Origin of the sequence: Tunturiibacter empetritectus (assembly GCF_014201375.1) — a bacterium.
Taxonomy (GTDB): Bacteria; Acidobacteriota; Terriglobia; order Terriglobales; family Acidobacteriaceae; genus Edaphobacter; species Edaphobacter lichenicola_D.
Map to the genome: position 1 here is coordinate 1 of NZ_JACHDZ010000002.1, position 57671 is coordinate 57671.

At 56.7% G+C, this 57671-nt stretch carries 48 protein-coding genes and 1 pseudogene (1 of these 49 running past the window's edge); 29 read left to right on the plus strand and 20 right to left on the minus strand.

The features are described from left to right. Positions 1-6712: MBG domain-containing protein (locus tag HDF10_RS06070; RefSeq protein ID WP_183811646.1), on the minus strand; the 6712-nt coding region annotated here is incomplete at its 3' end. A 585-nt stretch (positions 6713-7297) separates the two neighbouring features. Here HDF10_RS06070 and HDF10_RS06075 point away from each other — a divergent pair. Both HDF10_RS06075 and fumC read left to right on the plus strand, forming a co-directional pair. Next, entirely contained in the window at positions 7298-9013 is a 1716-nt protein-coding gene (locus HDF10_RS06075) for an NAD-dependent malic enzyme (protein WP_183811648.1), read from the plus strand. 54 nt (positions 9014-9067) lie between these two features. Then, on the plus strand, positions 9068-10513 hold the full coding sequence (gene fumC, locus HDF10_RS06080) for a class II fumarate hydratase (RefSeq protein ID WP_183811650.1): 1446 nt from the start codon (positions 9068-9070) through the stop codon (positions 10511-10513). A 51-nt stretch (positions 10514-10564) separates the two neighbouring features. Here fumC and HDF10_RS06085 read toward each other — a convergent pair whose 3' ends face one another. After that, positions 10565-11464: an NAD(P)-dependent oxidoreductase gene (locus tag HDF10_RS06085; RefSeq protein WP_183811652.1), complete on the minus strand. Its 900-nt coding sequence runs from the start codon at positions 11462-11464 to the stop codon at positions 10565-10567. A gap of 208 nt (positions 11465-11672) precedes the next feature. Here HDF10_RS06085 and HDF10_RS06090 point away from each other — a divergent pair, with 208 nt between their 5' ends. Further along, positions 11673-13217: a glycerate kinase type-2 family protein gene (locus tag HDF10_RS06090; RefSeq protein ID WP_260177694.1), complete on the plus strand. Its 1545-nt coding sequence runs from the start codon at positions 11673-11675 to the stop codon at positions 13215-13217. Between the two features lie 82 nt (positions 13218-13299). Here the strand turns inward: HDF10_RS06090 and HDF10_RS06095 are convergent, their stop codons facing one another. After that, positions 13300-13731 (minus strand): MGMT family protein, encoded by a 432-nt coding sequence (locus HDF10_RS06095; RefSeq protein ID WP_183811654.1) that lies wholly within the window; start codon positions 13729-13731, stop codon positions 13300-13302. Positions 13732-13986: 255 nt separating this feature from the next. Then, the gene (locus HDF10_RS06100; protein WP_311732681.1) at positions 13987-15411 is read right to left on the minus strand and encodes an alkene reductase; all 1425 of its coding nucleotides are present in this window, start codon (positions 15409-15411) and stop codon (positions 13987-13989) included. Between HDF10_RS06100 and HDF10_RS06105 the strand changes: the two genes are divergently transcribed. Beyond that, complete coding sequence (locus tag HDF10_RS06105) at positions 15392-15952, plus strand: TetR/AcrR family transcriptional regulator (RefSeq protein WP_221271522.1); 561 nt, start codon at positions 15392-15394, stop codon at positions 15950-15952. The genes HDF10_RS06100 and HDF10_RS06105 overlap by 20 nt on opposite strands. 239 nt (positions 15953-16191) lie before the next feature. On the opposite strand, the gene HDF10_RS06110 is transcribed toward HDF10_RS06105, so the two are convergent. Next, positions 16192-17076: a LysR family transcriptional regulator gene (locus tag HDF10_RS06110; RefSeq protein WP_183811656.1), complete on the minus strand. Its 885-nt coding sequence runs from the start codon at positions 17074-17076 to the stop codon at positions 16192-16194. A gap of 119 nt (positions 17077-17195) precedes the next feature. On the opposite strand from HDF10_RS06110, the gene HDF10_RS06115 reads away from it, so the two are divergent. From HDF10_RS06115 to HDF10_RS06130, 4 genes are read left to right on the plus strand one after another with little or no spacing between them, the layout of a single operon-like run. After that, positions 17196-18191 carry an aldo/keto reductase gene (locus HDF10_RS06115; protein WP_183811658.1) on the plus strand — a complete coding sequence of 332 codons (996 nt, stop codon included), beginning with the start codon at positions 17196-17198 and terminating at the stop codon, positions 18189-18191. Next, positions 18188-18667 carry a lipocalin-like domain-containing protein gene (locus HDF10_RS06120; RefSeq protein ID WP_183811660.1) on the plus strand — a complete coding sequence of 160 codons (480 nt, stop codon included), beginning with the start codon at positions 18188-18190 and terminating at the stop codon, positions 18665-18667. Before HDF10_RS06115 ends, HDF10_RS06120 begins: the two co-directional genes overlap by 4 nt. A 10-nt stretch (positions 18668-18677) precedes the next feature. After that, positions 18678-19199 carry a (R)-mandelonitrile lyase gene (locus tag HDF10_RS21185; RefSeq protein WP_183811662.1) on the plus strand — a complete coding sequence of 174 codons (522 nt, stop codon included), beginning with the start codon at positions 18678-18680 and terminating at the stop codon, positions 19197-19199. Between the two features lie 29 nt (positions 19200-19228). After that, positions 19229-19996, plus strand: coding sequence for an SDR family NAD(P)-dependent oxidoreductase (locus tag HDF10_RS06130; RefSeq protein ID WP_183811664.1), 768 nt, complete (start codon positions 19229-19231; stop codon positions 19994-19996). A 41-nt stretch (positions 19997-20037) separates the two neighbouring features. Here HDF10_RS06130 and pulA read toward each other — a convergent pair whose 3' ends face one another. Continuing rightward, a complete protein-coding gene (gene pulA / locus HDF10_RS06135; protein ID WP_260177695.1) occupies positions 20038-23493 on the minus strand; it encodes a pullulanase-type alpha-1,6-glucosidase in 3456 nt (1151 codons plus the stop codon). Between the two features lie 682 nt (positions 23494-24175). Between pulA and HDF10_RS06140 the strand changes: the two genes are divergently transcribed. Genes HDF10_RS06140 through HDF10_RS06150 form a run of 3 tightly spaced genes read left to right on the plus strand, consistent with a single transcriptional unit; the run spans position 24176 to position 26145 of the window. Then, complete coding sequence (locus HDF10_RS06140; RefSeq protein ID WP_183811666.1) at positions 24176-25363, plus strand: GAF domain-containing protein; 1188 nt, start codon at positions 24176-24178, stop codon at positions 25361-25363. A gap of 2 nt (positions 25364-25365) precedes the next feature. After that, positions 25366-25467: a sigma 54-interacting transcriptional regulator gene (locus tag HDF10_RS21350; protein WP_221271552.1), complete on the plus strand. Its 102-nt coding sequence runs from the start codon at positions 25366-25368 to the stop codon at positions 25465-25467. A 36-nt stretch (positions 25468-25503) separates the two neighbouring features. Beyond that, the gene (locus tag HDF10_RS06150) at positions 25504-26145 is read left to right on the plus strand and encodes an AAA-type ATPase lid domain-containing protein (protein ID WP_183811668.1); all 642 of its coding nucleotides are present in this window, start codon (positions 25504-25506) and stop codon (positions 26143-26145) included. Positions 26146-26193: 48 nt separating this feature from the next. On the opposite strand, the pseudogene HDF10_RS21570 reads toward HDF10_RS06150, so the two are convergent. Continuing rightward, positions 26194-26325, minus strand: a pseudogene (locus HDF10_RS21570) (hypothetical protein); the annotation flags it as partial. Positions 26326-26440: 115 nt separating this feature from the next. Beyond that, positions 26441-32092 (minus strand): choice-of-anchor tandem repeat GloVer-containing protein, encoded by a 5652-nt coding sequence (locus HDF10_RS06155; RefSeq protein WP_260177696.1) that lies wholly within the window; start codon positions 32090-32092, stop codon positions 26441-26443. A 305-nt stretch (positions 32093-32397) separates the two neighbouring features. On the opposite strand from HDF10_RS06155, the gene HDF10_RS06165 reads away from it, so the two are divergent. The 5 genes from HDF10_RS06165 (at position 32398) to HDF10_RS06185 (ending at position 38353) form a co-directional block, all read left to right on the plus strand. Next, entirely contained in the window at positions 32398-33966 is a 1569-nt protein-coding gene (locus tag HDF10_RS06165; protein WP_183811673.1) for a tetratricopeptide repeat protein, read from the plus strand. Between the two features lie 984 nt (positions 33967-34950). After that, a complete protein-coding gene (locus HDF10_RS06170) occupies positions 34951-35472 on the plus strand; it encodes an Hsp20/alpha crystallin family protein (protein ID WP_183811674.1) in 522 nt (173 codons plus the stop codon). 124 nt (positions 35473-35596) lie between these two features. Next, positions 35597-36169: a phosphate-starvation-inducible PsiE family protein gene (locus tag HDF10_RS06175; RefSeq protein ID WP_183811675.1), complete on the plus strand. Its 573-nt coding sequence runs from the start codon at positions 35597-35599 to the stop codon at positions 36167-36169. A gap of 17 nt (positions 36170-36186) precedes the next feature. Further along, the gene (locus HDF10_RS06180) at positions 36187-37278 is read left to right on the plus strand and encodes a VWA domain-containing protein (RefSeq protein ID WP_183811676.1); all 1092 of its coding nucleotides are present in this window, start codon (positions 36187-36189) and stop codon (positions 37276-37278) included. A gap of 109 nt (positions 37279-37387) precedes the next feature. Continuing rightward, on the plus strand, positions 37388-38353 hold the full coding sequence (locus HDF10_RS06185; RefSeq protein WP_183811677.1) for a YfdX family protein: 966 nt from the start codon (positions 37388-37390) through the stop codon (positions 38351-38353). A gap of 425 nt (positions 38354-38778) precedes the next feature. Here the strand turns inward: HDF10_RS06185 and HDF10_RS06190 are convergent, their stop codons facing one another. The 7 genes from HDF10_RS06190 to HDF10_RS06225 form a co-directional block, all read right to left on the minus strand. Next, on the minus strand, positions 38779-39057 hold the full coding sequence (locus HDF10_RS06190) for a hypothetical protein (protein ID WP_183811678.1): 279 nt from the start codon (positions 39055-39057) through the stop codon (positions 38779-38781). Positions 39058-39202: 145 nt separating this feature from the next. Continuing rightward, positions 39203-39511, minus strand: a complete 309-nt coding sequence (locus HDF10_RS06195) for a hypothetical protein (protein ID WP_183811680.1) — start codon at positions 39509-39511, stop codon at positions 39203-39205. Between the two features lie 22 nt (positions 39512-39533). Continuing rightward, positions 39534-39947: an EAL domain-containing protein gene (locus tag HDF10_RS06200; RefSeq protein WP_183811682.1), complete on the minus strand. Its 414-nt coding sequence runs from the start codon at positions 39945-39947 to the stop codon at positions 39534-39536. Then, a complete protein-coding gene (locus tag HDF10_RS06205; RefSeq protein WP_183811684.1) occupies positions 39944-40225 on the minus strand; it encodes an EAL domain-containing protein in 282 nt (93 codons plus the stop codon). The genes HDF10_RS06200 and HDF10_RS06205 overlap by 4 nt, the downstream gene beginning before the upstream one ends. A gap of 349 nt (positions 40226-40574) precedes the next feature. After that, positions 40575-41879 carry an ATP-binding protein gene (locus HDF10_RS06215; protein ID WP_311732683.1) on the minus strand — a complete coding sequence of 435 codons (1305 nt, stop codon included), beginning with the start codon at positions 41877-41879 and terminating at the stop codon, positions 40575-40577. Beyond that, positions 41869-43404 carry an ATPase domain-containing protein gene (locus tag HDF10_RS06220; RefSeq protein ID WP_183811687.1) on the minus strand — a complete coding sequence of 512 codons (1536 nt, stop codon included), beginning with the start codon at positions 43402-43404 and terminating at the stop codon, positions 41869-41871. Before HDF10_RS06220 ends, HDF10_RS06215 begins: the two co-directional genes overlap by 11 nt. Then, entirely contained in the window at positions 43394-43828 is a 435-nt protein-coding gene (locus HDF10_RS06225) for a hypothetical protein (RefSeq protein WP_183811688.1), read from the minus strand. The genes HDF10_RS06220 and HDF10_RS06225 overlap by 11 nt, the downstream gene beginning before the upstream one ends. Positions 43829-44101: 273 nt before the next feature. Here HDF10_RS06225 and HDF10_RS06230 point away from each other — a divergent pair, with 273 nt between their 5' ends. Then, positions 44102-44356 (plus strand): hypothetical protein, encoded by a 255-nt coding sequence (locus tag HDF10_RS06230; protein WP_183811689.1) that lies wholly within the window; start codon positions 44102-44104, stop codon positions 44354-44356. 460 nt (positions 44357-44816) lie between these two features. Here the strand turns inward: HDF10_RS06230 and HDF10_RS21355 are convergent, their stop codons facing one another. The 5 genes from HDF10_RS21355 to HDF10_RS06255 form a co-directional block, all read right to left on the minus strand. Next, positions 44817-45206: a very short patch repair endonuclease gene (locus tag HDF10_RS21355; RefSeq protein ID WP_183811690.1), complete on the minus strand. Its 390-nt coding sequence runs from the start codon at positions 45204-45206 to the stop codon at positions 44817-44819. A 263-nt stretch (positions 45207-45469) separates the two neighbouring features. Next, the gene (locus tag HDF10_RS06240; protein ID WP_183811692.1) at positions 45470-45880 is read right to left on the minus strand and encodes a hypothetical protein; all 411 of its coding nucleotides are present in this window, start codon (positions 45878-45880) and stop codon (positions 45470-45472) included. After that, on the minus strand, positions 45877-46428 hold the full coding sequence (locus HDF10_RS06245; protein WP_183811694.1) for a nucleotidyltransferase domain-containing protein: 552 nt from the start codon (positions 46426-46428) through the stop codon (positions 45877-45879). The genes HDF10_RS06240 and HDF10_RS06245 overlap by 4 nt, the downstream gene beginning before the upstream one ends. A 46-nt stretch (positions 46429-46474) precedes the next feature. Beyond that, the gene (locus HDF10_RS06250; protein ID WP_183811696.1) at positions 46475-46723 is read right to left on the minus strand and encodes a hypothetical protein; all 249 of its coding nucleotides are present in this window, start codon (positions 46721-46723) and stop codon (positions 46475-46477) included. 172 nt (positions 46724-46895) lie between these two features. Further along, complete coding sequence (locus HDF10_RS06255) at positions 46896-47144, minus strand: hypothetical protein (RefSeq protein ID WP_183811698.1); 249 nt, start codon at positions 47142-47144, stop codon at positions 46896-46898. Between the two features lie 104 nt (positions 47145-47248). On the opposite strand from HDF10_RS06255, the gene HDF10_RS06260 reads away from it, so the two are divergent. The 12 genes from HDF10_RS06260 to HDF10_RS06315 all read left to right on the plus strand — a co-directional run. Then, positions 47249-47440 (plus strand): type II toxin -antitoxin system TacA 1-like antitoxin, encoded by a 192-nt coding sequence (locus HDF10_RS06260; protein WP_183811700.1) that lies wholly within the window; start codon positions 47249-47251, stop codon positions 47438-47440. Between the two features lie 413 nt (positions 47441-47853). Beyond that, the gene (locus HDF10_RS06265) at positions 47854-48564 is read left to right on the plus strand and encodes a DNA methyltransferase (RefSeq protein WP_183811702.1); all 711 of its coding nucleotides are present in this window, start codon (positions 47854-47856) and stop codon (positions 48562-48564) included. A gap of 344 nt (positions 48565-48908) precedes the next feature. Continuing rightward, entirely contained in the window at positions 48909-49238 is a 330-nt protein-coding gene (locus tag HDF10_RS06270; RefSeq protein ID WP_183811704.1) for a TrbC/VirB2 family protein, read from the plus strand. A gap of 24 nt (positions 49239-49262) precedes the next feature. Beyond that, on the plus strand, positions 49263-49577 hold the full coding sequence (locus HDF10_RS06275) for a VirB3 family type IV secretion system protein (protein ID WP_183811706.1): 315 nt from the start codon (positions 49263-49265) through the stop codon (positions 49575-49577). After that, on the plus strand, positions 49564-52041 hold the full coding sequence (locus HDF10_RS06280) for a VirB4 family type IV secretion system protein (RefSeq protein WP_183811708.1): 2478 nt from the start codon (positions 49564-49566) through the stop codon (positions 52039-52041). The genes HDF10_RS06275 and HDF10_RS06280 overlap by 14 nt, the downstream gene beginning before the upstream one ends. Before the next feature lie 8 nt (positions 52042-52049). Next, positions 52050-52802 carry a TrbG/VirB9 family P-type conjugative transfer protein gene (locus tag HDF10_RS06285; protein WP_183811710.1) on the plus strand — a complete coding sequence of 251 codons (753 nt, stop codon included), beginning with the start codon at positions 52050-52052 and terminating at the stop codon, positions 52800-52802. 10 nt (positions 52803-52812) lie between these two features. Beyond that, the gene (locus tag HDF10_RS06290) at positions 52813-54069 is read left to right on the plus strand and encodes a TraB/TrbI/VirB10 family type IV secretion system protein (RefSeq protein WP_183811712.1); all 1257 of its coding nucleotides are present in this window, start codon (positions 52813-52815) and stop codon (positions 54067-54069) included. Between the two features lie 49 nt (positions 54070-54118). Beyond that, a complete protein-coding gene (locus HDF10_RS06295) occupies positions 54119-54961 on the plus strand; it encodes a hypothetical protein (protein WP_183811713.1) in 843 nt (280 codons plus the stop codon). A gap of 3 nt (positions 54962-54964) precedes the next feature. Beyond that, entirely contained in the window at positions 54965-55786 is an 822-nt protein-coding gene (locus HDF10_RS06300) for a type IV secretion system protein (protein ID WP_183811714.1), read from the plus strand. Between the two features lie 2 nt (positions 55787-55788). Next, positions 55789-56472 carry a VirB8/TrbF family protein gene (locus tag HDF10_RS06305; RefSeq protein ID WP_183811715.1) on the plus strand — a complete coding sequence of 228 codons (684 nt, stop codon included), beginning with the start codon at positions 55789-55791 and terminating at the stop codon, positions 56470-56472. A gap of 6 nt (positions 56473-56478) precedes the next feature. Further along, positions 56479-56865 (plus strand): hypothetical protein, encoded by a 387-nt coding sequence (locus HDF10_RS06310; RefSeq protein ID WP_183811716.1) that lies wholly within the window; start codon positions 56479-56481, stop codon positions 56863-56865. Further along, positions 56862-57671, plus strand: partial view of a DNA cytosine methyltransferase gene (locus HDF10_RS06315; protein ID WP_183811717.1) — the 5' portion only. The gene runs 723 nt beyond the window's last position; 810 of the gene's 1533 nt are visible here — the first part of the coding sequence; its start codon is at positions 56862-56864; its stop codon lies beyond the right edge, outside the window. Before HDF10_RS06310 ends, HDF10_RS06315 begins: the two co-directional genes overlap by 4 nt.

A 57671-nucleotide genomic window follows, 5' to 3' on the forward strand; every position in this document is an offset into this window, starting at 1 on the left:
AGAAGGAGCCGGCGATGGAGCTGGAGGCGGTGAGGGTGGGGGAGCCGAGGGCGGTGCCGTAGACCGCGGACTGGCTCTTCCAGGTGATGGTGTAGGAGCCCTTGTTGATGGTGAGCAAGCCGTTGACGGGGGTGAAGGTGTAGTTGGTAGAGGCGAGGGTTCCGAGAGCGGCGGTGATGGGGTAGGAGCCCGCGGCTGAGGGAGCTGTCGGGTTGGTGGTCAGTGAAGGAGCGCCGGTGGTGGCCGTAGCCTGGGTATCTCCGTTGACGAAGCCGGTGATGGTGGCCGCGTAGGTGGGGTCCGCAGTGCCGTAGGGGATGGTGTAGCTGCTGGCCGTGACGGTGAGGTTGGCCTGGGTGACGGTGAGGGTTCCATTGACGTAGGTGACGGTGTAGTTGCCGAGGTTGCTGCCAGCGGCGGTGGGGACGATGTTGTAGGTGCCGACCGGGGAGGCGGTGGTGGCGGTGGTGGTCTCGGAGAAGGTGAAGGTGTCACCGTTCGCGGCGCCGGAGGGGGATGCGGTGAAGGTTGGGTTAGCGGCTCCGTAGACCTTGGTGGCGTTACCGGCGGTGACGGTGAGGGTGCCCTTGGTGATGGTGAGGGTGCCTGGGTTGTAGGTAAAGGAGTAGTTGGTGGAGGCCAGGGTGCCGGTGGCGGCGGTGATGGTGTAGCTGCCGGGGGTGGAAGGTGCTGCGGGAGTGGTGGTCAGCGACGAAGCGCCGGTGGTGGCCGTAGCCTGGGTATCTCCGTTGACGAAGCCGGTGATGGTGGCGGTGTAGGTGGGGTCAGCCGTGCCGTAGGGGATGGTGTAGCTGCTGGCCGTAACGGTGAGGACGGCTTGCGTGACGGTGAGGGTTCCGTTGACGTAGGTGACGGTGTAGTTGCCGAGGTTGCTGCCGGTGGCGGTGGGGACGATGTTGTAGGTGCCGACCGGCGAGGCGGCGGTGGCGGTGGTGGTCTCGGAGAAGGTGAAGGTGTCGCCGTTCACGGCGCCGGTGGCGGATGCGGAGAAGGTTGGGTTAGCCGTTCCGTAGACCTTGGTGGCGCTGCCTGCGGTGACGGTGAGGGTGCCCTTGGTGATGGTGAAGGTTCCTGGATTGTAGGCAAAGGAGTAGTTGGTGGAAGCCAGAGTGCCGGGAGCGGCGGTGATGGTGTAGCTGCCGGGGGTGGAAGGTGCTGGGGGAGTGGTGGTGAGCGACGGGGAGCCGGTGGTGGCCGTAGCCTGGGTGTCTCCGTTGACGAAGCCGGTGATGGTGGCCGCGTAGGTGGGGTCCGCCGTGCCGTAGGGGATGGTGTAGCTGCTGGCCGTGACGGTGAGGTTGGCCTGGGTGACGGTGAGGGTTCCGTTGACGTAGGTGACGGTGTAGTTGCCGAGGTTGCTGCCAGCGGCGGTGGGGACGATGTTGTAGGTGCCGACCGGGGAGGCGGTGGTGGCGGTGGTGGTCTCGGAGAAGGTGAAGGTGTCGCCGTTCACGGCTCCGGTGGCGGATGCGGTGAAGGCGGGGTTAGCGGCTCCGTAGACCTTCGTGGCGCTGCCTGCGGTGACGGTGAGGGTGCCCTTGGTGATGGTGAGGGTGCCTGGGTTGTAGGTGAAGGAGTAGTTGGTGGAGGCCAGGGTGCCGGTGGCGGCGGTGATGGGGTAGACGTTCGGAGCGGACGGGGCTGCTGGAGTAGTGGTTAGCGACGGAGCGCCGGTGGTGGCCGTAGCCTGGGTGTCTCCGTTGACGAAGCCGGTGATGGTAGCGGTGTAGGTGGGGTCCGCCGTGCCGTAGGGGATGGTAAAGCTGCTGGCCGTGACGGCGAGGGGAGCTTTGGTGACGGTGAGGGTTCCGTTGACGTAGGTGACGGTGTAGTTGCCGAGGTTGCTGCCGGCGGCGGTGGGAACGATGTTGTAGGCACCGACCGGCGAGGCGGCGGTGGCGGTGGTGGTCTCGGAGAAGGTGAAGGTGTCGCCGTTCATGGCGCCGGTGGCTGACGCGGTGAAGGCGGGGTTAGCGGCTCCGTAGACTTTGGTGGCGCTGCCGGCGGTAACGGTGAGGGTGCCCTTGTTGATGGTGAGCAAGCCGTTGACGGGGGTGAAGGTGTAGTTGGCGGAGGCGAGGGTTCCGGTGGCGGCGGTGATGGTGTAGGTGCCGGGGGTGGAAGGTGCTGCGGGAGTGGTGGTCAGCGACGGAGCGCCGGTGGTGGCCGTAGCCTGGGTATCTCCGTTGACGAAGCCGGTGATGGTGGCCGCGTAGGTGGGATCCGCTGTGCCGTACGGGATGGTGTAGCTGTTAGCCGTGACGGTGAGAGCACGTTGATTGACGACTATTTGAACGGAAGCAGTTGCAGTGGTGTAGTCGGTGGTGTCGGTGGGAGTAAAGGTGACAGTGAGGGTTTGGTTGCCGGCGGGGAGTACAGTGCCTGCGGCGGGGCTGTAGGAGAAGGTACCTGGGATCGAGCCGGAGACGGTAGCGTTCAACTGGCCCGCGGGGCTTTGGACGAGCGCCGTACCATAAGTGATGTTGGCCGGGTTTGACCAGTTGATAACTGGGGTGGCTTTCGTGATGGAGAGCGTTCCCGTGGCAAAGGTCAAACTGTAATTCGAGGAGGCGAGAGAACCGGTGGCAGCCGTGATTGTGTAGTTATTTACGGTTGTGGGGGTCGCCGGGGTTGTCGTCAGAGAGGGATTGCCGGTGTAGGCCGTTGATGCGGTGTCGCCGTTGACGTAGCCAGTGACTGTGTAGGTGTAAGGAGGAACTGCCGTCCCGTAGACTGCAGTCTCGTTGTTGGCCGTGAAGAGAAGAGCTTGTTTGGTGACGACAAGGTTGACGGTCTTTGTGGCTATCCCGTAGTTCGGATTGGTAGGGGTGAAGACAACGCTGAGCGGAACGGTTCCAACAGCAGGAACGAATCCGGCGGCCGGAGTGTAAGCGTAGGTGCCTGGCACAACAGTTGGAGTAGAGGATGTGTTGAGCGCCATCGCCACAATTACGACGTTGCGATTGTTCGGGAGCGTGATGCTTTGTACGGTCTTCGAGCTATCGAGGGATATCTGATATCCATACAGATCGGCTTGGCCGCCATTTGTGACTCGACCTCCGCTGCCAGTGTTGTAATATGCGGTGACCGCAACAGTGGATTCGCCAGGATAACCTGCACTAACTAACCAATCGCTAAGGCTGATATTTGTGGTTGCAGTGGTGCCATCGGTATAGGTAATGGTGAAGGGCTGTGCGGTCTGTCCGGGTATGGTCGCCGCACCAATCAGTGACAAGCTAACAAAATTCCCTTGAGGCAGAGCAATCGTTGTGCTCGTGACGGCGTCCGGAACATTCGCCGGACCTAGTGAATATGTCTGCCCATTCCAGACAACGGAAGAACCAAGGAGGGTGGCTGAGTAGGCATTTCCACTGTTATCGAAGCCTCCAGTCGAGAAGGTCGATCCATCGGTCTCAAAGGCGTTGACGCGATAGTAGGATGAGAGCGAAACGGAGGTCGTTCCTGGTGTCGTCTGTGCAACTGCGTCAAGTTGTGTCGAACTGAGTGCTGTTCCGTAGGTGATAGGCGCGGGCGTAGGCCAGACGAGCGTTGTGGCGTTCGAGGGATTAACGAGTAGCTGCACGCTCCCGGAAGCGCCCGTGTAATCTGTCTGGTCAGTGGGAGTAAATGTGGTCGAAAGAGTGTTTGCTCCAGTTGGAAGTACCGTGCCCGAAGCTGGGTTGTATACCAGCGTGCCTGGCACAGGCGGAGAGACAAGATCCATGGCGAGTATCGAGACATCTCCTGGTCCCTGCCATTTGGGAAGCGTGACGCTCTGAACAATTTTTGAGCTGTTGAGCGGAATCTGGTAGCCGTAGACGCATGTCAGGTGACCATCCTGGCCGCCGCTGGAGGTGTTGCGGAACGGGACACATGTTACTTCTGTCTCGCCGGGCCAGTTCAACGGATACACCCAGTCACTCAGGCTTTGCGTATAGGTCGAGGTTGTTCCGTCGGTATAAGTGATAATGAATGGGTTCGCCGCAGTAGTATTGTTGACCATCGCGCCAAGCAGATTAAGGCTGGCGTAGTATCCCGGCGGAAGAGCGATGGTCACCGCCGTTCCTGTGCTACTTAGACCGCCGACTGCATCGAGTGCGTTGGTTGGTCCCAATTGATAGGTTATGTTGTTCCAGGTGACGGAAGTTCCCAGCAAATTCGACGAGTAGGCATTACCGCTTTGGTCAAAGCCACCGCTAAAGCTCCTGCCATTGGTTTGTATACCGTTGATGTTGTAGTACGAGCTCAACGGGACCGGCGTGTAGACGGCCACAGTCGCGTCCAGTTGTATTCCACTCAATGCCGTCCCGTAAGTGATCGGCGCCGGGGTCGCCCAGCTGACCTGGGGGGTTGCAGGATTTACCACGAGGGTGACGGTGGCGGTCGTCGTGGCGTAGATTAAGCTATTCAGAAGATTCGGAGTGAAGGTCGCGGTCAGCGTGTAACTGCCTGGTGTCAGGAGCGCGTAAGGAGCGACGCTGTAGGAGAATGTTCCCCCTACCGTTGATGTTGCGTTGAGCTGTAACGAGGACACCAGGGTGCCGTAGGTAATGGCTGCTGGCGTGGCCCAGGTGATGGGAGCGGCCAACTTTCCGACCGGGAAATTAATCGCCGAAGAGGTACTAGGTAGAAAATTTGCATCTGAGCCGCCGAGGTTATAGGTCGCAGTGAGGCTATCGGTACCGGCAGGCAGAGACGTCACGTTCAACGTCGCGATTCCACTGGAAAGCCTGCTTGTGCCGAGAACGATGGCGCCATTCAGGAAGGTAATCAGTTCGTTGTTGGTGGTGTAGCCGCCTAGCGTGTAGGGGCTGAGCGTGGCAGAGAGTACGACCTGCTGGCCGTAATTGCTGGAAGAGGGATTCGCGCTGAGCAACGTCGCGGTAGGAATCGGTGTTCCGGTGAGAGACAGGAGATTGGAGGTGCTCTTGCTGAAGTAGGTCTCTCCCGGGTAGACGGCGTCGACTTTGTGCGCTGTTGCAGCGCCGGCGGGAACGTTTGGCATGTTGAGAGTCGCTGTTGCAGTCTGCGTTATCTGGTCCAGCAGAACGGTCACGTTGTTGCTGCTTTGGACTGGCGTTGCGATATCCGGAAATCCGTCGCCGTTGAGATCGCCGACAAGCGTCGAGGAGCCGGTTGAACCAACGGTGTAGTTCGCGACAGTCTGGAAAGTGCCATCGCCGTTTCCAAGAAGTACGCTTTGGGTTGTGCTGCCCTGATTGACGACAGTCAGGTCTGCGTTTCCATCACCATCGAAATCACCTAAGGCAATGGCGATGGGATTGGTGCCGACAGTCAGGGTGGAGGTTTTGGTGAAGGCGCCTTTCCCATTCCCAAGAAAGATGCTGATCGTGCCACTTGCGAAATTAGTAATCGCAAGATCGACGGATCCATCGCCGTTGAAGTCGCCGGCTACGATTCCGGTTGGACCACTCCCAGGGGTGAGCGGGGTTGCCGGAGTAAAGTTGCCTGTGCCGGTACCCAGAAGAATGGAGACCGAAGCGGCGGTTCTATTCGTAACTGCAAGATCGGCGTTACCATCCCCGTTGAAGTCGCCCACGACCAGGCTGAAGGGACCGGTCCCGACGGAAAACGGCGAGAACGTAGCAGCGGTGAACGTGCCGTTGCCATTGTTAAGCAGGATGGTGACCGTGTTGCTGGACTGGTTTGTGATAGCGAGGTCGGCGTTGCCGTCGTTGTTGAAATCACCTACGGCGACTGCACCTGGGGCGTTTCCTGTGGCGTAAGTTACCTGGGGCTGAAACGTTCCGTTTCCTTTGCCCATGAAGATGCTTACGGTGTTGCTTCCGGCGTTTGTTACGGCAAGATCCTGAATTCCATCGTTGTTGAAGTCGCCGACCGCAATGCCGGTCGGAGTTGTGCCGGCTGTGAGCGTGGTTCCTGCGGTGAAGGTTCCGGTTCCTGTGCCCAGCAGAATATTGACCCCGGTTGTGGCGGAGGCGACTGCGATGTCCAGCTTTCCGTCCTGGTTGAAGTCCCCTAGAGCAGAGCCTCTCGGAGGGGTGCCTGTGCCGCTTGCAGATGCGGCCGCAGTAAACGTCTGCGCCGGGAGTGCAGTTCCCAAAGGAGCAGTGCCGAAGACGTAGTTGGCGTTTGATGTGTCGACAAAGGAGAGCGCGGCTGTCGGTGCCAGGGTAAAGCCGCCGGTGCCGACGACCGTAGCCGTGAGGGTGTAGTTGGGGGCGGTCGTCATACCGTTGGTAAGCGTCGTTGCAGTGGAGTAAGTGCCGGTAACGGTGAGAGATTGTGACGCTGAGGTGCTGGAGGAATATGAAGTTGTTCCGTTGAAGACGGCTGTGTATTTGTGCGTCCCGAGGCCAGGGACGAGACGAAGTATCGCAGTTCCAGTGGAGGTTAGCTGAGCTGTGCCCAGAATTGCCGAATTTTCGCAGCGAACTGCCGTCGCGTCACAAAAAGTTATCAGACCTGGGGATACAGTGGTCGTACTGGTCGTTACCGCGGCGGTAAGAGTCACCATCGTTCCACTGGCCACGGCGCCTGAAGAGAGTGTCAGAGTTGTCGTCGTTGCAGCACCCAAAGCAAAGCTCTCAGGCGTGGAGACGGTTGCCAGGAGAAGCGCCAGCACGGTCAAAACGATGCCTGAGAAAGAACGCACGCCAGACTTTTGAGTTTTTGACCAGTTGTTGTAGTTGGTGCGGTGTAACGACATGCTTATCTCCGAGACGACTAGTGACGTGAGAAGAAGTTTCCAGGCAGACGGGTGCGCCTTACGCAGAAGCTCCGGTGGTTGGTGGCCACTTTCGTCTTCTGCGCTGCTTTTCTGCTAACGACTTCTTGAGGCGAGAACTATGCTGGTACTGCTAAAAGCCCGAAGAGACCCAAGAACTTTCGTGCCGCTCTTATCAGGCCTGCATGTTCGCCGATAGAGAATGGAACCGCATAAGAGAGTTAATGGCCTCCGTTACTCCTCACTAGAATCACTTAGCCGAGGCTTCTCATCCATAGTCCAAAGGTGGCAGCATAAACTTCGCGAAATGCAGGGCTTTTTACCCAACAGGTGGAAATATTTTTATGGACTGACCCAGAAGTGTCAGAGGCGCGGAGTGAGAGGTGAGTTCGTTGGACTGCCGAGTGCCGTCGGGGCCCGAGTGATCCGGCGCAGGACGGCCAATGGGGAAACCGTGCACTTTGGTTGAATATGCCCTGACAAATCCTGCATCGAAGAGAGGTCGAACGGTGCCTCGTCATCCGTCAGGATAGGGAAAAGGGGTCACGACAGAGAAAGGGGATCCAAATGAACTCACCCTCCGCAGTAGAAAGCTTTACGAATGCCGCAGTCGTGGAGACCAGGCTCTCCGGTTATGACCTGTTGCTCCACCCAGGACTAAACAAAGGGACAGCGTTTACCGAGGAGGAGCGAGATGCCTTCGCGCTCCATGGATTGCTGCCACCGCATGTCGGGACGCTGGAGGATCAGCTGGAACGCCGTATGAAGGGTTTTGACAATCAGACGAACAGCTTTGAAAGATACAACTTCATGCGGGACCTGCAGGACTCGAATGAGACCCTGTTCTATGCGCTGATCACCCGGAACGTCGAGAAGTTTCTGCCGATTGTGTACACCCCGGCGGTGGGTGAAGGCTGTCAACGCTTCAGCGAGACATGGATTAAACCGCGTGGCCTCTTTATCAGCTATCCCAACAAAGACCGAATAGACCAGATGCTTGCCGACTCCCGTTACGACAGGGTGCGATGCATTGTGGTGAGTGATGGCGAAAGGATTCTCGGTCTGGGCGATCAGGGAGCAGGTGGGATGGGGATTCCGATCGGAAAGATGGCTTTGTATACAGCCTTGGCCGGGGTTCCTCCGGAGCACTGCCTGCCGGTGCTTCTCGATGTCGGGACCGATAACGAGGAGCGTCTGAAGGATCCGATCTATATTGGCTGGCGCAGCAAGCGTGTACGGGGCCAGGAATATGACGACTTTGTGGAGGCCTTTGTGTCTGCGGTAAAGCGCCGCTGGCCGCATATTCTTCTGCAATGGGAGGACTTTGCCGGTTCGAACGCAAGCCGCCTGCTGGAACGGTATCGCGACCAGCTTTGCACGTTTAATGATGACATTCAGGGAACGGCGGCTGTAGCGACTGCCACCGTTTTAGGAGCGGTCACGGCGACGGGTATACCGATGAAGGAGCAGAGGATCGGCTTCTTTGGTTTTGGCTCCGCTGGAATTGGTATTGCCAATTTGCTTCTCGCCGCCATGAAAGAGGACGGGTTGAGCGACGAGGAAGCTCACAGGCAGTTTTATGCCGTCGACCGCTATGGGTTGATCCTTGAAGGCCAGACGGATCTTCGGCCAGACCAGGCGCGCTATACGAAGAAGAAGTCCGATCTGAAGGAGTGGGTGCTTTCCAACTCGGAGCAGGTTTCGCTTGAGGATGTGGTCCGGAACGCGAAGCTGACTGTCCTTATCGGAGTCTCGAGCCAGGCGGGCGCATTTACTGAGGAGATTGTGCGCGAGATGGCGAAGCACACAGATCGTCCGGCTATCTTTCCCTTGTCGAACCCCACCTCCAAGAGCGAAGCTGCTCCCGCGGACCTTATGAGATGGACGAATGGCCGCGCCCTGATCGGCACGGGTAGTCCATTTCCTCCGGCTATGATCGATGGCAAGGCTGTGGAGTTCGCGCAGACGAACAACTCCTATATCTTTCCGGGTCTTGCCCTGGGGATTCTTACGTCAAGGGCGAAGAGGGTCTCGGATTCGATGATCATGGCTGCCGCACAGGCTCTTGCGGCACTTTCTCCGACGCAGAAGAACAAAGAAGCATCTCTGCTGCCGCCTATCGCCGATTCTCGCCAGGTCGGGCTGAAGGTGGCGGACGCCGTTGGGAAGCAGGCGGTCGCAGAAGGCGTCGCAGGCGTACCCGATGAGACGTCTTTTGAGAAAGAACTCCGTAGCTATATATGGGAGCCGGTCTATGTGCCGTATGTCCGGTTAGGCGATTAGCGAATCTGACCGTCACCCTTGGCTGTTTGATCTTAGCTGAACGTGAGGTGATCTATGGCCACACAAAAGTTGTATGAGTTGAAGCAGATTCCCATAGGCGTCGATGCGACCGGAAAGCGAAAAGAGACGGACTCGATGGGCGAAGTCGAAGTTCCGGCAGACCACTACTGGGGCGCTCAGACTGAGCGTTCGCTGATTCACTTTGCCATCGGAGACGACCGCATGCCGAAGCAGGTGTACCACGCTTACGGCTATGTGAAAAAGGCCGCCGCTCTGGTGAATGCGGCTGCAGGGCGCCTCGATCGGTGGCAGGCTGATGCGATATCGACCGTTGCGGACGAGGTGATCGGCGGCAAGCTGGATAGCGAGTTCCCGCTTTTTGTCTGGCAGAGCGGGTCGGGGACGCAGTCGAACATGAACGTCAACGAAGTCATCTCCAACCGTGCGATTCAGTTGCTCGGCGGAGTGCTGGGGAGCAAGGCGCCCATCCACCCAAATGACCACGTCAATATGGCGCAGTCGTCGAACGATACCTTTCAGACGGCGATGCATATTGCCAGCGCCCTTGAGGTGAAGAGGTATCTCTTACCCAGAGTGGAAGCTCTGGCTTTGGCGATAGAGGGTAAGGCGAAGCAATGGCGCGATGTCGTTAAGATTGGCCGGACGCATCTGGAAGACGCTGTGCCTTTGACAGTCGGCCAGGAGTGGTCGGGCTATGCGATTCAACTGCGCGACGCGATGGCGTTGATCGACAGGTCTCTCGATGGGATCTATCAGCTGGCGGCTGGCGGCACTGCGGTAGGTACGGGGCTGAATGCTCCCCCACACTTCGGGGAAGATATCGCTGCGAAGATCGGGGAGTTGACGGGGATGCCATTTGTCACAGCGCCAAACAAGTTTGCCGCGCAGGGGTCGCTCGACGCTATGGTGAATGCGCATGCCGCGCTGCGCTCTCTGGCTGTCGCTCTGATGAAGATTGCGAATGACATGCGATGGCTGGCTTCGGGTCCGCGGTGCGGCCTTGGCGAACTGGTGCTGCCTGCGAATGAGCCTGGCTCCTCGGTCATGCCCGGGAAGGTGAATCCGACGCAGTGTGAGGCGGTGGTGATGATCTGCATTCAAGTGATCGGAGACGATGCGGCCGTAGCGTTCGCGGGCTCGCAGGGCAACTTCGAATTGAATGCGATGCGGCCGATCATCATCAACAACTTTCTTCATTCGGCTCGGATTCTGGCCGATGGGTGCGAGAAGTTTCGAATCTTCTCGGTTGAGGGAACCATGCTGAATGAAAAACGCATCGCCCAGTTTGTCCAGAACTCCCTGATGCTGGTGACGGCGCTTAGTCCTGTGATCGGCTACGACAAGGCGTCGAAGATTGCCCACAAGGCGCACGATGAAGAGACGACCTTAAGGCAGGCGGCGCTGGCGACTGGATGGATCGACGAAAAGACGTTTGACCAGGTTGTGGATCCGAAGAAGATGGTCTTTCCTCACAATTGACGTGCTGATGCTGGTGGAGATAGTCTGCCCCAATGGGCTTGTCATGAGGACCTATGCTTTGGGACGGCTTGCTACTGTGGTGCCTGTGATGTCTTCCATCAGGCGAATGGAGCCGCAGATGTCGTCCTCGCCGAAGCCTTTGGCGATCGCTGCGCGATAGAGCTGGCGCGAGAGTGAGGTAAGGGGCGCGGGCACGTTGAGTTCAGCCGCAGACTCCAACATGAGCTCCATATCTTTCTCGAGCCACTTAACGGAGAAGTTGGTGGTGAAGTTTCTAGCAAAGACCATAGGAGCTTTTGTGGTGAGCAGACCAGATTTCGCCGCGCTGTTGTTGAGGATATCGAGCATCATCTCAGGATCGACGCCGGCCTTTGTGCTCAAGACGATGCTCTCATTGAAAGCCTGAAGCAAATTGCCAAGGATCATGTTTTGCGACAGCTTGGCGTGAAGTCCCATGCCTGCTTCTCCGCAGTAGTACAAAAGCTTTCCCATAGTTTCAAAGTACGGGCGGACTTTTTCGAAGATACCCTTTGGGCCACCGACCATAAATGTGAGTGTGCCGCCCTCCGCTCCGGCCTTGGAGCCGGTACAGGGCGCGTCAAGAAAACTGATGTCCTTCTTTGCCAATTCAGCAGCGATCGCGCGACTTGCAGAGGGAGCAATGGTGCTACAGTCGACGATGATCGACTTGGCGGCTGCGCCCTCGACCAAACCGCCTGCGCCCAGGATGACACTGCGCGACATCTCCGTATCGCCTACGCAGAGAAACGTACAGTCGCTCTGGCGTGCGACATCTGCCGGGGTTGCGCATGCGATACCACCCTTGTCGGCCAGAGCTGCAACCTTATTCTCGCTAAACGACCAAAGAGCCACCTGATGACCTGCCTCGATCAGACGAAGAGCCATCGGGCCACCCATAATTCCCAATCCTAAAAAGCCAAGCTTTGCCATTTTGCGTCGCGCTCCTTTCTAATGATGTTAGAAGTGAAAGACACAGGTGTACAGGAGCACATACTTGCATCCGGCAGGACGAATCCGGTGGAAAGTTCTGATGCGCGCGGGAGGCAATCCCGTCCTTCAAAGGTAACCCGCACTATCTTGTAGCCGGCGCTGACATTTCCGTTCCACGAACCGTGCTACGCTTGTCTTGCCGGACCGATTGTCCTGTAATGACAGGCATGCGCGTCGTGTCAAGTATTCGAAAACGAGCAGCTCAAGCTATGCGGAAATCATCCATGTTGCTAGACATGGCAAGTCTCAGAAGGGCCTGGGTGGAGGGTCGTTGCCTATGATATCGGCCGCGTTGGATTTGGGTGAAATCGCGCGCGCTCTTTTTAGATACTCTCTGGCGGATTGCAGCATCGAACGAGCTTTTTCTGAAAAGATAAAGAGCCGTACTGACGGCGCATCCCGGAGGTATCTCCTCTTCGAGGACGACCCGGTGGATCTTAGCCGTTTGAAGCATATTCGCGTCCTTGCCGCCGGGAAGGCAGCAACGCCGATGCTGGAAGCTCTTCTTCCGCATCTTCAGAATCTGCCGCAGTGCGAAGTGTCAGGTGTTTTGGTGACAGCAGAGCGCCCTGAACAACTCCCGGAGAATTTTCAGTTTTTTGCGGGCGGACACCCTCTCCCAAATCAAGCTTCGGTAGACGCCGCGCGTGCCGCGCTGCAAGTTCTGCAAACGCTTAAACTGATGAGTTCTCGACCAGACGACGCCCTTTGCGTTTTTCTCATCAGCGGAGGAGCTTCGGCGATGCTCGAACTGCCTCTGGATTCGACCATCTCCCTTGAAGACACGGTCAGCTTTTACCGTGAATTGGTCCACTGCGGAGCCTCTATCGCGGAGATCAACTGTGTTCGCAAACACTTCTCCGCGATCAAGGGTGGCCGCCTCGCCATGCATGCAGAAGGCATCCTCAGCTACTCTCTTCTGATCTCCGACGTACCTGTTGGCCATCTCGACGCACTGGCCTCCGGTCCCACGCTGCCTGACACTTCGACGGTGGAACAGTGCCGTGAGATTCTGGCACGCTACGATCTCATGAAGAGATTTCCAGCCTCCTTACGTCGCTTTTTTGGCAATCCGGGTCTCCCCGAAACTCCCAAGGCACATCAGTTCAGCGCACGTTCTCTCACCCTGATTACTTCCGACGATCTGGCAGAGGCCACACGACGACGTGCAGAAAGTATTGGATTTTACGCTGTTATTGATAACACCTGCGACGATTGGGACTACTGTCGCGCTGCCGTTTACCTGCTTGAGCGCCTGCGAAGTCTGCGGCGCGATCATGCTCGTGTATGTCTGATCTCTTCGGGAGAGGTGACGGTCGAACTGCCAGAGGGAAGTCCGAAAGCTAACGACGTAGCAGCATCGCACAGGCTTGGTATCGGAGGAAGAAACCAGCACTTTGCCCTCTATGCGGCGACACTGCTTCAGTCGTCTGCCGGTGCGACAGTTGTCTTGTCTGCAGGCACTGACGGGATCGACGGTAACAGTATCGCGGCTGGCGCGGTGGTGGGTGAGCTCACCCTTTTGCGGAGCAACGGTTCGCGCAACACCGCGGACTCAGGGCTCCTGCGTCAGGCCGAACTTGCCTTGCAACACTTCGACTCCGGCACATTTCTTAAAACAGTTGGTTCCAGTATTGTGACCGGTGCGACCGGCAACAATCTGCGCGACCTTCGTATCCTGTTGTGCGTGTGATTTGAAACTTTCCTCGACGAGGATGACGAGGATAAAACCATCGTCTTGGATTGCCCGCATGTCGTCTCTGCCATGCAGGTTTCTAGTCAAACGACTCCCAGGCGCGAATTACGTGTTCAAACAGTTCCATGTCGACACGCTTGCCGTGGAACTTGACTCCTTCCATCTTCAATCGCGCTCGCTGCTCGATTGCGGCTTCATCGCGAAGTTTGATCTCACCGCTCGCGCCGAGCACTCGGTGCCATGGGAGATGATCCGGAGGGTCGGTGCGCAGTAGCCGTGCGACGGCGCGATGGTAGAGCGGATAGCCTGCCGCCGCCGCAACTCGTCCGTAAGTGCTGACTTTTCCCGCTGGGATGGAGAGAATGATGCGACGAAACGCTGCGTCACGCAGTTCGTTCGCGCGAGCCCCATCCCATAGAATTCTGCGTCTTGCCTGAGACGCGGGGAGCGTCGGGATGCCCCCTAGAAAGGGAGGAAGGACCGACTTATCACTCTTCCTTCGCGTGCTCATCTTCCCTCCAGTTTCTTCTTATGGTCTCTCCTGCTTGTCTGCTCCGAAAAGTTAGAGTTTGCGATCATGATGCCTCGTCCGTTGCTTTGGGAATACTGACTATTCCTCGATGGAATGCGAAACTAGTGTGCGCAATTGCCGTTATGAATCTTTGGAGCACCCTTAAGCGATGAAGGCTCTCTGCCGCAATTGACGCGACACGCCCAGAACGCAGAAAGCGTCCTGGGCATGTCACTTGCAGGTTGTTCCGGGAGCTTAGCGGGACGCCAATTCGATGGCGAAGGGGTAATCGTTATAGCCCACTGAGTCGAAGGTGTAGAAGGTATCTGGGTCATATGGTGTAAGCGCAAGGCCTTCCCGGATGCGCAGCGGCAAATCGGGATTTGCCACGAAGTGACGTCCAAAGGCCACGGCATCGGCGACGCCGCTCTCGATGGTGGTTTCTGCGGTTTTGGGTTCGTAGCCACCGGCTGTGATGATCTTACCTTTGAAAACTTTCCGAAGTTGCTCGGCAGCGATCGGACCCTGTCCCTTATCGATGGTCACGTTTCCTTTTACACGCGGCTCGATGATGTGCAGGTAGGCAAGGCCAGATCGGTTCAGCTGCTCTGCGACGTAGGTGAATAGAGCGGCAGGATTGCTATCGCGCATGTGGTTCCAGGTGCCGGCGGGTGCGATACGCACCCCGACTCGATCGCCTCCCCAGACAGATGTGATCGCTTCTACGACATCCAGTAGGAGCCGCGCGCGGTGCTCGATGGAACCACCGTAGGCGTCGGTCCGCTTGTTACTGCCATCTTGAAGAAACTGGTCTAGTAGATAGCCATTGCCGGCGTGTAGCTCAACCCCGTCGAAACCCGCTGCCTTAGCGCGCGCAGCAGCCTTGCGGTAGTCCTCGACGATTCCGGGAATTTCGGAGATCTCCAGCGCCCGATGTGGCGACGGTTGGACCCACCCGCTTGGGGCGGAAACCAGGTGGTTTGGATCTTCCCAGTAGGTTGGGTCCACGGAGGCTGAGACCGGTGTGTTGCCGTCCTGATTGTCGGAGTGCGAGGAGCGACCGGTATGCCACAACTGCGCGAAGACGAAACCGTTCTTTGCGTGGATGGCCTTCACAACGTGCTTCCATCCTTCAACCTGCTGATCGGTATAGAGCCCGGGTGCACCATACCACCCTCGGGCAGTCGGAGAGATGTTCGTCGCCTCTCCGACAATGAGACCTCCGTCTGAAGCGCGATCCGAATAATACTGAACCATCATGGCGCCGGGGACGCCTCCCGGTTGCTCGGAGCGGGAGCGGGTCAATGGCGCCATCACGGCGCGATGCTTCAAGGTCAACGATCCAAGCTGTACGGGCGTAAATAGCTTCAGGTCCTTCTCAGTATTCATAAAATCCTCTCGAGGTACGTATTTCGTTGGAGTGGCAACCACGCCATGTTCAGCACAGAAATCGAGCATCTCCTGTGTCTCTTTGATTCCCCCAACGAGCGAGGTTGCGGCATAGGCAAGTGCTCTGGACAAGCTGGACTCTCCTTCAATCAAAGTGCATTGGGGCACACAAGAAAGCTCGCGCTCCATGTAGTTATGAACTAGATGGTTCAAAACTAAATGAAGATTCAAAATATTTGCACTGATTGGTTCAAAAGAAGATAATGATGTTATGGCAATCGGTCGGCCCAAACATTTCAGCCGTGCAGAGGTAATGGAAAAGGCGATTCCGGTGTTCTGGGAACACGGTTTCGCCGACACCTCTTTAGCGGACCTTGAAGCAGCAACAGGGGTAAACAGGTCTGGACTTTATGCTGAGTTTCGAGACAAGGAGGACCTGTTCCTGGCGAGCCTAGGACACTACATCGAAACCAGTGGCCTCACGGATATGCTGGCCACGAAGCCGTTGGGATGGACCAATGTGGAGAAATATCTCAAGTTCGGTTTGGCGTGCTGGAGCGGTCAAAAAGGCTGCTTCTCGGTAAGCGCGATGCGAGAGCTGGCAATCCTTCCCCAGGAGGCGCGTCTCATTGTCGAGAAAAGCATGAAGCCTATTCGGCGTCTTCTTATCTCAAACATCGAAGCAGAGAAGACCACGATGGATGCCTCCGGTCTCGCTGACTTGGCAATGACGTTTTTCTCTGGGCTTAGCATTGAACAGAATCTTGTCACCAATAGGCAGTCTGGATTGAAGCGGATCGAGGTGTTCCTACAGGTCATGAGAGCTCTCTGATGCAGAAAACTCCTCTCACTCGCGATCTTCAGTTGATTGTGGGGCGGTTGCCAGACGAGGATAAGCCTGAGTCAAGATCGAGGGCAAAGTCGATTTTCAGTGCGCTCGTCGGAGCAATGGCGCTGGAGTCTTCGGCCACCAAGACGAGGAACTGCGACTCAACTTGCGGGTGCTGACGTACTGACGAGAAGCGCGTTTCCCGCAACTGAAAGCGATTTGCAACGGCCGGAGGCTTAGGCTCAGTCCGAAATACGCAGCGTATCAATGAGGGCGGCCAGAGCCGCAGGCTGATTGCGACGGCTCGGATAATAGAGAAAGTAACCTGGGAATGTCGGACACCAGTCTCTTAGCACTTGGATCAGACGTCCGTCGGCAATCAAACTCTTGAGGGTTTCCTCCATCGCTGTTCCGATGCCCACACCGTTCAACACCGCCTGGATCACCAACTCAGGATCGTCAAACGAAGCTGGTCCCTGCGGGCTGAGCGTGAGAGCCTTACGGCCTCTCTCGAATTCCCAGCGATAGAGACCGTTGCTGAAGCGAAAGCCTATGCAGGCATGGTCTTTCAGGTCCTGAGGCTTTCGCGGCACTTTACGGGGCGCAAAATATTCCGGTGCGCCGACGACCGCTAGGCGCATGTCCTTCGTGACTCGGACGGCGATCATGTCCCGCTGGATGAACTCGCCAATCTGAACGCCAGCGTCGTATTCCCCGGCCACGAGATCGACAGGATCATTGGACGACGTGACCTCCAGGACAATTTCGGGATAAGTTCGGGCGAACTGAGCAAGCTTGGGCAGGAGCACCATCTGCGTGGCGGTTCGCGGGATGATGAGTCGAATGCGGCCTGCCGGACTCTCCCGTTGCTTCCGCGTCTCAGCTACTGCTCGCTCGATTCGTTCGAGCGCAGGCGCGAGCTCGTGGAGAAGTGCTGAGCCAGCGGCGGTAGGAGAGACGCTTCGTGTTGTCCGCGCGAGTAACTGCAGCCCCAGTCTCTTTTCAAGGCCCCGCATGGAGTGGCTGAGAGCAGACTGCGAGACACCCAGCCGGGCGGCGGCGCGAGTAAAGCTGCGCTCTTCCGCCACAACTGCAAACGCTGATAACTCTCCCAAATCATTTCTCATGATTCATGAATCCTATTCATAGCTCTCTGCGATCGCAACCCTCTTGTGTCATGAACTTGGGAGGTCTAGCCTTTTGTTAGAACGTCGCTTTCAATCTGCGGCGGCCGAGGAGATTCAAAATGCAACAGCGCACATTAGGAACAGGCGGACTGGAAGTATCGGCCTTAGGTTTTGGGTGCATGGGCATGAGCTGGTCCTATGGGCCTCCCAAGGACAAGAAAGAGATGACTAATCTTCTTCATGCTGCTGTAGACCGGGGCGTCACTTTCTTCGACACGGCGGAGGTGTACGGCCCTCTTATCAACGAAGAACTTGTCGGCGAAGCCCTCGCTCCGTTTCGCGATCGTGTGGTGATCGCGACGAAGTTCGGATGGGAGGCGAATCCTGAGGACGGCGGCAAGTGGAGTGCTTTGAACAGCCGTCCCGAACACATCAAGCAGGTCGCGGAGGCATCGCTCAAGCGGCTCAAGGTGGAGGCCATCGACCTCTTCTATCAGCATCGCGTCGATCTCAATGTTCCGATTGAAGATGTGGCGGGAGCGGTGAAGGATCTCATTCAAGAAGGCAAAATAAAGCACTTTGGCATGTCTGAGGCGAGTGCGAAGACGATTCGCCGCGCCCACGCGGTGCAGCCAGTTGCGGCACTGCAGAGCGAATATTCGCTGTTCTGGAGAGAGCCTGAAGAGACGGTGATGCCTACGCTGGAAGAACTCGGCATTGGCTTTGTTCCATTCAGCCCCTTGGGCAAAGGATTTCTGACGGGCAAGATCGACGCTGAGACGAAGTTCGACAGCACCGACTTCCGCAATACTGTTCCACGCTTCAGTGCCGAGAATCGGAAGACAAACCAGGCGCTGGTCGATGTGATCGCCTCGTTCGCGGAACAGAAGAAGGCGACACCCGCACAGATCGCGCTCGCGTGGCTGCTGGCGAAGAAGACTTGGATTGTTCCGATTCCGGGTACAACAAAGCTTTCTCGTCTCGAAGAGAACCTTGGCGGCGCGACCATCGAACTCGCAGCCGAGGATGTGCAGGCTCTTGAGGAGGCTTCGTCACAAGTCAAGGTAGAGGGCGCACGCTACTCGCCATTTCATCAAACGTTGGTGGGTCGATGAGCGGCGCTCGCAGAAGGATGGGTGGCTGCGGAATTCTGTTGGTTGCGATGGTCCTTGGCCTGTCCGCGCCGGCCCAGACCGCAAAGAAGAATAGCGCCAGAGAGAAGCTGATCGGCGCGTGGCATCTCGTCCATATCGATGCGCCAGGTCCAGACGGAAAGCCTGCCGTACCGCAGCCGAAGGGCATGTTGATCTACACGAGCGACGGGCACATGTCCGTTCAGTTGATGTATCCACAATCAACGAACACGCTATCGAACGAATATGTGCTGAGCGGCTATGAGGCATCGTTTGGCGGCTACGACGTCGATGACGCCACACATACGGTGACGCACCACGTGCAAGGATCGATCACGCGTGACTTGCTGGTGGGGAAAGACCTGCCTCGGAAGTTCGAGTTCACTGCTGACGGACATCTGCTCATTCGATCGACTCGACCGGATGAGCACTGGTCCGTCATGTGGGCGCATTACTGAGAGGAACAGTATGAACAGAGGGACACAAAAAGCATGGACGGCGGCCTGCACGGTGCTTCTCGTGGGGGCATTCGAGGCGACAAGAAGCATCGCTGCGGCTCAGTCCTCGACAGCTTCTACAGGCTCTCAGATCACGCTTACTCCTAAAGCCTCACAAAAGGTTATCACCGGAGCTCCGGATCGCTTCACTGGATCGGTTCGAGTTCAATCTCTCTTCGACGCAAAAGTACAGACTCGAGCCACCGGAGGCGAGGTCACCTTTCAATCGGGCGCTCGGTCGGCATGGCACACCCATCCCCTCGGTCAAATTCTGATCGTGACGGATGGTATCGGGTGGGTTCAGCAATGGGGTAGTCCGGTGCAGGTGATGCGCAAAGGAGATGTTGTTTGGATTCCGGCAGGCGTGAAGCACTGGCATGGTGCGACACCAAACAGTTCCGTCACTCACATCGCTATTCAGGAAAATCTCGATGGAAGGAATGTGGATTGGCTGGAGCAGGTGAGCGACAAGCAGTACCACCTTGCGAAGTAACAGCACAGTTTGAAGGAGAAGGAATCAGTATGAAGATATCGTTTGAAAACAAAGTGGCGCTCGTCACAGGTGCGGCATCTGGGTTGGGACTCGCTACGGCGAAGGCATTTGCTGATGCAGGCGCTTCCGTAGTGCTGGCCGACTGGAGTGAAAAGGAAGTACGGGCCGCAGCGAAAGACCTCGCGGGCAAAGGCCATAAAACCCTAGCGGTCCGCTGTGACGTTTCGGATGACGCGCAGGTAGAAGCCATGGTAAAGCAGACTGTTGCCAGCTTTGGACGGCTCGACGCGGCCTATAACAACGCAGGCATCCAGAACGTCCTTGCTGAAACGGCTGACTCACCCCGTGACGACTACGACCGCGTCATGAGCATCAATCTGCGCGGTGTGTGGAGCTGCATGAAGTTTGAACTGCAGCAGATGCGCGAGCAAGGCAGCGGAGCCATTGTGAACTGCTCTTCGCTCGGAGGCCTTATTGGCGGTAATAAGCGTGGAACCTATCACGCTGCGAAGCATGGAGTCATCGGATTCACCAAGAGTGCAGCACTTGAATATGCAACGCGCGGCATTCGCGTAAACGATGTCTGCCCTGGCATGATTCAAACGCCCATGTCCGACAAGATGATCGCAGAAGGCCAAGGCGAAGAGCTGAATGCGATGCTGAAGGCCTTTGTGCCGATGGCGCGGATGGGGCGGCCGGAGGAGATCGCGGATGCGGTCCTGTGGCTTTGCAGCGACGCAGCCAGCTACATTACCGGCCAGTCGATCTCAGTCGACGGCGGCTATGTGATGCGCTAGAAAATGACACCCCTTGACTGAGTAGTGAACCGCTAAGTGATCTACTCGGTTTCAGCCACAAAGACCGCAGTTGTGAGTGCGGGTACTGTCGCAGTCCCCTCTTTAGAGTTGAACGTGGATAGCCTCGTTTCCGGATCACTGGAGTTTCGCTGCACCGGGTGCAGATGCAGGCCCAAGCCCTGGAGATGAGTATTGGTGAAGGTCACGGAAGCATTGGTTGCGTTGAAGACGACAACGATGTGTTTGTAGATTCCGTAGCTCCCGCCATTCGCATCCAGCTTCATCACGATCAGCCCCGGCGTCTGGTTTGAACCGGTATTCAGAAACGTAAGGTTCCGCTGCACTTCCTCGAATGTGGGCATGCGGAACAACTCCGAACTGTAGCGGATCTGCAACAATTCGCTGAACGCTGCTTTACTGTATGCGATATTTGCTGGAAGCGGAGTGTAGGCGGGGTTACTGAGCAGCGGCATCATGATGGGCCACTGAGCCTGGTTCTGGCTCGCAATGGGCAGACCGATGCCCCAGTTTGCGGTCTTACCGCTCCAGTCGATCTTGTTGAACCAGTCACCGGAGTTGTAACTGTTCTGGTCCATGTCCTTGGAGCGCAGTAGATCGTCGCCTGCCTGGAAGAACGGAATTCCCTCCCCGAGGGTTACAAGGCTCATGCCCATCACCTGCCTGCGGGCACGAGTGGCAATGTTGTCGTTGTAGCTCGACTTTAGCTGCACCTTATCGAAGAGGTCCTGGTTGTCGTGGACTGAGGCATAGTTCACCGCCTCGATCGGGCTCTTGGTATATCCGGTTGGTTGTCCGTTGTAGAGCACCTGGGCTCCGGTTACTGTCGCCCCGGCGCTGTCGGTGAAGCTGTAGTCGCGCAGATTTCCCGTGAGTCCTACATCGATCCAGTCTGAGTATTGCAACAACTGATTTTGCTGACCATCCAGCGGCGGATTTGAGATGGTGTAATCGCTCGGGTCGGTGAAGAGCCCCGTGGCGAAGCCCTGCACGCGCTCGTCGGTAAACGGACTGCCGCCGTGGATGCCATCGCGTATGCGATCGTTGAAGGTGCCAACGCCAAAACCGTAGAGATTAATCTGCGAGGCGTTAGGCCCTATCTGATTGTTTGCGGTATCTCCGAAGTTGAAGCCTTCTCCATACAAGTAGATCTTCGATCCGTCGACGCCATCTTTCTCAAGAGTAAGTGCCTGAAGGGCGTGCTGGATGGCCTGCACGTTATAAGTGAACATGAAGCTCAGGATGTCGAAGCGGAAGCCATCGATCTTATAGTCCTTCGCGTTGAGCACGAGGGTGTCGATGATCAGCTTTTCCATCATGCGATGTTCGCTTGCGGTATCCGGGCAGCACGAACCTGTTTCGAGGTTTCCATTCGCATCGAGGCGGTGATAGTAGTTTGGCACTACCTCGTCGAGATTGGAATTGGGTCCCTCGCCGCTGGCATTGGTGTGATTGAAGACGACATCCTGGACTACGCGCAGTCCGGCTTTGTGAAGGCCGTCTACCATGACTCGATATTCGCGCACGCGGTTATCGGGATTGATCGCGTAGCTACCCTCAGGCGTCATGTAGTGCACGGGATCGTAGCCCCAGTTGTACGCAGGACTAGTCTGGCTTGCCGTGACGGCTGCCTGCTGCTGCTGGCCATCCGGCGGATAAGCCGCCAGACCGGTGGGAATGATCCATTTGGATTTGTCTTCATTCACGCTCGCGAAGTGGAAGGAAGGCAAGATATGGACTGCCTTGAGTCCGCTTTCGGCCAGAGAGCGAAGATGCATCATACCGTCCGAACCCCGGTCCGCAAAGGCTTCGTACATTCCGCGATGAGCCAACGGAACTGTGAGATCGTTCACGCTGAAGTCGCGGATATGAAGTTCATAGATGCTCATATCGCTGACGCTTCTTAGCGGAGGTGACGTCTCCTCGTCCCAACCTGCGGGCTTCGTCTTGTCGGAGTCGAGATCCGTGATTCTGCTCTTGGTGCCATTCAATGCGATATCGATCGAATAGGGATCAGTGGTGACATTGGTGTCCACCGCGCCGTCGGCTGACACCCACACCTTCACGCTGTAGAGATAGTATTTTCCTTTCCAGCTGGGGTCGCCTTTCGCTACCCATACTCCATCGTGCTCATGCATTGGGACGACGGTGGAAGGCGCCGTATCGGATTCGTGATCGAAGAGCTGCAGGAAGACGCTCTGCGCGGTGGGAGCCCAGAGTTTCAGCTTCACGGCGCAATCCTCATCGTCAGGCCAATCGCGCCAGTCTTTGTCGTCCCAATGGTGAACGACGACGCCCAGCTTGCCGGGGTAGTAGTAGAGATCATCGAGAACGCCAGCGAATTGAATGCCAGTAGCATAGTTCAACATCCCATTTGAACCGATTGCGGAAAACGCTAGCTGTCCTTCGAGCGCAGTCTGCAAGGTCGAAAGTTGCGTATTCTCCGGTAGCTGGAGGACGGTGTACCCGCTCAATTGCGGGTAGCGGAGCAACTCATCCGCAGTCAGGGCTCCGCCAACAGTGAGCGGAATATTGACACCTCCGGTAACGCCGGTGGGAGTTACAGACAGGCCGCCGGTGAGGCTGGAACTGATCGCGAAGGTATCTCCACTTTGAGCAAACTGCGGCTGGATGGCCACTCGCTGGCGATCAAGCCAGTATGCCTGCTCGACGTTCAGGAGACTATTCAGTATCTGGGTGGGAGTTGGCGTTGTGGTGAAGACAGTCGCGTTGCCTGAGATTACCCATGCCTGGGTGTCGCTGGCGACATTCAGATGCATATCAGGTCCGGGATCTTTCACCCCGGTAGAGATGTTGTGGACGATAAATCCGAGGTCCTTCGGGTTGGGAATCAGACTTACGTCGAAGTAAGCGCCGTAGGAGTCGTGGCTGGTCACTCCGGTCAGTCCGTCGTTGTAGTCGCCGGTGTACTCCGCTGTATCGTTGAAGGCATAGACGGTCCAGTTCGCATAGTTCCCGTCGGGCCGGTAGTAGTGAATGCGGGCGTACCCGGGCAACAGTGCGGCAGGATTGGTCAGGCTGGGTGCGGCTGTATACAGCTTGGCTATCCCGGAGTAAGCCCAATACTCAATCCCCTGCGTGGCCGGATCTACAAACAGATTGCTGGGAGTGTCCTTCTGGTCTCCGCCCGACGCCGTTGGGTTGTGAATGATGATGCCAACCTCTTGCGCGCCGGGTGTCACTCCAACGTCAAAATACGCGCCGAAGCTGTCCGTTCCAGTCACCTGAACCGGACCGCCGCCATAGTTGCCGGTGTCTTCCGTGGTGTTATCGAAGGCGTAGACCGTCCAGCCGCTATAGTTGCCGTCCGGTCGATGGTAGTGAATGCGTATGTCACCCGAGGGGATAGCCGGATCGGCCCCAAAGGCCGGGGCCGACGCAAAAACGCATAGCAGAAACATCAGGGCGCGAGAACTGGCCCTGCACAGAAGGCGCGGTGTTCCAATCCGGATTTTCATGAGTGGCTCCCCGAGGAAACTGGCTGGATTCGTTTGAGTCAAGGGCGCGATCGTTCGCGGTCGCCGAAGGCATCCAATGGCAGCGTCGCGACATTAGTTGAATAGAACTTCTGGTGTCAAGGGAATTGAGACCTCATTCGCCTCAGCCCGGAAGAGAGCCGGTAGGCGGCGCGGTTCGATTCCGTCTCTGACCATCACCTAAAATCAATAACTTACAGTAATTTGTCACAAGCCCTCCGCACGAAGGCTCGTGAGGTTTTCGCGTAAGTGTCTCCTGCCAAGTAAACAAATTTTCCGATCAGTGATGTTCGCGCATTGGTCGCACTCAAGTCCGATTTTTGGCGGCCATCGAATCGATTTGACTGTGATAAATAAGGGTCAGACGATGAGCACCGCCAGCCTTTTTCGGCCAGCAGCGCGTCAAACCCACAACTTGCAAAGAAAAGAGTTGAACTCTGCAGTCACTGCGCAAGCAGAACGCCACTCCCCCCACCAAAGCAGTTCAAGTCGGCGCCGAGATTGTGCGTTGCAGAAAAATCGATTTGAATTGATGGCAGCAAATCTCCAGCTCCACGCAGTGATCGGCACTAAATGATCGACGAACTCAAACCGAGCCCAACTAAGACGATTCGATACCTGAGGATTATGGTCGATTGAAAACCTATCTACTCGCAGTCTTGGCGTGTGTGATCGCACTGCCTATCGCCTGGAAGCTCGACGCTCCCTCTTCCTTCGCACGAAAAATGACCGGCTGAATTTGCTCCTGAACGTAACTAACCAAATCACCTTGAATCTGGAACTTCGAGAGTTGCTGCGCGCTATCTCAGCTAACATCTGTGGGGTTATGCGGTGCGACATGGTGGCCATCACCCTGCCTGCCGGCCCATCCAAAGGCCAAAGGCTTCTGGCACTGGATTTCCCAAAAGGCAAAGGACTCATTAGAGAAGGATTGCTTCTGACGCCCGCTGGCCCAGGCGGGAGAGCTCGTGAAAGCTTGAAACCGACGCTCGTGAGCCCGCTCGACCCCGACGCATTCTCCCCGGAGGTACGAGAGTTGGCCATTGCTGAGGGCCTGCAGCAACACTGTGTGATACCACTCGCGAACCTGGGTCGAGCGTTGGGGGCACTGGTGATTGCCAGAACAACGGATGTCTCTTTCTCGCCAGACGACTTAGAGTTTCTTGCACAAGTTTCAGGCCAGATCGCCATCGCAGTTGAGAACGCTTTGGCGTTTCAAGAGGTTTCTGGATTAAGAGATCGGTTGCAGTTGCTCCTCAATCTGACGACACAAATCACCTCGAGCCTGGACCTGCGGGAGGTCTTGCGGGCGGTTGCAGCCAATATACGCGAACTCATACACGCAGATGCCGTAACCGTTTTGCTGCCCGACGCAACGTCGGGAAAATTCAAACTATTTGCTGTCGATTTTCCGCACGGGCAGGGGGTTATCAAGGAAGAATTGTTGTTTACGCCAGGCGCCGCCGGTAGAAAAGCAGTGGACACCATGAAACCTGTGGTGGGTTACGCGCCGGAACTGGACGAACGCGAATCTTCTGAGGTGCGTGATATCGCGGCTGCCGAAGGCATGAAGGCTTCTTGTCTTATTCCGCTCGTAAGTCGCGGCCGGGTCCTAGGAATTCTCTCGATTTTACGCACGACCGAGACCCAGTTTACGCCGGAGGATGTTGATCTCCTCACCCAGGCTTCAGGACAAATCGCGATCGCAGTCGAGAACGCTTTAGCGTACGGCCAAATCTCCGAGCTCAAGGACAAGCTCGCCCTGGAGAAGGTCTATCTTGAAGAAGAAATCCGCATTGAAATGAACTTCGAGAGCATCGTGGGAAACAGCCCCGCATTAAATGCGTTCTAGAGCTGGTTGAAACGGTTGCTCCCAGCGATTCCACGGTCCTGCTATTTGGCGAGACAGGCACAGGGAAGGAGTTGGCAAACCGTCGGAATTGCCGCACAATTTAGCTTAACAAGGGTGCTATCCCTACGCCGACTGCGCTCATGAATCGCGCGGGCAACCTGGGGGGCACACGAACTCTTCGCACGGATGCCCGGCTGATTGCGGCAACGAATCGCGATCTGAAATCGATGGTAGAGGAGCAGAAATTCCGATCCGATTTGTACTATCGGCTGAATGTGTTCCCCATCAGAGTGCCGGCGTTGCGCGAGCGAAAGGACGATATTCCCCTGCTGGTGCGTCACTTCGTCAAGGAATTCAGCCGCCGGAATCAGCGCGTGATCGACACCATCCCCTCTGAAACCATGCAGGCGTTAATCCGCTATCACTGGCCTGGGAATATTCGAGAACTTCAAAACGTGATCGAGCGCGCGGTGCTCATTTCAAAGAGCCCCATCCTGAATGTATCTCTGGCTGAGCTGAAACCGGAGCCGAACTCCGTGCCCAGTCCATCTCCTGTAAGCCCCAGGTCCGCCCCGCAGGAAAACCTTCAGGACATGGTGGAGTGGACGGAGCGAAATCAAATCCTCCGCGCTTTGGAGGAGACGAACGGTGTGGTCTCAGGACCAAACGGAGCAGCTGCTCGCCTCGGAGTCAAGCGTTCGACGCTCCAGCACAAAATGCGGAGGCTTGGAATTCGCCTCTCCCGTACAGCCTTAGAAGACGCCGGGCCACCCTTGCAATAGCCTCAACTTTGCGTCGACCACTCTGAGCCTATCTCCGACTCTCAACTCTCATTCAGAATCGAGCGATTCGCCTGAAAGAGAGCGAGCCGCGCTCAGGATCTGACCGAACTGCGCGTCCTGTACGCCGTTATCCGGCGTGCTGTAGTTGGTGAGGTTGAGGAGGTTGAAGAGCTCCGCTCTTAACTGGAGTTTGCGAAAACTGTCTAGCTACCAGCCGTCAGATGGAGCTATAGGGCTAGGCCGTCAGGAGGCCTGTATGAACCGATTTTTTGGATCTAGGCCCTATGTTTACGTCCTACTGGACGATCAAGGTCAATGTGCTGTTATGCTGAACCGCTCCACTGGTTGCGGTAACTACGAGGGTATAGGTCTGCGCGGATGACGTTCCCTTTCCTCCACAACCGGTGATCCCAGCGCCCAAAGCTACAGCGGTTATAACCAGCAGTTTTGAGCCGAAGCGCTTTTTCGATCTTCTAAGGCGGCGCCACGTTGCTACTGGAAACACAAACATTGCGAGTGTGAACGGAGTTAGGCTGTGCGGCCATAGTCTGCCATTGATGGCCGTCTTTGCCGCAGTCTGGATATTTAGTGTTACGGTCTGAGCGGCTCCATTGGCCGGAATCGACGAAGGCGTAAACGTTGCCGTTGCCCCGTTGGGCAGGCCAGACACGGTAAATGTGACTGCTGCAGGATAGCCACCAGACATTGGGGTCAATGAAAAGCTGTACATGGCCACCTGACCGGCCTGAACTGTCTGTGTGGTAGTGCCGCCGGCAGCGAAGGCGAAATCAGTTGGGGCAGCATTCACTGTGACTGAGGCGCTGCCACTGCCGGAGGAAAAGTTTGTATCGCCGGAGTAACTTACATTCAGCGTGTGCGCACCGGCAGCCAGAGAACTTGTCGTGAAGCTTGCCTGTCCGTTTGTGAGCGTAGCAGATCCCAGTGCCGTCGTTCCATCGAGGAAGTTTATAGTGCCGGTAGGCGTGCCCGCCCCGGCGGAGCTAACCGTCACAGTCACTGTCTCTGTGTTGCCAACAACGATAGACGAAGCACTGAGTTGTAGGCTGACAGCGCTTGTAGCCTGCGTAACAGTCAGGGTACCGGCGCCAAAGTTGAAGGCGTAATTTGTTGCCGCCAACGTGCCTTGAGCAGCGGAAATGGGATAGCTGCCTGCGGAGGATGTCGTCGTTGTCGACGTTGTAAGAGCAGGCGCACCGCTGAGCACTGAGGCGGAGTCGCCGTTTACGAAGCCGCTCGTGCTGAAGGTGAAGATAGGATTCGCTGCGCCGTAGGTGCGTGTGGCGTTCACGGGCGTGATGGTGAGTTGAGCAGGTGTTACGGCCAAGGTTGTCGTGCTCGTCACTACCGCGTAGGTGACAGTGTCAGTTGGTGTGAAGGTCGTGCTGAGCGTCTGGCTTCCGACCCCGAGAACCGTACCGGCGACGGGCGAGTAGGAAAAGACACCGGGCACGGAAGCGGAGGCGTTGAGTTGTGTGCTGCCAAGGGGCGTGCCATAGGTAATTGCTGCCGGATTAGTCCAGGTGATGGCAGGGTTTGGTTTTACTGCCTGTACGCAGGTGGCTGGAATAATCACTACGGTCGACTTTGCGGCCGATTGACCGCTCGCGTCATAGGCACGGGCGACCAAATTGACTGACCCACTGCCCGGAACGGTCAAGGTAAAGGGAAGGTTCCCCGTGGGAATTCCAATGTAGGTCGCTCCACCGGTGATGCTGAACTGGACAAGAGTCAGGTTCGCGCCCTGTGCACCCGGAGCGGCTGCGACCGTAGCATTCACGCAGTTCGAAGAGTTTGCAGCTGTAGTCAGCGACAAAGTCGGTCTGGCCCCGCTGATCAACACACTCACTGAGGTGGAGATCGAGTTGCCGTCGGAGTCGGTGGCGGTGAGAGTCAGGTTGTGGGTACCCGGGTTAAGTGAGACAGAAAGAGGAGAGCCATTTCCTAGAGTCCCCTGAATATCCGATTTCCATACGAGGCTGGTACCGTGGAGCATGCCGTCATCCGGATCATAGGCTGCGCCGATGAGCAGCAGTGGGTCTGCGGTCGCATGGACAAAGTTAGCGGCCGGGGAAAGGATCTGCACAATGGTTGGAACCTTACGGCCAACCGAGAACGGGATCGAAGTCGCGTTTCCTGTATTGACCCCATCTGAGACAAGCACCTTGATGAGCGCCGTGGCACCATTCGTTCCGGGCAAAGAACCGAAATCGAGGCTGAGCCCATTGTCCGCAATCTCGCCCATTTGCGACCAGGTTGCACCACTGTTAGATGAATAGAGGACGCGCGAAGTGAGCGCGCTTGAGGGCGATGTTGCCGTCCAACTGACAGTCTGGAGGCCGGAGGCACTGAATCCAGCTACTGGACTGGTGATGCTCACAGAAGGAGCCGTGCCGGTAATGGCCACGTTCCCAATGAGTGTGCCGGTGGAGTCCTTGACAACGAGGGACGAGACACCTGACGTCACCGGAATCGACACGGCGAAGGTTGGATCGAAAACCAGGTCGGGACCGGTAGCAATGTCAGTGCCTGAGCCTATGGGTGTGAAGTACCTGGTATACAGGGCTAGACCCGCGGAGTTTTGCTCTTCGATGGAGTAGGTACCTGCGCCGGGGTCAGAGGTGCCGTTAAGGGTGTCCTGAAAGATAGGATCAAACACAACGCCGGTGGATTGAATCGCGCCCGATACCAGCCAGTATGGGCCGATAACTGGAGCCGATGCGTGTGGGTGCGCAAGTTGACTTGCTTCGGCGTGAACGGGACTGCGTAGTCGATCGCCAACGGGCGTGCCGCCTCCCAGTGTTTGGGTGACGGTATCGTATCTCTGCGGAGATATCCAGCGCGGAGAGCAGTAGCTCATCAATTCGAAGGTTGAATTGGGATCGAGTACCGTTCCCGTTGACACATCGAAGGGATATTCGTATTGAATGGAGCTCTGTACATTATTAGTAATCATCGGGTGCCAATCTGTGGTGGAATCTGCGGCCAGGTTGTAGCAACCCGGTGGCATATCGGATTCTGGTCCCCGAATATTGGTATGGCGAAGACCGAGCGTATGGCCCGTCTCGTGGGTCACCACAGTCGCAGTGGCGTCCACTCCAAGTCGTTCGGTGAAATCGGCTGACGTGGCCCCGCGTCCCGGAATTTTGTAGGCCACACCAGTATCGGCACTGATCTTGCCGGTGGGGTCCAGATTGTGACGGTAAATTCCGTACCGTAATGAGTAGGTATTGGCCGCAAGATCCGCGGCCTCATTTGCCACAAGATTCGTGTCAAACAGCACCTCTAACTGCTTAACCGACAGAAAGAGCCAGGACAGATAAGCGGAGGATGATGGAGTTGCTGGAAACACTACGTTGGTGATCCGGTCGGAGGTCATATCCAAAGTTACCGAATTGGTCGGCATCATCCTGGCCAGGAGTTCGGTTTTACCGATAAGGGTCGTTGGATCACCACAGTTCCAGGTTAGAAGCCCGGATTTCGAATCGCAGACGCTAGTCCCAAGCAGATGGATACCGGCTGTGTCCCGACTTGTGACCGTCAACGTCTCATGTTGCAACTGGTTTCCGGTCGTGTCATTCAGGACCAGATCGGCCACCCACGGTCCCGACGGCGGTGTGAAGTAAATGTCCACCGAGGGACACGAATTGTTATGGGAACGCTGGTCCGAAGGTTCGCAGCCGGGTTGCAGATCGATAGTCTTTGTCTCCGACACAACGCCACTCACCTGTAGGCTCACCGTAGTCGCCGTGTCCACCCCCGTAAAATAGACGCGCATTACAGCTGGCTTGCCCGAAATCATGGGCATCGGTGGCTCTCCGTTCGCCAAAAGCGCGGTCTTCAGGTCGTCCAGGCTCTGATACACCTGGATCGATTGTGTGAACTCGACTGCAGCAATAGGAGCTGGCGGCAGGATGAGGAATGGCAGGTTGACGGTGGTCTTGTCCGGAGTGCCTTCGGAGTCTGTCACCTGGATTGTGATGGTTGGCGTCGGCATCGCCGTCGCCGTTGTTGGAGTACCGGAGAGAATGCCAGTCGCTGGATCGAGTGTGATGCCCTCCGGAATGTAGGAGGAGATACTCCAGGTATAGGGCTTGATTCCGCCAATCGCAGGCAGCGTGAATGAATACTTAGAGCCGACTTGCCCCTTGAGGACAATTCCGTTCGCGATCATCAGACTCTGCTTGACCGTGAGCGTAGTAGTTCCCGTTGCCTTGGCCGGGGATGAGTTCGAGTCGATCACCTGTAGCCCGAAGGTGTAGGTTCCAAATTGCTTCGGGGTACCCGTCAATACGCCCGTCGCCGGATCTATTCCTAGTCCGGGAGGGAGCGCTCCGGAGGTGACAGTCGTGGTGTATGGCGGAACGCCATCGAACTCGTCAGGCGGAATAATGTAGGGTGAACCCACCAATCCGTTGGGAAGAGTTGCAGGCACATTGAGAGGGGCGATCACCTTCAATGTTGCAAAGCCGGACTCTTTGCCTCCACACGTGAGTGCATAGGTGTACAGGCCGCCTTTTGTCGGCGTAATGGTCGCTGAGCCATGAAACACTCCGCCACTGGAAGTCCCGGTCTGCTGACCGATCCACGCCCCCGCACCGGAGGAGGAGGTACTGCTGGTTACGGTTGCACCGCACTGCTGCGCAGTCAACGAGAAGGCATTGAGAACCTGCCAGGTGATGGTGACCGGATTGCCCGCCAGTATTGTGGTAGGGCTGACCGTAACCTGTACCGGTGGAGGGAGAGGAGTTGTAGGCGCGAATTTGAAGACGCCACTGACCACGGTGCCGTAGAACAGTCCATCGCTAGCCTGCACCAGGGGAGTGTTGGGATCGAACCCATCTACCTGTGGATTTGCTGAGGGGACCGTCGAGGTAGGTAAGCCTCCCTCAAAGTTATGCAGAGTGGTCAGTCCCGATGATGTTAATTGGTATAACGTGCCGCATCCTTTCGGAGCGCAAAAGGAGGAGGTTGTATCTCCGCCGAGTGCAGTTGCTCCGTAGAAGTTGCCGTCGCTTCCAACTAAGAGAGCGCTGTTTCGGGTACTGATGATATCGGGGAACGAGTACAGGACGGTAAGCGTGCCGCCGGGAGTTACCTTGAAGGCCGTTCCAGGGAGGGTCGTGCCCGAAATGTCAGAGACTTGATTAATGCCGTAGAAATTTCCATCGCTGCCCTCAGCCAGTGGGCCGCCAGTGCTGGTACCTTCGCTGCTATCGAGAGCAAAGGTATGGACGGGAATCAGTGTCCCGGTCGTCGTGATCCGTACGATCCCGCCAACAGTGGAACCGGTCGTGCCTAGCGGGACCCCTGGTGTGGTATGCAGCGTGATGTAGAAGGTGCCGTCGCTCCCTTGCACGAGGGAGGTCGCATTGGTGCCTTGGGCGGCGATGCCCGTTGTTCCATCATAGGGAAATGTGTAGATGGTGGTGAGGATCCCTCCCAGGGTGAGTTGGTAGAGACCGACGGAGTTCGTAAAATATAAATTTCCGTCGGAGCCCTGGATCAGGCCATTCGGTTGATTGCCGGGATCGAGCCCGGTTGAATTCGCGCCGAAGCTCTTCAGAAGGCTGAAGACTCCACCCGGCGTGATCTTGAAGATGACTCCGAGGCCGCCGGGACCGCTGTAGAAGGTGGAACCGTAGAAATTTCCGTCCGTGCCGACGATGAGAGCTGTGGGCATAAAGCCATCCGCGTTCGGATTCGTCGGCCCCGCGACTGGCTGGAAGGCATGGAAGACGCTCACACTGCCGCCCGGCGTGATCTGATAGATGTTTGAGCAATCCGAGCTGGAGCTGCCCGGGCACGTTGGTTGATTGCCTTGCACCGTATAGGAGTAGAAATTTCCGTCAGGGGCCTGCAACAGGCCGGCTCCGGCGTCTCCGATTTCGATGATCGTATTGGTCCCGGCAGAGGTTTGGGCCGGCATCGGTCCTGTGAAGACCAATACCAGGCTCGCAAAGACAAGCATTTTAAAAACAGGCAGATTCAAGAAACAGCGGAACATCTGGTCACCCCTTTTGGCGGGTAGATGGTGCCATCGACCGCTGTTCACGCGTCTCCCGCTCCAGTGCAACCGGGTGCTGAATATTGTCGGGAAGGGCTGAATGCGCGGTTTTGCGACATCTTACCGGGTGCTATCATAAGGTCCGAACCAGCGGCAACCAAGTGACATGTAGTGCCGAGCCGGGACAAATAGGGCCTTTTATTGAACGAAATCGAAGGAGTTACTCTATGCCGGTTCCTCCGCCCGAAACTTCGGATAATAGTGAGAGGATCGATCCCGCACCCCGGCTGGTAGGATGGAAAGAAATTGCAGCTTATCTGGACAAGGCCGATCGTACAGTCAAGCGGTGGGGACGAGACCGGGGGTTGCCCGTCCACCGTGTGCCAGGGGTCGCAAATACCTCGGTTTATGCTTATCCCGTTGAGTTGGACCGATGGCTTGAGTCTGCCCACGCTGCCGAGTTAACCAGCCCCGAAAAAACGGAGGAGATTGAGTTACAGGGAAATGAGCCTGTAATAGGAGTGCCGGCGATCGAATCTTTGGCCGCCGTAACAGTCCCGGTCTCCCCGCGTACCTTCTGGAGCCCTAAAAGAAAATGGGCGATAGCATTTGTCGCCATACTTCTTATCGCCATTGGGGTCAATGGAGCCATAGGCATATCTGGCGGTGGTCCACCAACCGATCTGCTTTCCTCATTTTTTGCAAAGAAGCACCGGCCATCGAATTCGGCCGCGTCGCTCGTCACCTCTGATGCGGAGAAGAAGATTGCTCGCGACTACTATCTGAGAGGCCGCTATGAGTGGAATCAGAGAACGCCGGAAAGCCTGAATCGCGCTCTTGATCTCTTTACCCAAGCAATTGTTCACGATCCCAACGACGCACATGCCTATGTAGGTCTGGCGGATACCTATGACCTACTTCGCGAATACTCAACAGCATCAGATAGCGAAGTGTTCCCGCGCGCAATTGCTGCAGCCAGGAAGGCAGTTGCCCTTGACAATTCGCTTGCCGAAGCACATCGAGCCCTCGCATTTGCCGAAATGTATGGAAGTTGGGACTTTGTCGATGCGGAAAAAGAATTTCGCTTAGCAATTGCACTCAACCCTGGCGATCCACAAGCCCGCCGGTGGTATGCCAATGCATTTGCCATGCCGGGCCGTTATGCGGAAACGCTGAAGCAAATGGATAAAGCCCAGGAGCTCGATCCTTCGTCTCACTCGACCCTCGCGGATAAAGGCTGGATGTTGTACAACTCCGGGAAGACCGAAGAGGCAATTACTTTGCTAAAGGAGGTAGAGCGATCTGCTCCAGAGTTTCGGTCCCCTCATTTTTACCTCATGCTCATAAGTCTGGATCTTCGCGACTATCCGACCTATCTTTCAGAAGGACAACTTGCGGCACAATCAATGGACGACCCCGTTCTTAAGGACATAATCAATTTCGCCCGGGCCGGATATAAACGCAATGGTGACCAGGGCCTATTGGAAGCGTTATATGCAAAGCAGAAAGAATATTACCAAGCGGGAAAATTGCGGGCCACTACGCTGGCAAAGACGTGCGCGCTCATAGGGAAAAAGCAGGAAGCATTGAAGCTTTTGGAGCAGGCGTACGATAGTCACGACGCAGATGTACTCTCGTGCCTGTCACATCCTGACCTGTTGACCCTAAAAGATGAACCCAAATATCAGATGCTGGTCAGAAGGATCAACTTTCCTGAAGCCTCCGCAACAACCTCTCAACCAAATCTGGCCAGGATCGGTAGTGGTCCCCTCGATACAACAACTCCTCAGCATTGAGCTAAGGCACTCGCGATCTCTCGACAGCGCGTCATTGGCATTCACGGCCGAAACCCGGTTCAAGCTGAGCTTCGACGAGGGCAGTGAGAGAAATACGATTAGCTGCGTTCTGCACAAAGACCTGACCGACGAGAATTGAAAGCGTCTCTCCGATTCGGTCAATCAAAGTCTCTCTTCCAAATAGCTGGCACCTCACAGTCGGGACATCGAGTGACTTCCAGTTCGATGTCAACTCGGATGGCCAGCGGTTCATCATGACCGCCACCGGCTCAACGCCGTTACCAGACTTTACTGTCATCCAAAACTGGCAGGATAAATTTCGCCTCTAGTTCTGAAATCTAAAAAAGCGGCAGTTAGCAACGATAAACGCGTATGTCGCCGCGAATGCTGGTGGATTCACGCCAAATCGCCAATGCGCTCATCGAGAGGCGTCTATCACTCCGCCTAACTCGCAATGACAAAACTGCACGAAGGATCGACTCACTTCGCGCGGGGGTTTGAAGCAGGTTTTTATGGTGACAGGAACAATACGGGAACATCACCCACTCATATTTTTAAATCACTTACAGGAAAGGAGTAAGGACAACCTCGGAGAATTACCGCTGAGATTTCCTGTAAGTTGTTGATTATAAATGGTGGCCAGAGACGGGATCGTTCTTTCCATGGGTCTTGTCGTTCTGTAAGTTACAGAAAATGCAATGACGAGAAATGCGAAAATGCCACCTCTCCCGGCTTGGCGGTACAAAATTGGTACAAAACGACCTCATCTCATAAATGACATTGCTGATTCTGCGACTGGCCGATTCGCTTCGCGATCACTGATTTCGCGGCGGTTCGAAGCTTTCTATAGAAAGTTTCTTCTCCCTGATAATATGAGTGCCTACCTGTCAAATTATCTACAACTATTTTCCCTGTTTTGCGTCATAATGTGCGTGAGGGATTTCCCTCGCAGACCTATTGAGGAAGTGATAAGGAGAGTGTGCTATGACCACGATGACTCGCTTTGTTCCGTTCCGTTCGCCGCTGGAGGGCGTTGCCGTACTCCAGAATCGGCTCAACTCTATCTTCAACGATTTCGCCAGCCCCAATGGCGAACTGCAAAATGAAAGCCTGAGTGCCGGGAACTTCATTCCTCCCGTCGATATCTACGAAGACGCGCACCGCTTGGTGCTGAGGCTGGAGGTTCCGGGTATCCCGCAGGAGGACCTGCAGATCAACTTGGAAAACCAGACCCTTACGGTCAAAGGCGAACGCAAGCTCGTCGCAGAAGAGAAAGAAGAGAACTACCACCGGATCGAGCGCAGGTATGGCAGCTTTGTCCGCAGCTTCACTCTGCCGATGACAATCGATACCGACTCCGTGCAGGCCAACTTCGAAAACGGCGTCCTTTCGGTCACGCTGCAAAAAAAGGAAGCTGCCAAGCCGAAGCAGGTCAAGATCGAGATCGGTTCGGGTAGCAGCTCGAAGTCGGCTCCGAAGCAGATGGAAGGCTCGCGCGCGGCCTGAGAGGCGGCGGCACCGCAACACCCCAAAATAACCAGACGTAAACCTTGCCCTGGGAAGGGTGCGCTCCTGGGAGCGCGCCCTCCTGTGCGGCGGTACTGAAAGGAGCAGTACCCAAGGAGGAGCCGTGAAGCATCTCTTCAATCTCGATTTCCAAAAACGTTGGGGCACTTTTTCGATCTACGAGAAGTTCGAGCACCTGATTATCACGCTGCTGACAGCCATCATCGCAGCTATCGTGGGGGCGGCGACCTGGCAACTCGTCCTCCATACCGTCGCCCTGGTCCGCAGCCACCTGCTTGATCCCAGAGACTCTCAGGTCTTCCAGACCGTATTCGGGATGGTTCTGACGGTCCTGATCGCGATGGAGTTCAAGCATTCCTTACTGGTCGTTCTGCATCATCAGCGCGACATCATTCAGATTCGCTCCGTCGTGCTGATCGCGCTGCTGGCACTGGTCCGCAAGTTCATCATCCTCGACATCTACCAGACTCAGCCAATGGTGGTCTTTGCCTTGGCAGCGGGTTCCTTGTCGCTGGGTATCGTGTTCTGGCTGGTCCGCAATGAGGATGACGGCAAAGCAGTTCCAGAGACCGGGTCAGAGACAAAGGCGAATGCCGACGCCGCACCGCGGCGTCCTTCGATGAGCGCCATCGACCGGCCGTGGCATAGCGCCCGGAAAGACCAACAAACCGCTTAACGAAAGGGAGCAGAACGATGCTGAGAAGAATTTGCCTTGGAAACCTCGTGGCGATGCTTTTATGGACCGCCTTAGCTGCTGCGCAATCCCCACCAGGCCCTAGCGCTCATCACCGACAGGTCCAGATCCCTACTCGCCCCGCCGCACTCTTCACTGGCGAGCAGGGCAAACAACGGTCGGAGATTCACTACGATCCCGCTACCTCCAACGTTACGATGAAACTGCTGGTGCAGGACCCGGCTGGCTATTTTATTCCCAACCTGCATCGCGATAACTTCGCCGTCTATGAGAACGGCGTGCGCCAGCAGAACGCGACCGTTGAGATCGAACATGCTCCCATCACTCTGGGTATTGTGTTGGAACATGGAGGCCGCTACAAGGGCTTCAACAAGACCTCTTCCGATGAAGTTCTCAGAGCGGGTCAGCAGCTTCTTGGCGAGCTCGGCCGGCAGGACAAGGTTGCCATCTGGGAGTATGCCGACAGGGCACAACAGGTCGCAGATTTCTCGACGGGTCACGAGCGGCTTGAACAGCTTTTTATTACTTCCGGTGTTCCCGACTCGTCTGAGACCAACTTCTACGATGCCCTGGTCTCGACCTCTGAGGCCATGAAGACGGTCACTGGTTGTAAGGCGTTGATCGTCATTACCTCCGGCGTCGATACCTTCAGCAAAGCCAAGTACGCGGACGCGCTGAATGCCGTGCGCGCGTCCGGCACTCCGGTCTACATCATCAACCTTGGTCCCGATCTGCGCGAGGCCGCCAAGAGCTATGCGAGCGCCGGGCCCTACGCGCACCTGGATTGGCAGAAGACCGAAGCTCAACTTAGAGAGATTGCCAACGTCTCGGGAGGTCGAATATACACCGAAAGCGGCGTTCTGGACCTCACCCCAGTTTATGACGACCTGATGGAAAACCTGAGAGTGCGTTATGTGATCAGCTATCGCTCCACCACGAACGGTCCGCTCGACGCCGCACGAACCGTTCGGGTCGAACTGGTTGACCCGACGACAAATGGCCCCGTGGAGATCATCGACGCAAATGGAAAGGTTATTCGATCGAAGGTCGTCGTAGAGAACAGCTACGAGCCCAACGCCGCTTCGACCTAAAAGGGCGGTACTTGTTCAAGGGGATAAACGACCTGAAAGTGGCTGGTTCGTCTACCCAGGAACGTAAAGGCAGGTCCCTCGAAGGAACTGCTCGGAAAGGAGAAAAACGATGAACTACAAAAGCTATTCCCGCTTGCTGCAGAAGAACTTATTTGCATTCATTTTGAGCGCGGCAGGCCTGCTCTTCATCGCAGGCTGCCAGTCGAAACAGCCTTCTCCTCCACCACCGGTGCCACAGGCTAATGTCGCTCCAGCCGACACTCAGCATGATGCGACGCAAAAACAATACGGGCCAGACGTGGAGGCGCAACGGCAACAGAACCAGAAGGAAGCTGATCAGACCGTTGACAAGGAAGCTATCGCGGCCGTCGAGCAGACCCGACAGGCGCTCGCGGCGATTCAGGCGAACAAGAAGACAGAAGCCTTGGCTGCCCTGGAGCGGGCTACCGGGAAGATTAATATTCTGCTGGCGAGGAACCCAAAGTCCGCACTGATCCCGACGGATGCTGAAGTAGTTGTTATCGATACCGCACCGCAAGATCGCAAGGCCATCGGTCATCTCACCCAAGAAGCCACTATCGCCATGAACATCAACGATCTGCCTGATGCGCGTGTCTTGCTGGCAGGTTTGGTGAGCGAGATTCGGCTCCGCACCACATGTATCCCCTTAGCCAGCTATCCAGCCGTCCTCCTGGACGCAGCGCGGCTGGTGGACCAGGGCAAGAACCAGGAGGCGGAGGCAGTTCTTAACACGGCGCTGAATACACTCGTCATCGTCGATCACGTGACCCCGCTGCCCTTACTTCTCGCTCAGGCTGCCGTCAAGGCTGCCGATTCGCAACGTCAGGATCAAGCCAAAGAGCGGATCTTGCTGGAGACGGCAAAGAATGAACTGAATCGAGGAAGAGAACTAGGCTATCTGGCCGGCGACTCCGACTATAAAACCTTGGATAAACAGATCTCCGATCTCGAATCCACGATTCAGGGCAAGCACGATATCGGCTCTAAATTCTCAGATCTGCGCGACCGAATCGCTACATTCTTGAAGCGCCAGAAGGAACATGAACGACGATGAGAGGACGCAGGCGACACGCCTCTGCATAACCATCAGACACGAAATCCGGCCGTCCTTCCAAAAATGTTGTCGGAGGTGAGAAGGGCGGCGGAACAGCAGATAAAGAAGCCTCCTCATTAGGAGCGACACACGACTGCATTCTGCAGGCGCCCCGCCGCACGGCCTTGCTGAGGTATGAGTTGAGATGCCAGATCGGGCCACGCTTTGTCACTGCCCGACCGCTTCCTGCATCCCGCCCGGGAGCGGGTCGGGTTCACGAGCTGAGTCGGCATTCACACCTTCCGGCACGCATCTTCGGCACTCTTCAAATATGGTTGGGGGAAGCCTCAGTTTGTCAGAGCGAACTCAATAGTCACTCTACCCTACCGTGTCCTGAGCGAGTCCTCAGAGTTTATCACCGCTTCACTCCAACATAATTCATCTATCTAGGCATTAAGTGAACAGTTCCGGAGTTGTACGGTAATGTTGTCTCTATTCTCGTTGTTGTATTCTTCGAAGCTATGCTCGACGCTTGCCACCTCACCGCGCCCGAGATAATACCTGACGAATTCTCCCACACGGGGAACTGGAGGACATCCCGATGGATTACCGCCGTAGATGTCATAGTCGATCCCCTCAGAATCAGTAACCCGAAGATTTACCGTATGTATCGTGGGCCGTTCAAACGAATCGAAGGAATTTATCTCTTTTGCCTTGCGTGCCATCAACTCTCCTGCTAAAGCCTATCACTTTATCTCGTGCCAGCCCCTGTTGACTCGGGCACTCTCTTCGACTGCCGAATAGTCGCTGCGGTCATTGTGAAGAGGCACGCAAGTAGCTACCTACTACGTCACCCATGGATGCTAACGCTCATTCGACAGGATTAGGGGAGAGTCTTGCTGCGCGTCCATCTGTGGAGGCGCGGAAGATAAGTCCATTAACGCAGTAGGCCGAGTCGAGCGCGACCTTATGCTCGACGTATGGGGCTTCGCCAGTCTTGCTGTTCTTCCCAAGGACCTTCACGGCGCCAAAGCAGTCTTTGCAGCGGAACTCCGTATCACCATCCGAAAGCGCGGCAGCAACCGTTTTGACCTTCCAGTAGGATTCATAGCCGCCACCCTGCTTCACACGTCGCCGTCTGACTTCACATTCGTAAATCTTCTCGCGCTCCAGAGCCATTTCACCTTTGATTCGTCAAAGTTCAGTTGGGATGCCGGAGAGAAGAAAACCAGAATGCCTGGAAGCACCCACAGCTTAGGGATCGCCAAATAACTATCGTGTTGTCGGACGCTGCCTCAATGATATTGCCTCTACTGGTCCCGGTTTGCCAAAAAGAAAGCCCTGATAGGCGCGGCAGCCGTGGAGGGGAAAGGAAATCCCGCTGTTCTTCTGTTTCGACCCCTTCGGCGTGGACGACCAGATCTAGGCTTTTTCCTAAAGCTATGATGGTGCGGAGAATAGCCGCATCTTTGGGATTGGTAAGTACCTGCTGCACAAAGGATCGATCTATTTTCAACTGGTCCAAGGGGCAGATCTTCAAATAAGCAAGCGATGAATATCCGATGCCAAAGTCGTCTAGCGTGAAGCATACGCCACGAGCTTTCAGGGCGGTCATTTGGTGTGGGTTTCCTCCATAGTGCCGAACATTGCCCTTTCGGTGAATTCCAGCAGGAGTTTTCGCGGATCGACACCCCCACGAACGACCACTCCTAGCAGCCGTGTTGCAAACTCCGGATGGCAAAACTCGCGAGCGCTGATGTTGATCGCGAGCGTGAGGAGCGCCGTATCGGGCTTTACACTCCAGGCCCTTAACTGGATGCACGCGGCTTCCACCACCCGTCGGCCGATGGACTCGATCAATCCCTGTCTGGGGCCGCCACCAATATCGGCCAAATCTCATAGGACCAATAGAGAGGGTGGGGTGCGGCGTGTTCTTGCTCGATGTGAGACTCGGCTATTCCGGAGCGGTAAACCCGGTCGAGTAACACAAGACATTTGTCTCCGTCCGGCAGAATCTCGGCGAAGGGCTTGCCAATCATCTGTTCTCTGCTCTTACCAACCAAATGGCACAAGGCAGGGTTCACATAACTTACTATTTGCGCGGGGCCCTCCATGCTGGACATTGGCAGGCGTGCAGAATCAAGGATGTCGTACCTTCCCCCATTGGCCCGAGGGCCAGCCGCTGATCTGTCCTGACGAAAGATTCGGAGCGGGTGAAAACCTTTCGTTCCCAAGAGCGGGGTCAGAGGCGGGCGCAACTTTTACCAAGCTTTTGCCCGGTCTCCGCCTGTATCGCAGCTCCAGGGAGCACTACGGAAAATGTCGTTCCTCTGCGTTTTCCATCTGTATTGGATCGAACCCATATGGAGCCGCCGTTCTTAGCCACCAGTTGCTTGCACACCCATAACCCCAGTCCGGTTCCAACCGTCCCTTTGGTCGTGAAAAAAGGTTCGAAGATATCCTTCACCGTAGCCGCATCGATACCTCTTCCATTGTCGGCCACGGTCATTCTGATGTACCGGCGCCCAGTACTAGGAGACCGAGAAGCGGAACAACGCAGCTTCACAACGGCGTTCTCTCCCACCGCATCAAGGCTATTTGCGAGCAGATTCGCCAGCACCTGCCGCAACTCCCCGAAGACTGCCATCACTTGTAGATGCTCTTCGCACTGCTGCTCAATCGCGGCCCCACTGGATCGGATCTTCGACTGCAGCAGGTCGACAACCGAGGCCATCAAAGCTGAGACGGAGGTGGTCGTAGCCTCTGCGGACTCGCGATAGAATCCCAGCGTCTGTCGGGTGATATGCGCGATACGCAGTAACTCCCCATCAGCGATCTCCAGATACTCGCGGGCGGAATCGGGACGGTCGACGCTGGCACGAGCGAGATAAAGGGTGTTCATCACAGCTTCGAGCGGGTTGTTGATCTCGTGCGCAATGCTCGCTGCCAGCCGCCCAGCACTTGCCAACATTTCACTTCGCAGCAGCGCTTCCTGAGCCTGCTTGCGCTCCTTCATCTCTGCCTGCAGTTTCGTATTAAGCGCCAGCGCCGCCTCCGTAAGTTCTTGCTGGCGCACGGCCGCACATAGCAACGCCTCGTTCATCGCCGTTACGCGGCGATGAAAAGGTGCCGTTTCTGTGATCTGGATAATTACTCCGGCTGGCCGGTCATCTTCAGATGATTCAGCTAGAACGGGCCAGATCTCATAAGACCAATACAGAGGATGAGGTGCGGCGTCCTCTTGCTCCGTGTGAGATTCAGACTTTCCAGTGCGGTAGACCCGATCGAGTAGCAGGAGACATTTGTCTCCTGCCGGCAGAATTTCGGCGAAGGGCCTGCCAATCACCTCTTTGCTGCTTCTACGAGCCAGCTGGCATAATGCAGGGTTGACATAACACACAATTTGCGTGTCTCCCTCGACGATAGCCATTGGCAGACGTGCAAAATCCAGCAGGTCGTATACGCACGGATGGCCCAGAGCCCCGCCGACTTTACGTGCCCCGTCCAAGAGTTCGTCAGTAGTACGCGGTCTTAGCCTAAATCCCATAGAGGTGCTTACTTTCTGGTGGTTGGCTTACGTCTAGGTCTTTTCCCTGGCGGGTCCGTTCCATCTGCTCGGGAACGCCCGTGATCAAACCCTCATAGCCCCGGAGCCGCGGTCCTATGAGAACGATTCCATCAGAGGTGATCTCATATTCCCGGATGTCCTTACTGTGATTGCCGCCACGCATTTTAACGACGATCATCATCTTCTTCAGTTGACCGTCAATCTCCACATAACGAAACCGGATAATATCGTCAGTCAGAAATGAAATCGAGTAAGTGCTGAAGGGAAGTTCGGTAAAGGACTCCTCCAGTTCGACTGTGCTCAGGATGGTCACGCCGATTCCTGTCAAGGCACTGATCATCCGGTAGAGAGATTCACGAAAGTCGGTGCGGAAGCCTGGCGCCAGCGCCATCTCAAAGCCCGCCAGCGAATCGATCACCAAACGCTTCGCGCCTATCCTTTGCACCGCGTCGAGGATCTCCTGCATGGTTTCATCGACCGAAAGATCCAACGGGCGAAGGTAGAGGATCTCGAGTTTGCCGTCGCCCTGCGGCGTCTCCAGGTCTAGACCAAGCGTGCCCGCCCGCGCCACGTATTCTTTGGGACGTTCTTCAAAGACCGCAGCTATTCCCGCCTCCCCTTGACGTAGGCCTTCGGCTAGAAACTGTGTTGCCAGGACCGATTTTCCCGTTCCCGACGCTCCTGCGACCAGAAGACTGTCGCCCTCGGGGATACCCCCTCCCAACATTTTGTCCAGCTCCGGAATACCGATAGAGAGCCGTTGCCCGGTCACATCCTTATTTGGTCGCTTGGTGAGGCCAAGGGTTCGTGAGAAGGCCTGCAGTCCCGCATCGGTAATACGGAATGTGTGCAGTCCCGGCACCGACGCTTGCCCCCGCAGCTTCATGATCTGGAACTTACGCACAATCGAGTTTCGCTCCGCCGTCTGGTAGAGCCAGAAAAGGCCATCCGCCACCGTGAATACGGGATTGTCGCGCATCTCCGCCTCGGCATACTCCCCAATCAGAAAGGTCGTCGCCTGCCAGCTCGTCAGGTGAAGCGCGAGTCGCTGCACGAACCCCTGCAACTCCATCTCGGTGGCTGCGCCAACCGCTTTGCGCACGACCGTGCGAAATGAGTCCACGACTACGATTCCAGGATTAGTCTCTTCTACTTGTTTGCTGATTTCTTTCAGCACGACGTCAAGGTCCTGCTCCAGGATCAGCTGGCTCAGATTAACGAAACGGATAGAACCGGGCAGCTTCTCTTGGTCGAAGAAAGAGTACTGCTGTTGATATCGCAGCATCTTCAGCGCAGGTTCGCCCAGAACTGTGAAATAGAGTGCCGGCTTTTCCGGAGTCGCATTGGCGAACACAAATTGATGCGCCAGAGTCGTCTTCCCGCATCCTGGCGAGCCCGCAATGATGTTGAAAGAATACTCCGGCAGACCGCCGCCCATGATCTCGTCCAGGCCCGGAACTCCCGTCGGCAGTTTGTTAATGGTCACCTTATTCTTACGGCTCATGCTTTGCTGTCCCTTCCTCAGTCAATGAATTGAACGATTCATCGGGCCAGACATCTTTGATCAGGCGCAGCGTTAAAGACTCCCCAATGAACGTAACAAGCAGCCCGATCACGTGAGCGATAAGGAGCGTTCCTGCCTCGGCATCACGGTTGTCCAGATGTGGCTCAATATCGCCATCCTCTAACGATCCATCCGCAGTGACCTGTACCGCGTCGAGGCTCGGAGCCTCTCGCTTGGCCAGTGTCAAGGCGCGCAAAAGAAGCGAGTGAAAACCGGCCCCTCCCGCAAGCGTTGTGAGAGGCCGCCGCAGCTTCTCGCAGACGAGAAATGCCGCAGGCACACCCGACTCCGAGGACACAACCGCTTCATCGGCAAAGAGCCGCTCAGCAAAATCGCGCAACTCTGGGGTGACCGGGTTTGTCATTCTCGTCGAATCGTAAAGTAAGGGATTGATCTTTAGACTGAGATGCTAGATAAGTACACGCCGTTGTTCCCGGTCTGGAAACTTTCGGTCGTAGAGTGCCTCCCTGATAGACGCGCTTCTATCCCCCGCCAAACACGCTCTTTAAGCATCCTCTTTCGGGCTAGCGAGCGGTTTTGCGTGAGGGTTTCGCGCCTTGCCTCAGGACTGGAAATGCGGAGTTCAGGGCGACGCAAACGACCAGATGCTGGCCGCGATCGTAAACATGCTAGCGATATGGCTGTCCGCTATATCGGAACTTCGTTCACACCGCTTCGTGTCGCCGGTATTGGTGTGACTTTTCAGTGGTTGCTCACTTTGCCGACGGTTCGCATGGTGGACAGTCCTCCCAATATCGATGAAGAAGTGGAATATTTACTTGAGACGACTGCCTTTGAGATTGGAGAAGTTGCCGTTCCCGCTGATGATGCACCAGCGATTGCCATTATCGATTCTGAAATCAACGAAGCTCCCCCGTTCTTGCGAGCTTAGTTTTCGAGACCGCAGGCTTCCCAGCAAATCTTGATGCCAGCGATGTACGCGGTCACAGAACAAAGTGAGTGGCATCGCCGCCTATGGAGATGTTCGTAATTGCATCGAACGATATGACTTCGCTCCGCGCGTTCATCTATTCAGCGGCAAGGTCAAACGACCAAGGGAACATCGACGATGTAACGCTCGTTGCGTCCAGATGTCCTCCTCGGCGGCGCCCGCGCCCAAAGCGATCCTAGGCAAGCAACGATGCCTGGGTGGGCCTTGAGAATCAATCATTTTCCTCAAAATTGTATCCTGCTAGGCGACGTATCCGGACGTGATCGGGGCTACCGTTCTAAGGGTAGTCGCTTTTGTGCCAACAGTTGTCTTACGAACCTGTCGGTTGTCTTCCGAGATTTGCGTTGCCTTTCGCGGAGAGCCTTTGCGGGGCTGCTTCTCAGCCGGTTTGCCAAGGAATTCACGAAGCCGTGTAACGACTGCCTTTTTCGTCTTTTAGGTTGCATTCCCAGAAGACGGCCACTTCCCATCCAAGTGCCGCCAACGCTGCTTGGGCCGTTTCGTCTCGTTTCGCGTTTCGCACTATCTTGTCGTTCCAATAGGTGCTATTTTGTGAGGGGATGCGCACGCCCTGCCCGCAATCATGGCCGTGCCAAAAGCATCCATGCACGAAGATGACCCTTCGGAGCCTAGTGAAGACGATGTCAGGACTCCCCTGAAGATCCTTACGGCACACCCTGAACCTGAAACCCAACTGATGGGCGAGGCTTCTTACCAATAGCTCAGGCCTTGTATCCCGGCTCCTGATTGCGCGCATAATGCGGCTGCGGGCTTCTGTTGTTTGAGCCATTAGCAAGTCAACCCTAGACTTCAGTTGCCATTCTCGATTAGCTGACCACACCGGGGCAGGGGAGCCCGAAGCGCCCGTGTACCGCCGTGTCCTTCCGAAACGCTGTGACCTTCTCTAGGAAATCCTTACTCTTCTCGCTTTAAGTCTGTCGATCCACAGTTGCAATGTTTTGGGAGTCGCACTGAACAGTCCATCTGATGCGTCCTCATCAGGTATTTGATGCGCTGCTCACTGTCAAGAGCAGTGCAGACACAAATCACGTCTCACTTAAGACGCCCAGCGATATCGTTTGCAACAAGCGCGAGATAGTTTTCCGCTGTAACAACTGCTTCCTCTGCTTCCGTTGCAGTGATAAGCGCAATGTCGTAAAAAGCGTCATTCCGCTTACGGCGCATACGGTCGAACAGCGCAAAGGTCGGAGCCAGCGCCGGATCGAGATGTTGTTGGGAGAACTCGATGATTACGCGGTGGTGTCCAAGCTGGACTCTGGCTCGACTTCCGTGACTCAACATCAAGGCCAGCGAACCCTTAAGCATCGCCTCATATGCAATCTGATAGGCGGCTTCCGCATCAATCGCCAGATTCTTCCTGGCGGCGACTGACTTGTTCTGTGTGCTGGCAAGGAACTGTTCGACCTGTTTGCGGTTGACGGGTTGGGGTTTCGTTGTCTTCATGCCGCGATCAATTCAACTCGTTTTCCGTTCCAAATATCGCTGAGGAATGGATCGTGACCGGCCAGCTTACGTTTCAACTCCTGATCAACAATCACGGTGTAGTTTACTTCTCGATTCAGGAGCTTCTCAAGACGGCCTGCCGCGCTCGCAAGCTCGCCCGCCTCAGGCTTACCAACGATCAAAACGTCGATATCACTGGCAGTGTCTTCTTCCCCCTTGGCGAAGGAACCATAGAGGTAGGCGGCCTGTATTCCCGGAATTTTTCTCAATGCTTCGGAGACCGCTGGAACGACACCAATTGTTCGTTGCAGGATCGTGAAAACTTCTTTCAGGAGCGGGTATTTCTTGTTAAGGCTGTAATACTTCTGGTTTCCTCGAAGCTCGGATCGGAACAGGCCTTCCTCTTCGAGACGACTCAGTTCACGGGAGAGGTTCGTGGGATCAACGTGCAGGAGCGCGGCGAGTTCGCGAACGTAATGAGAAGCGGCCCGATTCACCAGATAGTGGGTTAATAGAGCTCTGCGCAATTTGGACCGGAGAGCAATCATCGCAGTACAATATTACCATGACTGTAGTATAAAAATACTACGATTCCTACCCTGCTCTAGCGTGTCGACGATGCACGCGCTGGAGTACGCTCTCGGGTATTCTCATCGTCTTATAGGCGCGTTTGAACCGGCTCTCCTCGCTGCCCCATTCGACCACTCCTGGTTCGCCGGTGAACATCCTGCGGATCGTATTCTCGCTGACACTCCATAGTTTAGCGACTTCGATCACGGAGTAGTGCTTCTCCAGCGCTGGGTCCGGCAGGGAGTATTCCGACCCGGAGGTGTATGAACCCATCGCCTTCCTGAACATACGGTCACGGGTATCCGGTCGCATAAACTCTCGGAGACACGATCGTTCTGTCTCAGGACAAGAGTAGGGCGCAGACGGACGGCTTATCGCGGAAAAAAATTCCACACGGTGTCCAAAATGGACACCGTGTTCGCGTCTTCAAGGGCGCTTTAGAAGCTCATCCCAGGTGTTCCGAAGTGGACAAGACCTCGATTTGGCCGACAACCTTTACTTCTGCGATCTCGAAATCCGAATGACCTGTCCGCATGTAGCAGATAACCTCTTCCAGAGAAAGGGCCGCAATGCGCAGTGTCCGACCTTCCTTCCCTTGATCGGCGCGCATATGACCCGATACTTCAAATAGTAGAGCTTTCCGCAAAGCTCTGTCCTCGTCCCGCAGTTCGCTCTGACGTGTCCCTTTGGCCATAACACTCCACTCCTTTCGAGATTCCTCCCCTGACCAGTCAACCCGTACAGAACAACGTGTGCATAATACCTCCGCTATGGAGTGAAGTAGTACCATAAGGCCTGGTGGCCAAAGAGGAACACATTCCTTCCCGGCGCACCGGCAAGACCTCGCTCGGAGCGAAAGTGTTTTCCTACTACACCCAGGAAGAACGTCGACTGCTGGAGAAGGCGGCAAAGCTGGAACGCCGCAGCCTCAGCAGTTTTGTTGCTCTCGCCGCGCTCGATCGAGCGCAAAGGATCATTGCCGGCAAGTGAGCGCCTTCAGAAACGGACACCGAGCTTCCGATCTCGTAATGCTACCATTATGCAGTGTTGAACCAAGCCAATTGCCGATGCTGTGCGGGCAAATGCACTACCGCATCCGGCTGGAGCTGTGTGGCTGTTTCTGTACTTGCTTAGTAACGATCCCCTCTGTCCTCCGTGTTCTCTCAGGCACCGCGAGAGAAAGACAGGCTGCGCCCAGCGTCGCGAAGATTCTGCTTCGCATGGGCTGACTTCACTCTCAGAATAAACTTTGTGAGCTTGCCCATGCGCGCCTGCGGGTTTCGGCTCCCCCTAAAGGTCTCCCCCGAAAAAGCATCTTCCCGCCACTGGGAGCAGCCTTCTCTCGCGCCCTTGCGGGAGCGTGTCCTGAGAGAACACTCCGGGGCCACAAAGGAGATCACAATATGCAAGCGCAAACTTCCATTCAGCATCAGCTCACCAACACCATCACGCACGGAAATTGCATCCAGGTAATGCGCGAGATGCCTGCACAGAGCGTCGATTTCATCCTCACCGATCCGCCGTACCTGGTGAACTACCGCGACCGTGATGGACGCACCATTCAGAACGATGCGAACGCCGACTGGCTCAAGCCCGCGATGCGGGAAGCATATCGGGTGCTGAAGCAGGACCGCGTAGCCATCATGTTCTACGGATGGACGAAGATCGATATGTTCTTCGACGCATGGAAGGCTGCAGGTTTTAAGCCTGTCGGACACCTGGTGTTTCGCAAGACCTATAGCTCGAAGAGCAGGTTCCTGAGCTATCGCCACGAGCAGGCATATCTGCTGGCGAAGGGCAGACCGCCACTACCGAAGCAGCCACTGGCTGACGTGATCGATATGCCATACAGCGGCAACAGGCTGCATCCGACACAGAAACCGGTAGCGGCGCTGGCTCCATTGGTTCGTAGTTTCACGTTGTCCGGCGAACTAGTGCTCGATCCCTTCACTGGGAGCGGCTCGACCTGTGCGGCAGCGCTGCTAGCGGGTCGCAGGTACCTTGGCATTGAACTCGATGCTGAGTTCCATGAGGCGGCCTCGCAGAGATTGGACAGAGTGAATGAGAGGATCGCAAAGCGGTCCTCTCCTGTACTCATTCCCACCTTGCGGTGAGTGTACCCGCGTGCCCGTCGCGCCTCAAGGCGAGGCATCGCCCTGAGTTGTGATTGTCTCAGCCTTGACCCGCGGCGCGCCCGGGGAGCCTTGCTGATCATCGTGGGAATGAGCATATCCGCGCAGTCTGCGCGGGAAAGCGAGTGCTTCTAGCCAGATTCTTCCTGATCTATTAGACGTTAGTTTCACCCCATCCCAGCGATTCATTGCGATATTTTCAGGGTGTCCTTTTTGGACACCGCGTGGAAAATCTTTCCGCCGAAAGCAGCCCCCATCCGCCATACCTTCGCTCCAGACATTGCAACGGGGAGTGCCCCTCGCCGAAGCGCAAATGAAAGGAGTCTATGCAAAACCCTCTTCCCCTCAAACGTCCTCGCTTCCCGTGGATGCGCAAGCATTTCCGAATGCTGGGCATTCCTTCGCTGATGTTCTTTGCGTCTCTACCCGTTTACGCCCAAGCAACCGGTGGCGACCCGTGGGACAACGCAGTCAACGTTCTTAAAACCGCGTTCACCGGCACGATTGCGACCGGGCTGTCGCTGGTCGCAATCGTCGTCGGAGGATTGATGTTCGCCTATGGCGAAGGCCAGTCCAAGAAGGCCCTCGCCGGAATCGTCTTCGGTGTTGGTATGGCCATCGGCGCAGTCAACTTCATGGCTTGGCTCTTTCCCTGAACAACGGAAGAGAGGAGGTGATCCATGTCCAAGCCAGCGGACGGGAGGATGAGTCCGGTATTCAAAGCCATGAACCGTCCGCTGACTGTCCTCGGAGCGGAGCGACGGCTGTTCTTCGTCGCTCTGATCTCCGGGGGTGCGATCTTCTCCCTGCTCCATTCCTTGCTCGGCGGAATCGGCTTGTTTGTCGTGGGCGTCATCGTCGCCCGCATTGCGACGAAGCATGATGTCGAGATTCTGCGCGTGCTCTTCAACTCCGGTAAGTTTCGCCGCCGATACGACCCCATGAAGTGGGAACCGACCGCAATCACGATCAGGAACCGCAATGCTCAGAGTTGACCACATCAAGAAGGATTGGAAGGAAGCGGGATCGTTCGCCGCGCAGGTGAACCTGTACGGCTTCTGGGACGAGCACTGCTTCCTGACGAAGTCAGGCGACCTCGGTGCGGCTCTGCACATCGGCGGTATCGACTACGAAAGCCTGGACCGGGCCGGTCGGGACTATGCGGTCAAGCGTCTCGAAGCGGCCTTCCGCTCGCTCGATGATAAGTCCCGTCTCTATCAAATTCTTTTCAAACGCAACCGGCCAGCGATTCCACACGCTGAGTATGAAAACCCGCTTGTTCGCGCCGCTGCGGAGCAGCGCAGCAGATTCCTGCAATCGAAGGCAGACCGTCTTTACAGCATCGATATTTACTGGGTCGTCATGATCGACGGCAGCTACCAGAAGACCGGCCTGCTGCACGCGCTCGCGCAGTTGCCAAAGCACCCGCGCTCGTCGCTGCGCGACCTGCACGCCCTCCTCTCCGGAAATAAGGAACGCGCGCTGCTTTATGGACAGATCGAGCGCGACCGGCTGAGATTGCAGCAGAAAGTACAGAGTTTGAGTGGGCAGCTCAGCGACCTCACTACGGTCGAGCTGCTAGGGGCGGAGAAGACCTTCCGGCTTGTCCGGCGTCTCGTCAACTTCCGCCCCTCCAAGATCAATGACGCTCCGCTGTGCGGTGCACGTCATCTCGACTGGCAGGTCTGCGGCTCGGAGCTGGAAGCTCATCGCGGCTACCTGCGGATGGACGACGATTATGTCCGCGTCCTCACGTTGAAAGAGCTTCCCGGCGAGACCCGGCCATTGATCCTCAGTGGCCTGCTCGACATACCAGCGAACTTCCACGTCGTCACCGAATGGCATCCCGTCGATAACGCGAAGGTGCGCAAAGAGATCGCCTCGCGCCGCCGGCACCACCACAATTCGAAGACCAGCTTCATCTCGAACCTTCAGGACCGGCAGAACACCGCGAAGCAGGACAATCTGGTCGATGACTCGAAAGCCGCCGCCGTCGCGGAGCTGGGGAACGCGCTCACCGCGATGGGCCTGGAGGGTAAGAGCTTCGGTGAGTTCACTCTCTCTGTCGTGATCTATGACGAGGACCGAGTAAAGGTTGAGCACGCTGTCGCCGAGTTCCAAAAGCTCTTCACCCAGCATGATGGACTGCTGTATGAGGAGCATTACAACCTGCTCAATGCGTTCTTCGCGACGGTTCCAGGCAACAAGCAGTTCAACCTTCGCAAGCAGTGGGCGCTTAACTCCAACTATGCCGACCTGTCGTTTCTCTTTACGGTCGATACCGGCTCCCGCTCGAACCCGCATCTCGAACGCGAGTACCTCGCAGTTCTCGAATCGACGCACGGGACGCCGTATTTCCTAAACCTGCACGCGGGCGATGTGGCGCACACGCTGATGCTCGGGGCAACGGGTGCCGGGAAGAGCTTTGCGGCTTCGACGATTCTTCAGTCCGCGCAGAAGTACGAGCCGCTGACCTTCGTGTTCGACCTCGGAGGCAGCTACGAGGCACTCACCCGCGCCTTCAACGGGACGTATCTGAACGTCGGCCTCAAGAGTCCGGGCTTCAGCATCAATCCGTTTTCGCTCGAACCCACGCATGAGAGCCTGAACTTTCTCTACCTGTTTCTCCGGGTACTCATAGAGTCCGGCGGCCGTTACGAGCTGAGCACCGCCGATGAGAAAGCGCTCTACGTTGCGCTGGAGCGCATCTACAAGCTGCCCCGTGAGATCAGGACGCTCACCAACTTCGCGTCCATTCTCGGGCCGCTGGGCGAACGGCTGCACCGATGGACCCGGTGCGGATCACAGGGGGCCGGGCAGTTTGGATACCTCTTCGACAACGTTGACGACACGCTGACGTTCTCCCGCTTCCAAACCTTCAATTTCGATGGCTGGTCGGAGTATCCCGACATTCTGGAACCACTGCTGTTTTACGTCCTACAACGGGCGTCCGCGGAGATCGAGAGACCGGAGATCATCGGAACCTTCAAGATCTTTCTGATCGATGAAGGATGGATCTTTCTTAAGAACAAGATCATCCGCGACTGGATCATTCGCGCCGAGAAGACGTGGCGGAAAAAGAACGCCGCCATGATCCTGGCCACGCAGTCAGTCGTTGAACTTGCCACCTCCGACATGCTGCACATCATCAACGAGTCCTGCCCGACCAAGATCTTTCTGTCGAATCCGAATATCGATCGCAAGCTGTACGCAGATACCTTCCAGTTGAACGACACCCAGCTTGAGCTGCTGGAGTCGTTGGTGCCGAAGCGCGAGCTACTGCTGATCCAGCCGCGCGGCACCAAGAAGCTGGTGCTCAAAGTCGATGCACTCGGTTACTGGATGGCGACCAATAATGCGCGCGACAACATTCGCAAACAGGATTACTTCACCCGCTTCGGCCCGGAGCAGGGATTGCTGCGCCTGGCTGAAGACTATCCCAACCCACTTAACACATAAGGAGAATCATGCGCCCATCACCCATCGTCCCGCTCTTACTAGGCTTGGCCACGACCGTGGCCCACGGCCAGCAGACCGCCCGTCTCGTGAAGTACCACGCCAACGACATCGTGAATGTTCGCGCAAAGATGCGCTACACCACGCTGATCGAGCTTCCGACAACCGAAAAGATCATGGAGGTCGCTACCGGCGATAAGGACTTCTGGATCATCGACACGGTTGGCAATTACTGCTTCCTGCACCCCGCAAAGGAAGGCATTCATTCCAACCTGAACCTCATCACCGACAAGGGCACGGTGTACTCGTTCACGCTTGACGATGTCGAGTCCGGCGATCCCGACCTGAAGGTCGTGATTCAGCCGTCCGACCCTTCCTCGCTGGCCGCCGCCGACGGCGTAAACAAGATCGTTTCGGGCACCGAGGTAGAAGCCGCGCGCGCCCAGGCGCAGGTCGCACAAACCCACGCTGCTGCTGCGGTCGAGCAATTCCGTGCCGACTATCCTACGGCCGCGCTGAAGTTCGATTATGCCTACCACGGCGATAAGCCCTTCGACGTTTCAGCGATCTACCACGATGACAAGTTCACCTACATCAAGTCGTCGGCCCCTGAGAAGTTTTCCGTTTACGAGCTGAAGGATGGCAAGCCCGACCTCATCACGTTCCAGTTGAAGGACGGCACTTACGTCCTTCCCACGGTCGTCGACCACGGCTACCTCGAAATCGGGAAGCACAAGCTCGACTTTCAGCGGAAGGCTCGATAGGAGAGGCGCGATGCCAGACGAAAAGCAAATTTCACCAACAGAACAGCAACCGGTGTCACTGCCTCCTGAGAACGCCTCCGGTCTCCGCGACAAGCGCGCCCAGCCCGAAGGCGTCGTCCCCAAACAGGCGCAGAGCTACGTCATTGCTGGACTAGCCGTGCTCATCCTGATGGCCGTCATGTTCTCGAAGAACCATGCCCGGCCTGTCGCGAAGGATGTCGTGCCTGCTCCCGTCTCTATGTCCACGGACCTGAACCAGCGGAAGATTCAGGAATTGGAGCAGGACCTGAGCGCGGACCAGCGCCAAAGCCAGCAGCAGGCTCAGAGGACGGGTGCTGAGACGTTACAAGCAGGCATGGCGACTAACACCAATCCCGCGCCAGCAGGCGTTGCGCCTCCTGCTTCGCAGTTGCCGCCGGCTGCGCCGGTCGCAAGTGCCGAGCCACCTCGCGATCCGGTTGCGGACGCGGAACGGGCACTGGCCTTCAAAGCCCGCTTTGCGTCGAACTTAGTCTCCGCCAACGATGGCGCTTCGCGCCCATTGGCGGAAGCATCGGGCACCAGCGTGGACGCTTCGGCTCGCTCTTCGAGCTTGCCGCAGGCTCCTGCTGCGCAGGTTGCCATCGCCCCCACAGCCAGCAAACGTGCGCCGGAGGTGAACCTGAACTCCGCGCATGGCCAACCCTTTGCGGTCTTCGAGGGGACCACCATCGACACGGTTTTGGTCAACCGGCTCGACGGCGAGTTTACGGGACCGGTCAAGGTCATGGTCACCAATCCGGTCTACAGCCAGGATCGTCAGCACATGCTGATCCCCGAGGGCGCGTTCATCCTCGGCGATATGCAGAAGGTCGCTGGCCTCGGCCAGAAGCGTCTCGCCGTCACCTTCCACCGCCTGCTGATGCCGGATGGTTACTCCGTCGATCTCGACCAGTTCCACGGTCTCGATCAGGCGGGGTCCACCGGCCTAAAGGACACCGTGAACAACCACTATGTCGAGATCTTCGGTGCGTCGATTGCCCTCGGCGTCATCGCCGGAGCTGCCCAGTCCTCCAACTCTAACCAAGGTCTCTATCAGTCCGGCTCAGAGGCGTACAAGTCCGGCGTTGCCTCCAGTCTGTCGCAGTCAAGCACGAACGTGCTCGACCGCTACATCAACATCCCGCCCACAATCACGATCCGCGAGGGTCATCGGATCAAGGTTTACATCACCCAGGACATGCTCCTGCCCGCATACGAGAACCACGATATGCCAGCAGTGATGTAACGCCTCGTCTGCCCTTTCTACCCACCTACAGCTGCACGGAGGTTTGACCATGAAGTCGACTAAGCTGCACGTCCTTTCACTCGCCGTAACCGCTGCGCTCGCGCCCCTGGCGCACGCGCAGTTCGGCTCCGGCATCGTCTTCGATCCGACACAGAGCGCGCATGCCATCCAGCAGATCACGCAGGCCTCGCAGCTCTACACGACGGCAGTCGCCACCCGCAACCAGGTCGTCACCATGTACAACCTCGCTTTCCAGATGGCGCAGTTGCCGCAGAATTTGGCCGCGCGGTATCGGGCCGATTGGTCGCAATGGTCCAGCTTGCAGGCCACGACGGACACCTACGGTAACACTGCCGCCTTGGTAAACGCTCTGAACTACGGCGCGCTCACCAGTGCTCGGCAGGGCTACAACAGTGCCTATGTGCAGGCGCAGAGCTACCCGGCAGGAGGCTATTCGTCTCTCGATTCCCGCACCCAGGCGACGGTCGCCAATCAGTACGCGACCTCGGAGCTGGCGCAGACCGCGACGACGAACACTCTTGCGACGCTCGGCACGATCCGATCCGACTCCCAGTCGTTCGCCTCGAAGCTCGCCAATCTCGAGTCCGACACCTTCTCCACCGATCCCAACCAGCAGACCACGAACGCTTTGCTCGGCAAGATCAACTCAGCCACGCTGCTCCAGATTCACTCCCAGCAGGACACAAATCAACTTCTCACCGCTTCGATCCAACAGCAGCTTCTCGCCCAAAAGCAGCAGATCGACGCGCAGAACCGCGCTCTCAATAACGTGATTTACTTCCAACAAAACTTCCCGACGACGATGCAGACGGTCAACAGTGGCGTCAGCGATTCAATCCGCTCCATCTCCCTCTCGACGACAGGACACTGAGCCATGCAACAGAACCCCTTCACCTTTTTAGGCCAAGCGATCTCGCAATTGCTCTCGTCGCACAGCGCCGCGCTTCAGGCCGCGGGACTTGACATCTTCCGTGGCCTGGCGACGATCCTGATTGTCTGGTTCGGCATCAAGGCCGCCCTGTCCGCTTCGCAGGGACATGGCGGCTTCCACTTCGCCAAGTTTGCCGACCTGATCCTGATGATCTCGTTCGGCCTTGGCATGCTGACCTACTACTCGACGCCGATCCCCGGCACTGGCTACAGCTTTAGCGACCTCATCACCAAGGAGGCTCTGAGCATCTCCGGGCAGATCGAGTCCGACCAGACGCAAGTGATCGTCGATGCCGTCACCAGCGAGGAGCAGCAGCTCGGCGCACCTCCCGGCAGCTTCAACGTCCTCGAAGACCTTACCTATCTTCTCATCGCAGTCATCCTTGCAGCGATGGAGGCCGTCGCCTTCGCCGTGATTGCCTATGGCTACGTTGCCTCCGCTGTCTGTGTGCTGATCGGACCGATCTTCATTCCGTGGTTCATCGTGCCCAAGATGGACTGGCTCTTCTGGGGATGGTTGAAGGCATTTATCGGCTTCAGCTTCTATCAGGTCATTGCATCGGCCTTCATCTTCGTCTTCTCGAAGGTCCTCACGTCGATGTTTCACGCCATCGGCAACATCAGCATCACCAATGCCTTCACGATCCTGCCTGCGCTGCTCATCACGCTCTTCGTCTGCATCTACGGTCTGGTCAAAATCCCGGAGCTTACCAGTGCCATCCTCAGCGGGCGCACCGGCACCTGGGTCAACCCGATGGGGAACTAACTATGCCGAAAACAGAGGCACAACGCCCAATCACCGATGCCGGTCACAAGTTCCTGGAGTTGTACGCGGAGCCGGTCGTCACCAATACCTATCTCAAGATCTCGATCCTCGTGCTCTCGGTCGTCGCGCTTGCCTTGCTCGCGCTCCTCTATCGCGCACAGACCGCTGCCTTGCGGCTGAAGCCGCTCGTCATCTCGGTCTCGGATATGGGGCGCGGACAGGTTGTGAGCTATGCCGACTTCTCGAAGGTTCCTGTCGAGCGCGTCAGCAAATACTATCTTGCGCGTTGGGCGCAGCTCTACTACGGCCGCAATCACGCCACGCTGCAACGGGACTTTGCCGAATCCCTGCACTTCTTTTCGAACGAACTGCAGGGCGCGACGCTGGCGCGCGTGACGAAAGCCAAAACCCTTCAGGCTTTCCTCCTCGATCCGAGTGCCCCGAATATTGATATAGAGATCAAAGCTGTGGTGCTCGACGACACGCGGCAGGCCCCGTACCGCGCCCACATTGAGTTCGAGAAGGTCGCCTATTCTCTTGGCGACCAGCAGGAGCAGAGCCGCGAACGCTGGACCGCGAATGTGGTCTTCGGCTTCCGCGATGAGGTGCCGAACGCGATGCTGCTCACCAATCCCCTCGGTGTCGTCATCAGCTACGTCCACGAAGACCAGGCTTTCGGGAGCTAGGAAAATATGCAACCGAAGAAGCCCATCGTGCTCTACTGTCCCGACCGCGAGCTGCTGTCCGCCATAGCGTTTGTGCTGCGAGTGCATTCCTATGACGTCACCGCTGTTCATGACGGCGATGCTGCGATAAGAGTGAGCGAGCGCGGTCTCGCCGCCTGCGGCGTGCTCATCCACGCACAGCAGGGTGATCTTGCCGGGCGCCTGATTCATCGCATTCTGGCATGCGCTTCGCAGATGCCGTTGCTGCTGGTGGATCGTGCCGGCGACCTCGCACCCGTCCGCTACGCGGACAGGGTGCTCTATGGCCGCAACACGACAACAGCGCACATCCTCGCTTCGCTTGATGTGCTTTGCCGGCGTAAGCCAGGGCCGCGGCCACGGAGTGTCGCGTGAGATATCTCTCTGTCTGCTCAGGCATCGAGGCGGTCTCGGTCGCGTGGCAGCCACTAGGCTGGCAGCCCGCGATGTTCGCCGAGATCGACCCTTTCTGTTGCTGGCTGCTGCGCTCGCGCTATCGTGCATCCCGGCCCGTTCATATGCCAAGTCCGCATAATGCGCCAACGCGCAAAGAGGCGAAGCAGTGCGCGGCAGACATTCGCAACGTCGTTGCTCTGCCTGCAGATGGCGATGTCATCAACGCTGGCGACTTCACGCGCATAGGAGCAGACGATGTTGGAACAATCGACCTTCTGGCCGGAGGAACACCTTGCCAGTCTTTCTCCATCGCCGGTAAGCGAGCGGGACTGGATGACCCGCGTGGCAACCTCACCATCGAGTTTGCTCGACTTGCTAGCCGACTCAGGCCCCTATGGGTGGTGTGGGAGAACGTCCCCGGCGTCCTGTCGATCGACGATGGACGGACGTTTGGAGCCTTCCTCGGGATGCTGGTCGAACTCGGGTATGGGATCGCCTACCGAGTTTTGGACGCTCAGCATTTCGGAGTACCCCAGCGACGGCGTCGTGTCTTCGTTGTCGGCTGTGCTGGAAACTGGCGAGCTGCCGCGGCGGTACTACTTGAGCGGCATGGCCTGTCGGGGTATCCTCCGCCGCGCCGGGAAGCGGGGAAAGATATTGCCCCTACCCTTAGCGCACGCGCTCATGGCGGTGGCGGCCCAGGATCGTACTTCGATATCGACGGCGGCCTGATTCCGAGCAGAGAGAATATCTCGCACTGTCTTAACGCCGGTGGAATGGGCAGG

What these genes read in the sequence shown, in the direction of transcription:
- HDF10_RS06075 (WP_183811648.1), top strand. Translation starts at nt 7,298, where the DNA reads ATGAACTCACCCTCCGCAGTAGAAAGCTTTACGAATGCCGCAGTCGTG.
- fumC (WP_183811650.1), top strand. Translation starts at nt 9,068, where the DNA reads ATGGCCACACAAAAGTTGTATGAGTTGAAGCAGATTCCCATAGGCGTC.
- HDF10_RS06085 (WP_183811652.1), bottom strand. Translation starts at nt 11,464, where the DNA reads ATGGCAAAGCTTGGCTTTTTAGGATTGGGAATTATGGGTGGCCCGATG.
- HDF10_RS06095 (WP_183811654.1), bottom strand. Translation starts at nt 13,731, where the DNA reads ATGAGCACGCGAAGGAAGAGTGATAAGTCGGTCCTTCCTCCCTTTCTA.
- HDF10_RS06105 (WP_221271522.1), top strand. Translation starts at nt 15,392, where the DNA reads ATGGCAATCGGTCGGCCCAAACATTTCAGCCGTGCAGAGGTAATGGAA.
- HDF10_RS06110 (WP_183811656.1), bottom strand. Translation starts at nt 17,076, where the DNA reads ATGAGAAATGATTTGGGAGAGTTATCAGCGTTTGCAGTTGTGGCGGAA.
- HDF10_RS06115 (WP_183811658.1), top strand. Translation starts at nt 17,196, where the DNA reads ATGCAACAGCGCACATTAGGAACAGGCGGACTGGAAGTATCGGCCTTA.
- HDF10_RS06120 (WP_183811660.1), top strand. Translation starts at nt 18,188, where the DNA reads ATGAGCGGCGCTCGCAGAAGGATGGGTGGCTGCGGAATTCTGTTGGTT.
- HDF10_RS21185 (WP_183811662.1), top strand. Translation starts at nt 18,678, where the DNA reads ATGAACAGAGGGACACAAAAAGCATGGACGGCGGCCTGCACGGTGCTT.
- HDF10_RS06130 (WP_183811664.1), top strand. Translation starts at nt 19,229, where the DNA reads ATGAAGATATCGTTTGAAAACAAAGTGGCGCTCGTCACAGGTGCGGCA.
- pulA (WP_260177695.1), bottom strand. Translation starts at nt 23,493, where the DNA reads ATGAAAATCCGGATTGGAACACCGCGCCTTCTGTGCAGGGCCAGTTCT.
- HDF10_RS06150 (WP_183811668.1), top strand. Translation starts at nt 25,504, where the DNA reads ATGAATCGCGCGGGCAACCTGGGGGGCACACGAACTCTTCGCACGGAT.
- HDF10_RS06155 (WP_260177696.1), bottom strand. Translation starts at nt 32,092, where the DNA reads ATGCCGGCCCAAACCTCTGCCGGGACCAATACGATCATCGAAATCGGA.
- HDF10_RS06165 (WP_183811673.1), top strand. Translation starts at nt 32,398, where the DNA reads ATGCCGGTTCCTCCGCCCGAAACTTCGGATAATAGTGAGAGGATCGAT.
- HDF10_RS06170 (WP_183811674.1), top strand. Translation starts at nt 34,951, where the DNA reads ATGACCACGATGACTCGCTTTGTTCCGTTCCGTTCGCCGCTGGAGGGC.
- HDF10_RS06180 (WP_183811676.1), top strand. Translation starts at nt 36,187, where the DNA reads ATGCTGAGAAGAATTTGCCTTGGAAACCTCGTGGCGATGCTTTTATGG.
- HDF10_RS06185 (WP_183811677.1), top strand. Translation starts at nt 37,388, where the DNA reads ATGAACTACAAAAGCTATTCCCGCTTGCTGCAGAAGAACTTATTTGCA.
- HDF10_RS06190 (WP_183811678.1), bottom strand. Translation starts at nt 39,057, where the DNA reads ATGGCACGCAAGGCAAAAGAGATAAATTCCTTCGATTCGTTTGAACGG.
- HDF10_RS06195 (WP_183811680.1), bottom strand. Translation starts at nt 39,511, where the DNA reads ATGGCTCTGGAGCGCGAGAAGATTTACGAATGTGAAGTCAGACGGCGA.
- HDF10_RS06200 (WP_183811682.1), bottom strand. Translation starts at nt 39,947, where the DNA reads ATGACCGCCCTGAAAGCTCGTGGCGTATGCTTCACGCTAGACGACTTT.
- HDF10_RS06215 (WP_311732683.1), bottom strand. Translation starts at nt 41,879, where the DNA reads ATGGGATTTAGGCTAAGACCGCGTACTACTGACGAACTCTTGGACGGG.
- HDF10_RS06220 (WP_183811687.1), bottom strand. Translation starts at nt 43,404, where the DNA reads ATGAGCCGTAAGAATAAGGTGACCATTAACAAACTGCCGACGGGAGTT.
- HDF10_RS06225 (WP_183811688.1), bottom strand. Translation starts at nt 43,828, where the DNA reads ATGACAAACCCGGTCACCCCAGAGTTGCGCGATTTTGCTGAGCGGCTC.
- HDF10_RS06230 (WP_183811689.1), top strand. Translation starts at nt 44,102, where the DNA reads ATGGCTGTCCGCTATATCGGAACTTCGTTCACACCGCTTCGTGTCGCC.
- HDF10_RS21355 (WP_183811690.1), bottom strand. Translation starts at nt 45,206, where the DNA reads ATGGCTCAAACAACAGAAGCCCGCAGCCGCATTATGCGCGCAATCAGG.
- HDF10_RS06240 (WP_183811692.1), bottom strand. Translation starts at nt 45,880, where the DNA reads ATGAAGACAACGAAACCCCAACCCGTCAACCGCAAACAGGTCGAACAG.
- HDF10_RS06245 (WP_183811694.1), bottom strand. Translation starts at nt 46,428, where the DNA reads ATGATTGCTCTCCGGTCCAAATTGCGCAGAGCTCTATTAACCCACTAT.
- HDF10_RS06250 (WP_183811696.1), bottom strand. Translation starts at nt 46,723, where the DNA reads ATGGGTTCATACACCTCCGGGTCGGAATACTCCCTGCCGGACCCAGCG.
- HDF10_RS06255 (WP_183811698.1), bottom strand. Translation starts at nt 47,144, where the DNA reads ATGGCCAAAGGGACACGTCAGAGCGAACTGCGGGACGAGGACAGAGCT.
- HDF10_RS06265 (WP_183811702.1), top strand. Translation starts at nt 47,854, where the DNA reads ATGCAAGCGCAAACTTCCATTCAGCATCAGCTCACCAACACCATCACG.
- HDF10_RS06270 (WP_183811704.1), top strand. Translation starts at nt 48,909, where the DNA reads ATGCAAAACCCTCTTCCCCTCAAACGTCCTCGCTTCCCGTGGATGCGC.
- HDF10_RS06275 (WP_183811706.1), top strand. Translation starts at nt 49,263, where the DNA reads ATGTCCAAGCCAGCGGACGGGAGGATGAGTCCGGTATTCAAAGCCATG.
- HDF10_RS06280 (WP_183811708.1), top strand. Translation starts at nt 49,564, where the DNA reads ATGCTCAGAGTTGACCACATCAAGAAGGATTGGAAGGAAGCGGGATCG.
- HDF10_RS06285 (WP_183811710.1), top strand. Translation starts at nt 52,050, where the DNA reads ATGCGCCCATCACCCATCGTCCCGCTCTTACTAGGCTTGGCCACGACC.
- HDF10_RS06290 (WP_183811712.1), top strand. Translation starts at nt 52,813, where the DNA reads ATGCCAGACGAAAAGCAAATTTCACCAACAGAACAGCAACCGGTGTCA.
- HDF10_RS06295 (WP_183811713.1), top strand. Translation starts at nt 54,119, where the DNA reads ATGAAGTCGACTAAGCTGCACGTCCTTTCACTCGCCGTAACCGCTGCG.
- HDF10_RS06300 (WP_183811714.1), top strand. Translation starts at nt 54,965, where the DNA reads ATGCAACAGAACCCCTTCACCTTTTTAGGCCAAGCGATCTCGCAATTG.
- HDF10_RS06305 (WP_183811715.1), top strand. Translation starts at nt 55,789, where the DNA reads ATGCCGAAAACAGAGGCACAACGCCCAATCACCGATGCCGGTCACAAG.
- HDF10_RS06310 (WP_183811716.1), top strand. Translation starts at nt 56,479, where the DNA reads ATGCAACCGAAGAAGCCCATCGTGCTCTACTGTCCCGACCGCGAGCTG.